This window comes from Psychrobacter sp. D2 (assembly GCF_013608135.1).
GTDB lineage: Bacteria > Pseudomonadota > Gammaproteobacteria > Pseudomonadales > Moraxellaceae > Psychrobacter > Psychrobacter cryohalolentis.
On sequence record NZ_JACDXZ010000002.1, the window covers coordinates 288,357 to 346,027 of the forward strand.

Consider the following 57,671-nt stretch of genomic DNA (forward strand, 5'->3'; position numbering starts at 1 on the left):
GACTAGCGTCCAAGTGGGTGACCATGTCATTCCCTTATATACCGCAGAATGTGGCGAATGTAAGTTCTGTACTTCAGGTAAAACCAACTTATGCTCAGCGGTACGTGAGACTCAAGGTAAAGGCTTGATGCCAGATGGCACCACCCGTTTTTATAAAGACGGTCAGCCAATTTTCCATTATATGGGTTGCTCAACCTTCTCTGAATATACGGTATTGCCAGAGATCTCTTTAGCCAAAGTTGACGCCAATGCACCGTTAGAAAAAGTTTGCTTACTTGGTTGTGGTGTGACCACTGGTCTGGGTGCAGTCATGAATACCGCTAAGGTTGAAGAAGGCGCGACCGTTGCGGTTTTCGGTCTTGGGGGTATTGGCTTAGCGGCTATTATCGGTGCAAAAATGGCAAAAGCCAGTCGTATTATCGGTATTGATATTAACGAAGATAAATTTGAGCTCGCCAAAAAGCTAGGCGCAACTGATTGCATCAACTCTAAAGATTATGACAAACCTATCCAAGAGGTTATCGTCGAGATGACGGATGGCGGTGTAGATTACTCATTTGAGTGTATCGGTAATGTCGATGTTATGCGTTCAGCGCTTGAGTGCTGTCATAAAGGTTGGGGCGAGTCGGTCATCATCGGTGTCGCTGGTGCAGGCAAAGAGATCTCAACCCGTCCATTCCAGCTAGTGACTGGTCGCGTCTGGCGTGGTTCAGCTTTTGGGGGCGTCAAAGGACGTTCAGAGCTGCCCGGCTATGTCGATCGTTATATGCAAGGTGATATTCCATTAAATGACTTTATCACTCATACGATGCCATTAGAGGACATCAATGAAGCGTTTGATTTGATGCATAAAGGCGAGAGTATTCGTACGGTTATTCATTTTTAACTTGTAACAGTTATAAAATTAGTACTATAGACAGAAAAAAGCCGCTCCTATCATAGGTATCATAGGAGCGGCTTTTTTCTGTCTATCTTTTAGTCCTTTTTAAAGCTATGCATATCTTCTAACATCCCCGTAAACCTCTCGTATAGCCATGGCTCCATGTCATCGACGACTTGATTATAAAAATGCGGACCTACGGTTTCGATGATAAAATCCAATAAGAACTTCGCCGGTAAATTACCAATATCGATATCGAATTCATCATTCATATAAACCCGTAGTTGATCTAAGATAAGGATCTCAGTTTCATCTGATAGGGTGATTAGTTTCTCTTTATTCATACAAATGGCCCTACTAAAAAATCTTAATTTACTCTTTCATATTGCCTAGCTGCTCTAAAATATTGACATAATTGTCCACGCCTTGTGCGCCACTAACCAAGTGCTGCTCATTAAAAATGATAGCAGGGACACTTTGAATACCTTGCCTTTGCCAATGCTGCTCTATCTCACGTACGTCATTGGCAAACCGCTGGTCTTCTAAAACCGTCAACGCTTCTTTACCATCTAACCCAATCTCTGCAGCAATATCGGCAAGCACCCTGATATCAGAGAGGTTTCTATTATCGGTAAAGTGCGCGATAAATAATGCCTGCTTTAACTCATGCATACGCCCTTGCTGCTCAGCCCAATGCAAAAGCTGATGCAGATTAAAGGTGTTGTGCATACGCAAGTCATCATTAAAATTAAACTGAAAGCCGACATCAGAACCTGCCTCGGCTATTCTAGTGCGGCTAGCTTCTGACTCGGCTTTGCTTGAGCCATATTTCTCCATGATATGCTCACGCATGTTTTGACCCTCGCTTGGCATATTAGGATTTAGCTCAAACGGATGCCAATGTATCTCATGATCAGTATTGGTTTGCTCTAGTGCTGCTGCTAGTTGGCGATAGCCGACGACACACCAAGGGCAGACCACGTCTGATACGATATCGATGCGTAGTGGCTGCTCTGATGTTAACTGCTTTGAGTTTTCCATATGTTTTACCTAATTTATTGTCTGTTTTTATCTAATGAAGTACCATTTGAAGTAAGCTTTCTTACCTGAAGCTGACTGTAATCAATATGCTTATTAAGCGATACTTATCAAACGATACTTATCAAACGATACTTATCAAACGATACTTATCAAACGATACTAAGAGAAAGGCTAGGTGATTACAATGGCGGATAAGTTACTAATGATAACTACCAGCCATAATCATAAGCCGACTATTGATTGTGGCGGCTTAAACTGGGTAGCCATCATAAGAATGGCTTGAGAAATTATGTAAATAGGCAATTTAATGAGCTTTATAGAGTACCGAATGAAACCTTATATAGAAACAGAGCGTCTTTATCTTAGACAGTGGCAAGCAAGCGATTTTGCAATATTTGCTGCTATGAATGCCGATCCAGAGGTTATGAAGTATTTCCCCAAGCTTTTATCAGCTAAAGTGAGCGATATTATTGCGAATAAATGCCAGCAGCTGATTGCAGATAATGGGTGGGGATTTTGGGCGCTCAGTTTAAAAGAGAGTTCAGAAAAAAATGATGCCTTTATTGGTTTTGTTGGCTTAAATCAGACGCATGCTGATATGTCTTTTGCTCCCTGTGTTGAGATTGCTTGGCGACTGCGTAAGGAGTTTTGGGGACAAGGCTATGCAACTGAAGCTGCTCGCGCGTCTTTAGATTTTGCTTTCAGCGAGCTAGCGCTTGAGGAGGTAGTTGCATTTACTGCTGTGATTAATAAGCGCTCTCAACTGCTTATGAAGCGTATCAGGATGACTGATACGCAAAACAATTTTTATCATCCTGCACTTGAGTCAAATCATTTACTCGCTGAACATGTCTTATATAATCTGACTCGTGAGCAGTGGCAGTCAGTTTAAGTAGCTTTAGAATGAGCGTTGCCACATCAGGTGCCTTAATGTATTAACATCTCATTGTGAATGGCTATTTCCATTACTTAAATGTGCTAATGACGCATTGCATATAAACAGTGTGCAATGCCTTAAATAATTTTTATAAGACAAGGTGCCTATTTTCATTTAAAGTGTTATTGATAAAGCGATTGATAGCTAGATGAGGTATCAAACAGCGTTGATGGTTCTTTAACACCACTTATCCCATTAATTTCATCAATGCCTCCAAAGCACATTCAATATCTAAGAATATTAAGCCAAGTTTGGCATTCAGTTTAGCCCTAATATTCATTGCAGTCTTATAACCTGATGAAGTCATGATTACATAGTTTTTCACACCTTGAATCATAATACGGTCGGTGCTACCACAAGCCAATTCGCGGCCTATACGATCACCCAGTGACAATAAAAGCTGCATAGCTCGAATGCGCTCTTCATCGACGCCTTTTGATAGTGCTAATGAAACCATTATTCATTGTTAAAGACAAATGCTTCAATATTTGCTTTAGTCGTCTAAAGCTTTCTGAACTAATCACCTTTTTTTAATTATTAAGTGTTTACTACGCACTATTTTCAGATATTTTAATGATAAAAACTTATCCATAACTTTTGATGATGCTGATATTTACTAGACGTATACATCAAAAAAATGATATACAGTTGTGAGATAAAAATAGTCTGGGCTTCTTTATCATAATTTAGCGACCCAAACCGTTGGATTCTAATCCCACCAGTTGTCATACCAAATAGCGTATAGCAGCGACATCAATCCTACATCTGTGTTCACCATCCTATCATTTTCGGGTATGCGATAGTGCGCCGGTGTAAATCAGCACGATTACAATTTCTACCCTAAGGAACTTATATGAGTATCAGTCAGGCAATCGAAAAAATCGAAGCACGTTATGCCCATCAACCTGAGTTTATTCAGGCAGTAAAAGAAGTTGCAATCACGATTGCGCCACTATATGACTCTCATCCTGAATATGATGCTTTCAAAGTTTTTGAGCGCTTGGTTGAGCCTGACCGCGTGATGGGTTTCCGTATCAACTGGGAAAACGATAAAGGTGTAGTACAGGTTAATCGCGGCTGGCGTGTCCAATTTAGTAACGCGTTAGGTCCTTATAAAGGTGGTATTAGATTTCATCCAACCGTCAATCAATCGGTTTTAAAGTTCTTAGGTTTTGAGCAAATTTTTAAAAATGCCTTGACCGGTTTGCCAATGGGCGGCGCTAAAGGTGGTTCTGATTTTGATCCAAAGGGCAAATCAGACAACGAAATCCGTCGTTTTTGCTATGCTTTCATGCGTGAGCTGCATCCCTATATCAATAAAGATACGGACGTACCGGCAGGTGATATCGGCGTTAGCGGACGCGAAATCAGCTATATGTTTGCCATGTATAAAAACCTGACCCGCGAATACGGCGGTGTATTGACTGGTAAAGGCGTAGGGTTTGGTGGCAGTTTGATGCGTACGGAAGCGACGGGCTATGGCGCGGTTTACTTCTTAGAAAATATGCTAACGGCTCAAAATGAGCGCATAGATGGTAAGCGAGTACTGGTTTCAGGCGCGGGTAACGTCTCTCTACATGCTGCTGAAAAAGCTCATATGCTGGGCGGTGTTGTGGTCACCGTATCTGATTCGCAAGGTACCTTGTATGATGGGGCGGGTCTAAATCAAGAAAAAATCAACTGGTTAAAAGCGCAAAAAGCAAAAAGCCAACCATTAGCAGATTACGTAGCTGTCTATGGCGGTGAATGGTTCGCTGGACAAAAGCCTTGGCATATCAAAGGCGATATTGCTATTCCATCAGCCACGCAAAACGAAGTGAATGAAGACGACGCTAAGCTGATGGTTGAGAACGGCATTAAGTACGTGGTTGAAGGCGCTAATATGCCATTGACTGCAGAAGCAATTGATCATATCCGCTTGCACCGTGTGCACTATGCTCCAGGTAAAGCGGCAAATGCAGGCGGCGTAGCGGTATCTGGTCTTGAGATGTCACAGAACTCTGTACGTCAGTACAAAACTTTTGAAGAGATTGATGCGCGTTTAAAAGTTATTATGAAAAATATTCATGACGGCGCTGCTGAAGCCTCAGAAAAATACCATCAAACTGATAAAGGTTATATCGATTATATGACTGGCGCTAATATCGTCGGCTTTAAACGTGTTGCCGATGCCTTAGTTGCTTATGGTATCTTGAACTAAGAGCGGTTTATAGATCATAGTACAGTCGATTCAATTTAAAAAGAATACAGTACTGTTGGGATAAGTTTTGCGAAGCCTCTGGAGTGCGAAGCGCACATCAAGCGAGAGAAATTTATCCCAGCATAATGCTATTCTGAACGTAACTCTTTTATATTGAACTCACTATAAGACATAAGTTGTTAATGTCATAAATTCTTTTCATAAACCAAAAAGCCTCAATCATTCATTGATTGGGGCTTTTTAGGATTTAAAAGAGCGTGGTCAAAAACGAGTGGTAAAGTTTAACGCCATGCACCTTTAATCATAATACCTTCAATAGGATTTAGCCCCATTTGATAGGCTAAATCAGCAGGGCGAGTGATATCCCAAAGTGCCAAATCCGCATCACAGCCAACTTCTATACGCCCTTTATGAGCTAGACCTAACGCTTGAGCTGCATGAACCGTTGCCCCTGCCAATACTTCTTCAGGGGTCATATAAAATAGCGTACAGCCCATGTTCATCGCTAGTAACAGCGATGTCAGCGGTGAGGTACCTGGATTACAGTCAGTCGAAATTGCCATTGGTACTTGATGTTTACGCAGTTCTTCGAACGGTGGTAACTTGGTATCACGCAAGGTATAAAACGCGCCCGGTAATAGCACGGCAACAGTGTTGCTTGCTGCCATTTTTTTGATATCATCTTCTACTAAGTGCTCAAGATGATCGCTTGATAACCCTTTATATTCTGCTACTAAAGCGCTAGCGCCTATATTTGATAGCTGTTCAGAATGCAGTTTCACTGGTAAGTTTAATGAGCGTGCGACTTCAAAGACGCGCTTAATCTGCTCAGCAGTAAAAGCGATATTTTCACAAAAGCCATCGACTGCATCGACCAAGCCCTCGCTATGCAAGATTGGTAACCACTGGCAAACTTGCTCGATATAGTCATCGGCATTGTCTTTGTACTCAGGCGGTAGCGCATGAGCGGCTAAATAAGTGGTACTAACATGAATATCATGCTTTTCGCCAAGCTGGCGCGCTACCTTCAGCATCTTACGTTCAGTTTCTAGGTCTAAGCCATAGCCGGACTTAATCTCGATACTGGTCACGCCTTCTTTAATAAGGGCAAGCAAGCGCTTTTCACTTTGCGCAAATAACGCCTCAAAACTAGCCTCACGCGTAGAACGAACTGTTGAGACAATACCGCCGCCTTTGGCAGCGATATCTTGATAATTAGCACCATGTAAACGCGCTTCAAACTCATTGCTGCGGTTGCCGCCATAGACGATATGAGTATGACAGTCGATGAGTCCGGGCGTTATCCAATGACCATTGGCATCTTTGATTTGCTGACTTTGATAATGGATGAGATAGGGCGTCATTTGCGCATGCGCCCCAATCCATGCAATTTTGCCATCTTTGATACCGATAGCCGCATTTTCTAACTGACCATAAGGTGTACTTTTTGCGGCGGCGCTGTCCTTATTGTCAGCATAAATATCGAAACCATATTGCGTAGAAAACGTCGCAAGATTGGCATTGATAATAATATGGTCAAACGTTGTTAAGGCATCCATAGCATCGGTAGTATTGATAGAGTCGTCAAGTATCTGTTCGCTAGAGTTGTTCATAATAAGCTCCTGCTTAATACTGATAATCAGGTAAATATATAAAATTCATTTCTAAAGTTAAACTTATAAGCCTTTATCTATAAATTTAGTAAATGCTGCTCGATAATAGTAGCCAAAAGACGAGCGGCAACTTTGCAGCTACGCGAATCAATATCAAAAGTAGGGTTGATCTCAGCAATATCGGCTACTTTTACCTTACCAGAGGACAAGATAAGTTTGACCGCGCGCTCAACGAAACTGAGCTCAATACCATAGGCAGCAGGTGCACTGACACCAGGTACGACGCTAGATGGTAAGCAATCCATATCAATGGTTAAATAAATAATATCGACGCTCTCGATGAAACTGGTTATTTGAGCAGCAATTTTTTTCCATTTTTTATTGGTACACTCTTCATCACTGATGATATGCACGCCCAATTGCTCAGCACGATCAAAGAGCGCAGCGGTGTTAGAGAAACGACTGACGCCAATACAACAATAATTAAATGGCTGACCTTGCTCGTCAAGATGCTCGGCAATTTGTCGAAATGGCGTACCCGAGGTAGCGACATCAGACTGACGAATATCAAGATGAGCATCAAAGTTAATAATGCCAATACGCAGCAGCGCGTCTGTATTATTGGTAGCGTCTGTCTGCTGCAGCGCTTGCCACAATCCTAAAAAACTACCATAAGCAATAGCATGACCACCGCCAAGACCGATGGGTAAGCCACCTTGCTTGATAATCTGGCTTACCTTATCGGCATAATTGAGTTGTGCTTGTTCTAGCATGTTTGCGGCAAATTCATCATGATCATGGCAGTGAATATCACCCGCATCACCCAGTAAGGTTGGCAGTTGATTGTCAAAGCGCTGCTGTAGCTCAGCGATGACTGGCAGTGCAGCAAACGCCTGACGAATCAATGGCGGTGCGGCTCTTGCGCCCACACGTCCTTGATTGCGCCTGACACCTTGGTCACAAGCGAAACCGACCAGCCCAATACGCTGGCCGTTTTGCTGACTGGTGCTATCAAAGGCATAAGGCTGCGCTATTTGATACCAGTAGCGAGCGCGAGCTGTCTCAAACGGCTCCGCACGTCCTGTCCAGCGACTCATATTAGCTGCCGTATGGCTCACGGCTTCTGTATGGGTAATCGTGCTTGCTGCTTTATTTGTTAGAGATGTCATCGCCAGATTCCTTTTTGCAATCAGCCTTTATTTAGAGTCGTACCAATTACTACGCAATGACTGCCAATGCTCAGCAAGCGTACCATCTAATACCAGCTGCTTTGCCGCTTCAATGTCAGGGGCTAGGTAACGATCTTTATCATAAAAGGTCACTTGCTCGCGAAGTTTCTGATGTGCCAAAGTCAAAGGCTCTGAGGTCTCTAACCCACGATGGAAGTCAATACCTTGACCAGCAGCCAAGAGCTCAATACCGATAATGGTAGCGGTATTTTGCGCCATCTCATATAAGCGACGGGCGCAATAGGTTGCCATCGACACATGATCTTCTTGGTTAGCAGAAGTTGGAATGCTGTCGACACTACCAGGATGGGCGATAGATTTGTTCTCTGAGGCGAGCGCTGCTGCGGTCACATGAGCAATCATAAAGCCTGAGTTGACCCCAGCATTATCCACTAAGAATGGCGGCAAACCACCTGATAAAGTCGCATCGATCAGCAAAGCAATACGGCGCTCAGACATAGAGCCAATCTCGGCAATGGCCAAGGCTAAAATATCAGCAGCAAAGGCCACTGGCTCAGCATGGAAATTACCACCTGAGATAGCAACTGGACCGTCTTCATTGTTAAAGATAAGTGGATTATCGGTTACAGCATTTGATTCAATTAGCAGTGTCTTGCCTGCTTGATTGATGATATCGAGACATGCACCCATTACTTGCGGCTGGCAACGCAGGCAGTAAGGATCTTGTACTCTGTCGTCTTGCTCGCCATCATGTGAGGCGCGAATGGCACTGCCTTTAATGAGCTGACGATGTGCTTTGGCGATTTCAATTTGACCATGATGACCACGTACTTCATGAATGCGTGCGTCAAATGGCGCATCTGAGCCTTTAGCCGCATCGATAGACAGTGAGCCGACGATGGTTGCCGTCTCAAGCAAATCACGTGCTAAGAAATAACCACGTAGTGCCAGTGCGGTGGATACTTGAGTGCCATTAATCAGGGCAAGACCTTCTTTTGCCGCAAGGGTGATTGGCTCAAGACCATGCTGTGCTAAAGCATCAGCGGCCAGTACTTTTTTACCATCAACATAAACATGACCTTCACCCATCATCGCCAGTGTCATATGCGATAAAGGCGCGAGGTCTCCTGAAGCACCCACTGAGCCTTTGGCAGGGATGTTTGGGGTAATTTGATTGTTAATTAAGCCCAGTAAGCTGTCGACCACGGCGCGGCGGACGCCAGAAACACCTTGTGCCAAACTGGTCACCTTCATCACCATAATCAGTCGAACCACATTGGCTGGTAATGCTTCACCAGTACCCACCGAGTGAGACACGATAAGATTACGCTGTAATAGTTCTAACTGATCATCGCTGATACGGGTTTTTGCCAACAGACCAAAACCGGTATTGATACCATAAGCGCTTTTATCACGGCGGATAATCGTTTGCACATCTTCGTGTGAGGCGTCTATTGCCTCATAAGCGCTATCAGGCAAGGTCAATATGACTGGCTGTTCATAGATATCGCGTAGTATCTCAAAGCTAAGCTGACGTGGCTGTAGGGTTAATTTTTTGATAGCAGTCATGGTGGTAATCCTAGTGTTAAATGTTATTAGCTGTATTTATTATATGGTGGAGTATTGATGTTGTGCTTGTATTAATATGTGCAATCTATCCTAACTTATCCAGCCGAAAGACATTGCCAAATGTCCAAAAGCTGCTGCCAGTAAGATACTAAGTGCTACACGCTGGAACCAAACGATGACCATTTTCCCAACAGAGATAGGAATCTCAGTTGCTAGTACACAAGGAATCATGGCAGAAAAAAATAGCACACTGCTAATAGAGATGACGCCTGCGACATAACGGGTCAACATATCCGCTTCACTGAGCAATAATGCGGGCAAGAACATCTCAGCCAATCCTGCAGACATGCCTTTGGCAGCGACGAGTGGCTCTGGCAAACCGCCCAACCAGGTAAAGGGGTAAAGCAGTAAACCTAAAGCGTCAAATACTGGCGTGTACTTGGCCAATAATAAACCAGTGAGTCCAACGGCGATAATAGAGGGCACAATAGCGGCTGCCATTGTCAAGCCATCACGAAAGTTGGTCCATAGAATCTGTTTAAAATCTGATGCACGGCGTGACGTGGACAAACCTAGCTCATATGCCGCTTTTAAACGCGTGCCTCTTTTGTAGTCTAAATTTGGACGCTCAACCTCATTATCAAACCGACTAATTGGTGGAATACGGGCAGTGATAGCGGTGACAATAAAGGTAATCACTAGCGTTGACCAAAAAAACAGATTCCAAAATTCCATCAATCCCAGTGTTTTGGCAACAATTACCATAAACGCAGCTGATACAGTTGAAAAACCAGTCGCAATGATAATGGCTTCACGCGCAGAATATTGCTTTTGCAGATACACACGATTAGTGATAAGTAAGCCAATCGAATAACTACCCACAAAAGAAGCAACTGCATCAATCGCTGATGCGCCCGGCGTTTTCCAGATAGGTTTCATAATCGGCTGCATCAATACACCAACCATCTCAAGCAAACCAAAACCCACTAAAAACGCCAGAATCAAAGCCCCAAGCGGCACAATCATACCAACGGGTAGCGCCAGTTTTTCAAATAAAAACGGCAGCATATCTTTTTCCATCATAAAGGCTGGAGCGTTACCAGTGATATACATCACGGCTAATACCAGTCCCAGTACTTTAAAGACAGTTAGGATTTTATGGGTGATGTTTTTGCGCCATGAGCCATCAATAAACGGTTTACTTACCCCAAATATCATCAGCATAAATAACAAAGTTACAGATAAAGTATGTTGCTGATTGACCAGATAAGTTGCGCCATGGTCGAACAAAATCGTGCTTTTTTCACCAATGGTAAATGGCACAAAAAACATCACCAAGCCGATCATACTAAAGACAATCAGTTGCAGTAAGGCAATGGGTTTTGACAGCAATGTTTCTGGCGTTGTCGTATCGGGCACGGTGTTAGCAACTTGCTCAGTTTTCCCTAGTTGTAGGGTATCTTGCTTGGTCATATTATCTTCCTTGATAAAATCATGTGATCTATGTGTTTATGGAGAATTACTTAATCATAGGAAGGTTCAGACCGTAATCCTTAGCAGTTTTGATTGCCAGCTCATAACCAGCGTCGGCATGACGCATAACGCCAGAACCACAATCGTTGACCAGTACTCGCGCTAAACGCTTGGCTGCGGCATCAGTACCATCGGCGACGATGACCATACCTGAGTGCTGCGAGTAACCCATGCCAACACCGCCGCCATGATGCAATGATACCCACGTGGCGCCGCCTGCGACATTCAGCATACCGTTTAATAATGCCCAATCCGATACCGCATCTGAGCCGTCTTTCATGCTTTCTGTTTCGCGGTTTGGACTAGCAACAGAGCCGGTATCCAAATGGTCACGACCGATGACGATAGGACCTTTAAGCTCGCCGTTTTTGACCATCTCATTAAAGGCAAGACCTGCTTTATCACGCTCCCCTAGACCTAACCAACAGATACGTGCTGGCAGACCTTGGAACTGAATGCGCTCTTTTGCCATATCAAGCCAGCGATGAATATGTTGGTTTTCAGGGAACAGCTCTTTAATTTTTTGATCGGTTTTATAGATATCTTCTGGATCACCTGATAATGCGACCCAGCGGAAGGGACCTTTGCCTTGGCAAAACAGCGGACGAATATACGCAGGGACAAAACCTGGGAAATTAAAGGCATTTTTTACGCCTTCATCAAACGCCACCTGACGGATGTTATTACCATAATCAGTCGTTGGGATGTCCATTGCCTGCAAGTCTAGCATCGCCTGTACATGTACGGCACAAGACTGAGCAGCGGCCTTGGTTAGATCAGCATGTTGCTCTGGGTTTTCTTGAGCGGCTTTCCATTCTTCAACCGTCCAGCCACTTGGTAGATAGCCATTAATCAAATCATGGGCGGAGGTTTGATCAGTAACCAAATCAGGTTTGATTTCGCCTGCATTGGCACGCTTTACCATCTCAGGCAAGATGTCTGCTGCATTACCAAGTAGGGCGATTGAGACGGCTTCACCAGCTGCAGTATGTTGCTTAATCAGCTCATAGGCATGGTCAAGATTGTCAGCTTGTTTATCGACGTAGCCCGTACGCAAACGGAAATCAATACTAGACTGCTGACACTCGATATTTAAAGAGGTGGCTCCAGCAAAGGTCGCTGCCAATGGCTGCGCGCCGCCCATACCACCAAGGCCAGCAGTCAAAATCCAACGTCCTGCCCAGCTACCGTCGTAATGCTGACAACCAGCTTCGACAAAGGTTTCATAAGTGCCTTGAACGATGCCTTGGGTGCCGATATAAATCCAGCTGCCCGCAGTCATTTGACCGTACATAAACAAGTCTTTACGATCGAGCTCGTTGAAATGCTCCCATGTTGCCCAGCGCGGGACAAGGTTGGAGTTGGCAATCAATACGCGCGGCGCATTTTCGTGGGTTTGAAAAACGCCAACTGGTTTGCCAGATTGCACCAATAAGGTTTCATCGTCCTCTAATTCTTTCAATGACGCTAAAATTTGATCATAGCTTTCCCAATTACGGGCTGCGCGTCCAATACCGCCATAGACGACCAAGCTCTTTGGATTTTCAGCCACATCAGGATGTAGGTTGTTTTGTAACATACGATAAGGGGCTTCGGTCAGCCAGCTCTTACAGTGTAGCGTACTGCCAGTTGGCGCCGCGATATTGCGACTCTCGTCACGGCGAGTATATGCAGAAGTTTTGTTCAATCCATTATCAGTAGTCATGATCCTATCCTTATGATATCTGTTGAGGCAATATGGCAATCAAAGTGAGTCTTGTACGGTCAGTTTGCTAAATTTACTAATACTGCCGTAAAGTTGTATATACAAATTATCAGGAATCATTTTTTCATGCAAGTTTTTTTTCTTTATTGCAGCATTATTTTTGTGAGTGATTAGACAAACAGGCAGCTGCCATATGGTTTTGCTGAGGTTTGTATGATTATCTCGTGTTACTATGGCGCTATTCTTATTGGTCAAAATAACGGTTAAAAATGGATACGATAAAGGCGATTCCGGCATATCAACGCATTAAAAATGCGATATTGGACAATATTCATTCAGGTAAATGGCAGGCGGGCAATGCGATTTCTACCGAAATGGCGTTGGCAGAAGAGTTTGGTGTCTCTCGTATGACGGTCAACCGTGCTTTAAAGGAATTGAGCGAAGAGCGAGTATTGGAGCGCCGTCAAGGGTCGGGGACGTTTGTTGCGCAGCAGCAGTTTAATCATACGTTTGTAGAAGTGCGTAATATCGCTCAAGATTTAAAGTCTGCCAATCGTGATTATCAAGCAAAAGTTGTCAGTAAGCGTGGCATTACTGCTTCTATGCTAAACGATGAGCTACGGCGTAAATTTGGTCTTGATAAGGCTATTAAATCGTCTGAGTTAAAAGACGCTACTGACATTAGAAGCATCAAGAATATTGATAGCGAAGCCGCTGTTTTATATGAGGTTAAGATCATCCATTTTGCAGATGGTCAGCCGATACAGTTTGAAGAGCGTTGGGTAGATGCTCTAAAGGTTCCAGAGTTTATCGAGCAAGATTTTAGCGTGGTCAATACCAGTGATTATCTCATTGCAAAAAGCCCACTGGAGCGTGGTAGCTATACTATTCGAGCACTAGCCGCACCTGATGAGATTGCAGCGTTACTACAGATTACCGCGCAGTCGCCTACATTGGTACTTTGTCGTCAAACTTACTCAGCGGGTCAAGTACTGACTTTTGTCAAAATGTGGCATGCAGGTGAGCGGTACCAGTTTTCAGGGGAACTATAACAACCTTACGCATATTCACTATTTTTGTACGTTTATTCTTTCTAAATTGCGTTAATATACGCATGAGCAGATGTTTAATGGGCAGATTTAGAATAAGTATTTGTCATAAAATGCCTCAAATTTTCAAGAATAAAATAAAACCAGCATTGAAAAATATGCTGTGTATCCTCAAATTGAGCAGTCACAGTCAAATAATACCAAGCAGATATTTATGATGATATCTGCTTGTTCTTCAGTACGATTTTATTGGCAGGACATATTTTGCTTTATTTGACTCAGTCACTTTTATTTACTCACTATGATAAGGACGTCTTATGAAACGTCGCACGCTTTTAGCCCTTGCCGCAAGTACCGTATTGCTTGCCGCTTGTGGTCAATCACCTACCAATGATGCTGAAACCAAGGCAACTGATACCGCTGCAAGTGGCGGTTCTGATTTGCTACAGCGTATCAATAACGGCGGCACTATCAACGTCGGTACCGAAGGCACTTATCCTCCATTCACTTATCATGATGAGAGCGGCAAACTGACCGGCTATGATGTCGAAGTGACGCGTGCCGTTGCTGACAAACTGGGCGTGACCGTTGAGTTTCAAGAAACCCAGTGGGATGCAATGCTCGCAGGTTTGGACGCCAAGCGTTTTGATATGGTTGCCAACCAAGTCAGCTTGACCACGCCTGAGCGTTTAGCAAAATATGATAAAGCGCAAGCGTATAGCTGGTCGGGCGCAGTGGTTTTAGCCCCAAAAGATGATAACCGTTATAGCTCGTGGGAGGCTTTAAAAGGTCTACGTAGCGCTCAATCACTGACCAGCAACTATGGTGAGCTTGCAGAGCGTTATCAAGCTGAAGTCATCCCTGTTGATGGTATGGCTCAAGCGATCCAGCTGGTTAAACAAGATCGCGCTGACTTTACCATGAATGACAATCTTGCCATTTTGGATTATCTAAAAAAATTCCCAGATGCGGCGCTTGAGATTAAATTGACGGCCCCTGTCAGTGAGCAAACCGGTTCAGGCTTGGTATTGATAAAAGGTGATGATGAAGTATTGGCAAAATTAGACGAAGCCATGGCAGCATTGGCCGCTGATGGAACGCTCACCAAACTGAGCCAAGAATTCTTTGGTGCTGATATAAGTCAACAAAAATAATGCTAGCTTCTATAACGTCAGTGTTAGCAGATTTATTGGCATTATTGCCGTTTATGAGTCCTGATCGGGCGCAGATTGTTATCTCGTCTTTTTGGCCGATGCTTAAAGGTGGTATCTATTATTCGATACCGCTGGCATTGATATCGTTTGCGATCGGTATGGCAATTGCGCTGACCGTGGCACTGATTCGTATCGTGCCGCGTGCTGGTTGGGTTCATGAGATTGTCTACAGACTTGCTCGCATCTATGTGTCTGCCATTCGCGGCACGCCAATGCTGGTACAGCTATTTATTATCTTTTATGGTTTACCGAGTGTTGGGGTCAAGCTTGATCCTTTTCCGTCAGCGATCATCGCTTTTTCGCTAAATATTGGTGCTTATGCGTCAGAGACGGTGCGCGCATCCATTTTGTCTATTCCAAAAGGACAGTGGGAAGCCGGTTCGACTGTCGGCTTGACGTATTTGCAGACCTTTCGCCATGTTATTTTGCCGCAGGCACTACGCGTATCCGTACCGCCGCTATCTAATACCTTTATCAGTCTGGTAAAAGATACTTCGCTAGCATCGCTCGTATTGGTGACTGAGCTGTTTAAACAAGCGCAGATTATCACCGCGCGGAATTATGAGTTTATGTTGGTCTATATCGAAGCGGCCGTTATCTATTGGGGTATTTGTCTGTTTTTGACCTTTATCCAAGGTAGGCTTGAAACGCGTCTTGATCGTTATGTTGCCAAATAATATCGCTATCAACCCATGATATATTTCTCGCCCCTTTAACCCATGTGTTTTTTAATTTGCAAGTGGACGTCTTATGATTCAAGTCACCAATATTCATAAAGCCTTTGGGAGCAATCAAGTGCTTAAAGGTATCGACTTGACCATCGAAAAGGGCAAAGTGGTGGTCATATTAGGACCATCAGGTTCTGGTAAGACGACGTTTTTGCGGTGTTTGAATGCGCTTGAAATTCCAGATCAAGGTATCATCGCTTTTGATGATGGCAGCCTGACGGTCGATTTTGCCACTAAACCTAAGAAAAAAACCTTACTTGCGCTGCAACGTAAGTCGGGTATGGTGTTTCAATCTTATAATTTATTTCCACATAAGACAGCCATCGAAAACTTAATGCTTGGACCTACGGTGGTACAAGGGCAAAGTAAAGCGCAAGCACGTGAGCAGGCATTAGCATTACTCGATAAAGTGGGTTTGTCTGATAAGGCAGATCTCTATCCGTTTCAGCTATCGGGTGGTCAGCAGCAGCGTATTGGTATTGCTCGTGCATTGGCGATTGAGCCGTCTTTACTACTATTCGATGAGCCAACGTCTGCGCTTGATCCTGAGCTAGTACAAGATGTGCTTGAAACCATGAAACAGCTGGCATCAGAAGGTTGGACGATGGTTGTTGTTACTCATGAAATAAATTTTGCCCGTGATGTCGCTGATCATGTGGTTTTGATTGAAGATGGCAAAATTGTCGAAGAGGGCAGTGCTAAGCAGTTATTCGAGGACTCCAAGCATCCGCGTACGCAAGCGTTTTTACAGCGTATTGAACAGTAATAAGCTTGAAAGATGCTAAATAAAAAGCCCCAACTATATTCATAGTAGGGGCTTTTTTTGATTCAACAGAAAGAAACCTAAGGCTATTAAAAGTGATTATAGGATATCGACTAAATCCTTTCCCGTCTTTTTAGCCAACGTGGTACGCGAGTAGTAGTACCATTTAGCACAGCATTAAATAAAGCTGCTAGCAGAATGAGTATGACGCCGACATATTGAATCCAAGATAATGATTGATGCAGTAATAGCGTTGCCAAAGCAATCGCGGTTAGAGGCTCAAAGATAGTAAACACTAATGCACGGGTGGCAGGGAGCTTCTCTAATGCCTTCATATAAAGTGCAAAGGGTACGACGGTTCCAATCAAAGACAATCCTAATGCATAGCCCCAAGTAGATAAGGGTAAGGTTAGTAATTGTCCATAAGTGTTATAGGTTTCAGGTAGTAGTAGCAGTATGCCAGCACTGATGATAATAGAGGTAAAAAATACTAAAGGAGCAGGGTGCGCGTCATGCATAGCGCGCTTACCCAATACCCCGTATAGGGAATAACATACGCCTGATAATAAACCCAATGCAATACCCCAGTTGACTTGCGCCTGCTCACCTAACATCGTCAAGCCGACACCAAATACTGCCATGAGTGCCAGTAGGGCTGACTGCCGAGTAATGGATTCATTAAGCAAGAATGCTGAAAATAATAAGCTAAAAACGGGCGCAGTATATAGCAAGGCGACTGCAGGACCAGCACCGACATAGATAACGGCAAAAAAATAGCAAACCGACATGCCGAGTACACCAATCAACGACTGTAGTGCCAGTCCGAGCCACTGTTTTGGACGCAACTTTATTAGCTGTGGCCATAGTTTTGGCAGCATAACGAGGATAATAAGAGCGGCGGTCACGATACGTAAAATGGTCGTTTGCCAGCCACTAAAGCCGATTTGGTTGAGATAGGTTGAGAATATCCCTAAAGTACCCCAGCAGACAGCGGCTGTAATGATTTGAATGGTGCCTATCCATGACTGCCGTGCTGACATTGTGCTATCGGTATGTGCCATATTGCTCTCTATTTTTATTTGTTACCAGGTTCAAAGAATAAGCGGTCCAAGCCTTCTGGCTGATTACTTAATAATATGCTGAAATAATAAAAGACAACCTGATTAAAGGCTGCCTTTTGTTTATTTTTTCAGTCTATCATTAAAGCGTCAATTAAGTACTAACACAAGTCAGTTAGGCATAAAATGCAATTTATTTGATTTAGGTGCAGGCTTCACTTCAGCTTATTACCCTTTAACGTCATATCCTCCAAACCAGCTTAAGCATCGTGATTTACACCTGAAGTAAAAAATTCGTCAATAAACGCTTGGCACCTTCGGTCGCAAATGACTCTGGGTGAAACTGCACGCCTTGAATCGGATAGTCTTTGTGCTGCACACCCATTATCTCATCACCAGCCAGCGCCGATTCAGTCAAATCTAAATCATTATGTTCATCATTAGCGACGACAGCTGTGACAGTCAAACAATTTGGTAGTGTATCTGCTTGTACCATCAATGAGTGATAGCGCATGATTTCTAACTCCTGCGGCAAATCATTATAAATGCCCGCACCATCATGACGAATGGCTGAAACCTTGCCATGCATCGGTACACTGGCGCGTATCACATCACCGCCAAATACATGAGCAATGCCCTGCATGCCTAAGCAAACGCCTAATAGTGGCGTCGTTTTGCCCATCACTTCAATCACTTCGGCACAAATGCCAAAATAGGCAGGATCATCAGGTGACCCAGGACCGGGTGAGATAATAATACGGTCAAGACTCATCGCTTGTACGTCTGCTAAGGTGATTTCATTATTACGCTTGACGATGACATTTGCTTGTTTATCACTGTCCATCGTCTGCAAAATCTCACCGATATATTGATAAAGGTTAAAGGTAAATGAGTCGTAATTATCGATAATTAAAACATTCATGGGTAGCCAACTCTTTGATAAATTATATGTGGTTATGGGTTCATAAAGCTGTCTAGTACCACTTTCATAGCAGAAAGCTTACGCTGGATTTCTAGATATTCATCAGCAGGATTGGAGTCGTACACATTGCCGCCACAAGTCTGTGCATAGGCCGATTCACCATTGATAAATAAGCTGCGAATAGGAATGGCAAAAATACAATCACCGTTAAAGTTAAAGGATCCTAATGCGCCGCCATAAGCACCACGACCATCTGGTTCAAGCTCGTTGATGACTTTTATCGCTTCAACTTTTGGTGCGCCTGACAAGGTGCCGGCAGGGAAGTTGCTGGCAAGTGCGCTAAACATATCCTCATCGGGATGCAGAATACCGACGATTTCAGAAGAGATATGCTGTACGTGTGAGAAGCGTTTGATATCCATCAAATTACGCACTTTTACCGTACCAAATTGTGCGACGCGTCCGATATCATTGCGATGCAAATCGACCAGCATATTGTGCTCAGCAATCTCTTTGGCATCATTCAGTAGGGCACGCGCAAGTTTGCGGTCTTCGGCAACATCAACGCCGCGCTTAGCTGTACCTGCGAGCGGATAGGTCTCCATCTCGCCCTGACGCAAGCGAAGTAGCAATTCAGGTGAGGCACCGATGATGCACTGCTGAGCAAATTTCATAAAATACATATGCGGTGATGGATTGACCGCCCGTAGTTTTTCATAAATTGGCATCTTATTGCCCGCAATACGATATTTGGATTTAAAGCCGACTTCACATTGAAAGATGCGCCCAGAGATGATGTCTTCTTTGACTTGCATGACGACTTTAGCATGCTCTTCTTGACTCATACCATCACCTAAAAACTCTACGGTAGGCGGTTTATAGTTTGGGATAGGTACATCAAGTAAGGCTTTGATTTGCTCGATGCGATTGTCTTGCTGAGCGGTTGGGTAATAAAAATAGAAAATTTCACCGGTCATTTTATCGAGCGTCAAGCCGTCTAGATAGATACCAAATTTGAAAGGTTCAAAATCATCGCTTGGCTTGGCATTGAGACTTGGCTCAAAGAAATTGACACAGTCGTAGCCTAGATAGCCGACAAGACCGCCACTTTGCTCACGAGCAATAACGTGCTGCGGAGTAATAGTACGTAGAAGCTGATAAGGATTATCCGTCTGATAATTTTTGGTTTCAGCGGTTTTATTATCGGTAATGGCAAGGGTAGTGCGGTCAATGGCTGCAATGGTCATCACCGGATCAAAACCAATGGCATGGTGACGTGACATATGGCTGTCTTCACCCAAGGATTCGAGCAAATAACAAGTATCGAAAACCCGTTCAATACGTTTAAATAGCGCGAAAAAATCAATATCTTGCGTCAGCTTTATCCGCTGCGGCTTGCTTGGGATATCAATAGCAGCAGGCTGGTCATATTGTAGTGTAGGAGAGGTCATAACGAGGTCCAAAGTAATTCAAATAGGTCTTACAAAATAAATTCAGCTAATATTCTTGGCGTTAATTGTCTTGTCTGTGGGTGGCTAGCAGTGCACTTACATCGTGAATTTGCATGGCTTTGGCGCCACGAGAGACCGTTGCGATGCCAACGCCCAACTGTTCGGATATGTCACGCTGGGTGATACCACGCTCGAGCAAATCAAAAATACAGATGCGATTGGCAATCTCGTGTTGCTCTTTAGTCGTTAGTAGCGCTGTTAATAGCTCATCGATATCATTACTGTCATTGCAATGGGCTAAATGCGTCAACAAGCTACGATAAGGGTCAGTGCTCATAATATTTAATCTTAATAAAAAAAAGGTAAGTGGCTATCTTGTTTCAGTATTCTAGTACAGTAGTACATAAAAAACAAGTAAAGTGATGAATGTTTTAGCATTGCTTGATTAAAGCGCTGCTTAAAAATATGAACTTCAGCATAAAAATAAAAAGCCAGCTAATCGTAATGAGCTGGCTTTACTATTAAAAATTTTGCTGGTGTTCGAAAGAACAATGAATGATAGATTCGAATGAACGACTATGCCTTTATATTGCTTATTTTACTGGACGAATAAACGGCATATGTCTATTCACATCTTTATATAGTAAGTATCTAAATGGACCCGGTCCGCCAGCGTAACAAGATTGTGGGCAGAATGCACGCAGCCACATAAAGTCACCTGCTTCAACTTCTACCCATTCACCGTTCAAGTGATAGACGGCTTTACCTTCTAATACATACAAACCATGTTCCATAACATGCGTTTCATCAAATGGAATCACGCCACCTGGTTGAAACGTCACGATATTCACATGCATGTCGTGACGCATATCAGACTGCTCGGTAAACCTGGTGGTTGTCCATACGCCATCAGTACCCGGCATCTCAATAGCTTCAACATCGTGATCGCTAGTTACAAACGCTTCAGGCACATCAATACCTTCACAGTGCTGATAGGCTTTACGTATCCAATGGAATTTAACGTGCTTATCGCTATTGTTTTTCAGCGTCCATTTGCAGCCAGGTGGTAAAAATGCATAACCACCGGCTTCAAGATGATGCGACACGCCTTCAATAGTCATATCCATTTCACCTTCAACGATGAATACGACACCTTCGGCATTTGCATCTAGCTCAGGCTTTTCTGAGCCGCCATTTGGTGCAACTTCGACGATATATTGTGAGAAGGTTTCAGAGAAACCTGACAGTGGACGGGCAAGTACCCACATCCGCATGCCTGTCCAAAAAGGTAGATAACTGATCACGATGTCGGTTAGTACACGTTTAGGAATAATCGCATAAGCTTCAGTGAAGATAGCGCGATCGGATAGTAATTGTGTTTGTGGAGGCAATCCGCCAGTTGGTGCGTAATAAGTACTTTTTGTTGTCATGGTTCGTGTTCCTTAGGGGTTTAGTGCCGCGATAAATTTGTGTCTGAACCTTTGATTTTTTATATGATTAATGCTCTGACATTAGCATAATTATTCATCAGTTGACGATAGCCATTAAGCCTGATTTTTAGCTTGCTCAACAGAGATATCAATGCAAACTTCCCAATCATCAATCTCGAATTCATGGCAATTGTTACCTTCGCCGTTGATACGATCAATCACTAAAAAGTCACAATCCGCTTTTAGCGCCAGTAGCGGATGATGCCAAACATTGGCATCATACTGTACACCTTGATGCGAATGAGCATAAAACACTTCTAAATCATCAGCTGATTTAGGCGCATCGCCAGCTTTTGCCACAACGACTATATAGTCTGTGCCATTCATAGAAAAGAACGCTTGCGTGCCAAATGGATGGTATTCCATCACCGATAACGTAATAGGGCAGTCACGTCTTTTAGTACGGAAAATACTAAAACCGACTTCTCCGCCATCATGAGTGACTTTTGAGATGGCATTATGACGACACGCAAAGCCACGATTGATATCCCAGCTGTTTTCAGGACACTTTTCTTGATCATCATAAGGCTCAATCACTGAGCCATAAGGCGCAAAAGCAGCTTTAGTTAAAGGTTTAGCAATGATTGTAGTTTTCATAAGTTCACCTTTAGATTAATTAGCAATATTATTTATTTGTTCTAGCAATTTATTCAGTTATAGCTCGATTTGAGATAAGAAAATACCGGACATAAGATGTCATCTTTAAGCAATTGCAGCACTCAGGTATCAACCACCTTGAGCGTATCATCCGTCAGCTTACGTGGTTGCTACTACGTACGTGCTTATTAATATGATGATACGTCTTATGATTGTTGTTACGGCTACATCCAGTTGGCGGTGTTATCAGCCGTGGCTGGATGATTTTCATACCAGTGCTTGGCGATTTCATCGCGGCGGCAGATCCAAACGTCGGGTTTACTGGTGATGTATTGTAAAAACTGTTTGAGCGCTTTAATGCGACCAGCACGACCAATGATGCGGCAATGCAAACCAATGGTTAGCATCTTGGGAGTGTCTTGACCTTCTTCATATAGAGTGTCAAAGCTGTCTTTTAAGTATTGATAAAAAGGTTCAGCATTGGTGAACCCAGGACTTGAAGAAAAACGCATGTCATTGGTCTCAAGCGTATAAGGAATGACCAGATGCGGTTTGCGAGCAATTTTGTTGCCTTCTTCTACTTTAACATTGAGCCAGTACGGCAGCTCATCAGCATAAGAGTCAGAGTCATAAATGTAGCCGCCTTGTTCTGCGACCAGCTCGCGAGTATTTGGGCTATCGCGACCGGTATACCAGCCAAGAGGCTGATTGCCGACCATCCGCTCAAATATTTCAGTGGCGCGGCGTACATGTTCACGCTCGGTCTCGCGGTACATATATTGATAGGTTATCCAGCGCAATCCGTGACTGGCAATCTCATGACCATCTTCTAGAATGCGCTCGACAATATGCGGTGTTTTTTCGGCAGCGGCTGCACAAGTAAAGGTAGTAATAGGTAAACCATATTCTTTAAAAGTATCTAGTACGCGCCAAACACCCACTCGGCTACCATATTCAAAGGCGGATTCAATCGACTGATGGCGGTTGTTAAATTCTGGCGTACCTAAAACGTCTGATAAAAAACGTTCTGACTGACCATCACCATGCAAGACACTGTTCTCTGCGCCTTCTTCGATATTTAGCACAAACTGTACGGCAATCTTAGCGCCGCCCGGCCAATTGGCTTTGGGTGGATGGTCGCCATAGCCTTTTAAATCGCGTGGATAAGCGGCTTGATCAAAGTCGCTGGTTATCTTTTTTTTCATGGTGTTTTATCCTTTATAAAAACAGAGTAATAGATCTATTAGAAATGTAATAACTATTTTTTATTCTACTATTGCACTTCATCTTTCTGACTTCACCGCCTTATTCTACTATGGTGTCAGGATCTACTGCATAAGGGCGCATCAATACCCAATACACGATGCCACCTATTGCCGCGCCTAATAAGAAACCATAACCTTCAAGCTTAGTCAGTGCGGGTATCAATACCGTGGCGATAGAGAATAAAGCGCCGATTGCAAAGGCGATAAGCGCACGGATGTTCCAGCCTTTGTAGTAGTAATAAGCACCAGTTGGTTGAGCGGAAAATAAGTCATTCATATCGATATGTTGACGTTTAATTAGGTAATAATCGATGACTAAGATACCAAAGAATGGAGCGATGACCGCACCAATAGTATTTACAAAACCGACAATACCGATCTTACTGATGAATGATAACCACAATGCACCAACGAAAAAGGCGATAACAGCAGTAATTAAACCGCCCATGCGAAAGTTAATATGCTTAGGAAATAAGTTAGCCAAATCGTAAGCAGGGGGAATAAAGTTTGCAACCATATTGATACCGACGGTTGCGGCAAAGAAGGTCAGCGCTGCAATAATGGTCAAGGGTAGAGAATCCACGCGATCAACAATATCCGATGGATTGGTCAATGCTTCGCCAAATATTACTAAGGTTCCAGCGGTAATGACCAAAGCGATAAACGAGAAAAATACCATGTTGACGGGTAGACCGAGTAAGTTACCCAAGCGCATATCGCGCTCACTACGCAAAAATCGTGAGAAGTCACCGAAGTTTATGACGACTGCTGCGAAATAAGCAACCATCGTACCGACGATAGCAGTAAATGCCTGTATGGAATTTCCACTATAATCGCTGCCACTAGCGAAGATAGAGTTAATCGCAGGTAACAACTCAGAACCTGATTGATACCAGATGACGGCCATCAGGATGACCATAACGACATAGACTAGCGGTCCTGCCCAATTCAAAAAGTGCTTGATCGGCTCGATGCCTGCCCAAAACAGTAAAATCTGAAATACCCAAACGATAACAAAGGCAATCCAAGCGGTACTATTCAAGCCTAAAAATGTCGTATCTGGGCTACCTATGACAATAGTCAACAAAATGGCAACTGCAGTTGAGGCAAAGTAGGTCTGCACCCCGTACCAAAAGATACCGATAATAGCGCGTAAGATGGCAGGTAAGTTAGCGCCATTGATACCCATGCTGGCACGTATCAAGACTGGAAAAGGGATGCCATATTTGACACTGGGTTTACCAGTTAAGTTAACCATCAGCATGACGATAAATCCTGAGCAGATAATCGCTGCCATGACCCACCACCCATTCAGTCCATAACTCAAAAATAAGGAGGCCGCTAAGGTATAACCGAATAAGCTCTGAATATCATTGGACCAAACATTAAATATCGCAAACCAGCCCCAATTACGCTGTTCAGGCTGTAGTGGGGCAAGATCTTCATTATATAATCTTGAATTTTTGCGTTCTGGATTAAAGGTATTGCAATCATAGAGCGCGCTATTGGATTGAGTACTGAGCTGACTTCCTTGCTCATTCGCAGTGGACATCCTTTTCTCCCTTTAGATTGAAATCAATCGAAATAAACATTGTTAACACTTATTAATGTTTATTGTTAACACTTTAAGGATGTCTAGCTCATTGGTCAAGATAATTGTTTGATCAGCGTTTACTCTTCTTTGTCTAGAATGCTCATTTATAACCCTGAAGCATAAGCGACCAGTTGTTGGCGCTCTTCATCGCTTAGCTGAGTGATATTACCCAGTGGCATATAGCCACTTTGTACGGCAGTCACAATCTTAGCTTGATGAGTTTTTATGTCTGCAGGGGTTTGGATAATAATACCCGCTGGCGGCGCATTAAATCCAGCTTGTGTTGGTTGTGCCGCATGGCAAACGCTACATTTTGCTTCTACTACTTTCATGATAGCGTCGTCAGCTGAAGGAGCAACAGCTATTACTTCGTCGGTAGCGGCAGTTCCGCCAGCAACCGCATTGGGATCAGCCTCTGTAGCAGTAGCAGGTGCTACCGTATTTGTATCTTGAGTGACAGCAGCAGGCGGTGTATCTGTCGGTGCTACTTCAGTGACAGCAGGCGTCTTGATTGGAGAAACTGGTAATGGCTCGATAGGTGCTGGACGCATCCAGATAATCAATAGTACGGTTGCTATCGCAGGAATTACTAAGAATTTTGGTCTATGGCGACCCAAGTGTTTTTCGTTGAAGTAATGACGAGCTGTTGCCGTGATGACACCAATGAATACCAATATCAACCAACCATGCGCATGTGAATACATCATTGGATAGTGATTACTAATCATGATAAAGATAAGCGGCAAGGTAAAGTAGTTATTCATCAATGAGCGATTTCTGGCCATCAATGCCAAATCTGCGACTTCTGGACCTGGTTTTACGCCGCGGCGTACACAATCTACAAGTGCGCGCTGAGCTGGCATAATACCGAAGAAGACGTTACCTGCCATGATAGTACCTAAAATGGCACCGACATGGATAAAGGATGCACGATCACTAAACAGCTGGTATGAGCCCCAAGTGGCGATAATCATGAGTACAAAGATAGTGATACTGAAAGCCAGTTTATTTTTGCCGACATTGCTGCGCACAATGACTTCATAAATAAAGTAACTACCGAATAAGAACAGTAGACTGGTCGATATAGCACCGACGCTGCTACCAAAGTCAACTTTGCTCGGATCAATCAAGTAAGCCGTGGCATTGATGTAGTAAACGATAATGAGCATCGCCATACCGGTCAGCCATGTGGTATAGGCTTCCCACTTAAACCAATGCAGCGTTTTTGGCATCTCTTCAGGTTCGAGCTTGTATTTGGCAATTTCATAGAAACCACCACCATGTACTGCCCAAAGATCGCCTGAAATGCCTTTTTTGGCTTTCCATTCTGGTGGCTTCTGAAGACTCATATCTAGCCATACGAAATAAAATGATGCGCCAATCCATGCTACACCAGCGATAACGTGAAACCAGCGGAAAAATAAGCTTAGCCAATCGAGAAGATATGCACCCATGTTGTCAATGTCCTTTTATATTATTATATCTTGGTAACTCGTAACGACTTTTGCTCACCTTCGTTATTATAAAAGATTGTGATACAACGTAGCGATACCAGCATTATTCATTTGGTCTTAAATCACTGACCTCATTGTCAGGTGTTTAAAGTTTCCAGCACTCGTTTAGCCTTGTTTTTATAAGGTTTCGAGTCATAAAGCTATAAAATCATGATCCGCGATAAGTGCCGTAGCCGTGTGCGCTAAGCAGTAGCGGCACATGGTAGTGACCGTTATCTTGTATCATAAAATCGATGACCACTTGCGGATAAAATACTGTGAGGTTTTGCGTATCAAAATATGCTTGGGTATCAAAGGTCAGCGTATAGCGACCGATATCTAAATGATACTCGGCAATATCAATCTCTGAGTTGAATGCCCAGCCATCTGGCGTCACGCGACCATCAGCGTTGGTGACACCGTTTGCCAATAATGATGGCTCGCCACTGGCACTAATACGATGTAACGTCACTGCGATGTCAGCGGCAGGCTTGCCAAGATGGGTGTCTAAAATATGTGATGAAAGAGTACCTGACATAATAATTCCTTTTATGTATGAGAGAGACAAAGCAAGATTTAAGCGTCGCCTAACAGTTTTTGTAAACGCAAACGCGTGATTTTATTTTGTTCAGTAGCCGCATTGAGCAATTCAGTCTTGCGATCATTTGGCAGGCGTGCTTGCAATAGATCAAGCATTTGCTGCGCGCTTTTACCAGTTGCGAAGACAATAAAGATAAAGCCGAATTTATCGAGATAGTCTTGATTGCCTTGTGCTAACGCTTCAAGTACCGCATCTTCAGCGTCATTGGCGCCTGATTGCTCATGAGCAGCACTGTCTTGCGTATTGCGATACTTCTCTTTTAATGAGTCGACATTGCCAATCTGTGGGTGACCATCAAAGGCTTCTAGCAAGTTAGCTTCATCCGTTTTAGCTTGTTGCCACGCGTCATCGCTTGCACTCAGTAGCGCTTTGATATCTGCAAACGGACGTGCGTCTGCCAAGGTTTGCGCCCATTGGCTACTGGTACAGCACGTTAGGAATTCTGAGGTCGCATCGGCTTGCGAGAGGGCGTTCAGTTGCGATAGTGATAAGCTCACAGTGATATCCTTATCTGTTGACACAAAGTGTTGACGGATACACATTTATCATTTGAGTGATATGAATTTATAAGGTACAGACAGTATCGTGTGCTGATATTAGTCTGTTGATTACTTAACTCAGGGAAAACTCAGGTGAAAGTAGTATCGATTGAGTCATAATTGGTTAATATATATCCATTCTGCTTAAACCTGACTAAATGGTCAACTACTTTATGCAAAATATTTTTATTTTTTACTGGATATGCTAATAATCGGTGTGTTTATTCACAGTTTATCTTAAAGTCACGCTAGAATATGGTACTTACTGATATAAATGTCTAATGGTGCAACCTATGACTCAAATTTCTAAAGCAAAAGCTTCATCCGCCTCTGAGAGCGTGGTTCATCGCAATCAGCATGATATTCGTGCCCAAAACCAAGCGGTGATTTTGACTGCCGCTGAAGAAGAGTTTGTGCTGAAAAGCTATCGCGGTGCCACCATGCAAGGTATCGCTGATCGAGCAGGGCTGCCAAAAGCCAATGTGCATTACTATTTTAAGAGTAAGACCAATCTGTACAAAGTAGTTTTGCGTGCCATCATTCAAGAGTGGAATGATGGCTTGGTGACGATGACAGTAGACAGCGATCCAAGAACCGTTATCGAAAAGTTCGTCCGCACCAAATTGCATCAAGCATTTGCAAACCCAAATCGCCATAAGCTATTTGCGTTAGAGGTCATCGGCGGTGCCCCGCATTTACATGATTTTATGTCGACTGCGATGAAAGATTGGGCGCTGGATAAAACACAAGTCATGAAGATATGGCATGAGCAAGGCAAAATTGCCATTGCTGACCCTTTACAGCTATTGATTTTGATTTGGGCAACCACGCAGCGCTATGCAGAGTTTGAAACAGAAATCGTCGGCTTAATGCAAAAGAGCGCGTATGATGAGACAGACGAGGCCCGCGCTGCTGACTTCTTAATACCTTTTATACTACGAGGTTGCGGACTCGAATAGTGGTAGATTGGAATAACTGCTATTAATGAATGGCTTGACGCATAAAGGATTGCTTTAACGATATCGCTGCTAATTAGCGCTTTATCATTAAGGCAATCCTTTTCTTTTGTCACTCAGCAAAGTCTTTTACATTGTCTTAGAAAATCATCTAACCCTTGATTCTTAAGCGGCTTCACGAGCAGGCTTCACGTCATCCTCAGCATGCTGGTCAGCCGTATCAAACTCCGCACCAAAGCTTTTTGGTAAAATCATATCAAGCGTAATCGCGATAATACCCGATACGGTCACTGCTGAACCAAAGATATTACGGAACATCTGCGGCATTTGTGCAAATACATCAGGCACAAAGGCAACACCCATCGCCAAACCTAGAGAGGTGGCTATGATTAAGATATTACGATGGGTGAAGTTTACGGTCGAAAGTATGCGAATGCCAGCAGTCGCTACGGTTGCAAACATCAACAGTGTCACACCACCAACTACTGGTTTTGGTAGCTGAGTGAAGATAGCACCTAGGATAGGGAATAAACCCATAAAAAATAAGATACCGCCGACATAGAAGCCAACATAGCGACTAGCGATACCCGTCATCTGAATAACGCCATTATTCTGGCTAAAAGTAGTGACTGGGAAGCTGTTAAAGATACCAGCAATGGCAGAGTTGACACCGTCAGCTAGTACCCCACCTTTGATACGTTTCTCATATAGTGGACCTTTGATAGGCTCACCTGAGATCATCGACGTCGCGGTCAAATCACCAGCAGTCTCGATACTGGTAATGATATACATAAAAGCAATCGGTATAAACGCTTGCCAATCAAAACTAAAGCCAAACTTGAAAGGCACAGGTACAGTCAGTAGCGGGGCTTGTGAGACTAATGAGAAGTCAATACGACCCATAAATGCTGCTACCAGCAAGCCTAACATCAGACCAATAAAAATAGCGCTTGAGCGAATAACTTTGTTAGGTACGATACTAATAAGCACGACACTGATTAAGACCCCGCCGCCCAGTAGCAAATTCTCCATGCTACCGAAATTCTCTGCACCAACACCGCCTGCTAGATCGGTTAGACCAACTTTGGTTAGGGACAAACCAATAGTGACAATGACACAGCCGGTGACGATAGGGCTCATTAAGGATTTAAGTTTAGTAATAAACTGACTCAAGAATATCTCGACAAAGGCGCCTAAGAATGTCACGCCAAAGATAACAGAGAGAATCTCCTCAGGACTACCACCTCGGTTTTTTACTACAAAACCTGCTGCTAACACTGCCGCTAAAAAACCAAAGCTGGTGCCTTGCAGAGCCATTAGCCCTGAACCGACAGGACCAAATTTACGGGTTTGAATAAAGGTTGAAACCCCAGATACCATTAGCGCCATACTGATCAGGTAGGGGATATGCTCACCTAGACCCAAAGCACCGCCAATAATCAATGAGGGCGTAATAACACCAACGAAAGCGGCGAGTACATGCTGTACCGCACCTAAAAATGCTTTTGCAGGCGCAGGACGGTCGTGCAGTCCGTACAATAAATCGGGATTTCCTTGAGTATGCTCACTCATTTTGGCTTTCTCCTAAAGTGACTTTTAGTCCAAGCTCTGTAAAGATATTTAGAGACAGCGTTACGTTGATAAATAGGAGACATATGAGGGTCTCTATAAATCCTTATCGCAGCTAGCTGTTTACACAGTATCAAACACAGAGTCGCATGATCCTTATGCAAATACATGCAAGCAAATAACCAGTCTTTCTCAGTCTGACCGATAGTCGTATGTACAAACCTGACTAAATAGTCAACTATCTTAGGGTATATGTAATTGGCAGTATATTGCAATACTTTTTTTGATATTCAGCGTTTATAAATAATTGCTCAGTCGCTGATAATCGCCTCCGCATATAGGTGGAACTTATCTAGACGGCAATACACTAAAGGTATTCATCAGATGTGCAGGTGCCGATACAATCGTACAAAGATATTAAAAGAAAATTTTTCAGTTTAAATATTGCCAAATTGTTAATACTTCGTTATTATGCCTGTCAATATTTAAACGCTAATCATTATCATTAACATTAATAATGTCATTCTTATATGAAACTTAATAATCATTAAAGCATCAAGCTTTTTAGAAAGTGATTTTGGGCAAAAATTACTGATTATTGGTTTCCTAAACGAGTTTTAAAATTCTTATACTAGATAAAGTGAGTATGTTATGCGCGAAGTAAAATTAGCAAGATTTTCTAGTCGATTGACCGTATTGTCTATGGGCATAGCAGCAGTATTAGGGGCACAAGCGGCGAGTGCTGCTACCTCAGCAGATATGCCGAGCACTACCTTACAGACCATCACAGTGACGGCAAACAGCTCAGTACGTGAAAGCGTGCAAGAAGGCGGTGTTGATGTTGAAGGCTATACCCCAGCTGCGCAGGCAAGCCACTTAAGTGATTTTTTAAATGTCGTACCCGGTGTTACGGTAGGTGGTACGTCAGCAGTTAATCAACGCATTCGCGTACGTGGACTGGATGATACCAATCTAAAAGTCACTATTGATGGCGCTCGCCAAGAAGGCACGCTGTTTTATCATATGGGCGATGTGACCATTGACCCTGATTTGCTAAAACAAGCGGAAGTATCGGTCGGTAATAACTCAGTGACACTAGGTAACGATGCGCTAGGTGGCGCAGTTGCTTTTAAAACCGTTGATGCCGCAGATCTACTAAAACCGGGACAAAAAATCGGTGCCAAACTGCATGCAGGTTATGCTAGTAATAATGATGAATTGCTCACCTCAGCAACTGTGTTTGCTGCCCCAACGGATAATATAGACTTACTGGCTTATTATGGTCAGCGTAATGCCAATGCGGGTGAAGATGGCGAAGGTCGTAAGATCCAAACGGAAGATAGCAAAGGCGAGAATATTTTATTAAAGGCAGGTGCGTATATTGCCAATGACCATCACGTAGGGGCTAGCTTTAGCCGTACCGAAAACGAAGGCATGTTCCCATTACGCCCAGATTTCCCAGCAAGCCCAGGCGTTGGCAGTTGGAATGAAATTCTACCGCAAAAGGTTAAGCGTGATACCTATGGTTTAGACTATAGCTACAATCCTGCCAGTAACTTAGTCAATGTCGATACCAATGTTTATCAAACCGAAACGCAGATTTCACGAGATACCGACTATACGACAAAGCCAGGTTATAACTGGGAAGCGGGCGTAAAAACCACCGGCGCAAAAATTCAAAATACCAGCATCATTGATACCAATGTCGGCAGCCATAAGCTAATCGCTGGTATTGAACACTATAAAAAAGAATCTGAGCTAGAGCGCGACTTCGTTAAAAAGGGCACCGATGAAGCCAAGAATACCTCTATTTATCTAGAAGATCAGTGGAAAAATGGCAAATTAACCTTAACGCCGGGCGTACGCTACGACCGTTATGAGTCGCCTGAATTTGTTGCTGGTGGCAAAACTTATGACAATGTCGTTGGTGCGCTTGCAGCAAGCTATGAGATTGCACCGTTAACGCAAATATTTGCCAGCTATACCCAGTTATTTAATGGCCCTGATTTGAGCCAAGCGATCTTTAACTCAGATGGCGACAAAACCTATGTAAATAACGACTTAAAAGCAGAAGAAGGATCAAATGCTGAGATTGGTATCGTAAAAACATTGCGCGACCTAACGGTAGCGGGTGATGCGCTACAACTTAGCGGAAAATATTTTGAAACTGATATCGAAAACTTTATTCAGTTTGTGCGTGCAGGTAAAGACAGAATTGGCTTAGACTGTGCCACTGGACAATCTGGTGGTGATTGTCAAGGCGCTGTTAATAGTAACGAAGATTTTAAAATTAAAGGTATTGAGCTCGCTGCTGACTATAAAATGGATAATTTTAGCATGGGTCTAAGCTATGCCCATGCACGTAGCAAAGGTGATAAAACGGGCTATAGCATCCCATCAGTAACGGGTGGCAGTGCCGACTCAGGCGATAAATATATGGTGAACTTGGCCTACGTACCAACAGACACCACCGAGCTGGGCTGGCGCAGTACCTATGTGGCTGCCATCACGCCCAAAACTGAATCTGCCCAGCCTGAAAAGTCTAACTATGATGTGCATGATATTTTTATGAGCTATATGCCAAAACAAGTCGAGGGTTTAAAAGCGACTGTTGGGGTTTATAATATCTTTGATGAAACCTATGCCAGCCATGCGTCACGTTCGCTTGCAGAACAAGCAGATGGTTTGCGTACCGACTTTGAACCCGGTCGCAATATCAAAGCATCTTTAACCTATCAGTTCTAAATTTATACTGATCATGCGTAAAAAATGAGTATCAAAAAAGCCAGCTGCTTTGTATAAGAGCTGGCTTTTTTATGTTGAAACCTCTTTTTTAAACCAGATGTCTTTTTTAAATCGTTTTATGCGTCTTTAACACATCAGCATTTAGCGCATTATTCTAACGCTAAAATTAACAAAGAATAATAATCAATGATTTCATTTAACTCACGCCAAACTTGCCTATGGATTCACCGTTATACTGGACTTGTGATGGCCGCTTTTTTACTTATGGCTGGTATAACGGGCGCGCTATTGGCATTTCACGATGAGCTGGACGCGGTATTTAATCAGCGTTTGGCGGTTGTTGAGCAAGCGCAGATACCGCCATTGTCTATCGCCACCTTGCATGACAAGGTGATTAGCCATTATCCAGAATACAGTTTTTCAACCATGCCAGTAGCAATCGAGCCTAACCGCGCCGTCGTCTTTGCGGTTGATAAATATAAAGGCGATGTAAAGGTAGAACCTGCGCCTTTATTTCAAGAGGTTTATATCAATCCCTATACTGCGGATATCATTGGCACGCGTGATAAAGACGAATGGGCATGGCGCAATACCATGTGGAAGGTGTTCTGGCTGCATCGTGAGTTGTTGCTTGGTGATATTGGTAAGTTAGTACTAGGTATTATTGCGCTTGTTTGGACGATTAATTGTTTTATTGGATTTTATTTAACCTTGCCACGCGCTGTCAAGAAGACTCATGTGCCACCCCAATATCCTGCTAAAAAACGGGCGTCTTTATTAAAACGCTGGCTGCCTGCGTGGAAAATCCGCACCAAAACCAATACCTTTAAGCTTAATTATGATGTGCATCATGCGTTTGGTTTATGGTTGTGGCTGATGCTGTTTGTGATTGCATGGTCAAGTGTGGGGTTTAATTTGCAGCAGATCTATAAGCCAGTGATGCAAGCGGTGGTCGGTCTTGACGGTAACAAAGGCAAAGAAGGTAAATCAAATAAAGCAGATAAATCTAGCGCGCCAGTTAGCACTGAAATGATCACCGCTAATATTGTTAATAAAGCCAATAGTATCGATTATTTAAGCAAGCAAGCAACTATTGCCGCGCAAGAAAACGGCTTAACCGTACAGCAATTATTGGGTATTCGCTGGGTTGAGGAAGATAAGCAGTGGCAGATGCGCTTTAAAACCAATCAAGACATCGGCAAGAAAAGTGGTGCGTCTTCAATTACAGTCAATGCAAGAGATGGTAGCATTGAGAAAGTAAATTTTGCTTATCAAAACGCCTCATTTGGTCATAAAGCTGACCAATGGCTATCCACCTTACATATGGGACACATCAGTCATGGTGTCGGTCATCTGGCATATCAAATCTTCTTGGCATTGATTGGACTAGCCGTTGCCGTCTTGTCTGGTACTGGGGTATATCTGTGGTGGAAAGGTCGACAGCAACGCTTAAAATCTTTGCGAAAGCTGAGATAAAACCGGGCTAAAAGTGACAAAGCCGCTTATAAGTACGATTTTAAGCCGCATCCACGATTACCGGACGACCTTGGTGATTGATTACAGTGACATCAACGTTATAGAGATCTTTCATGGTCTCTTGGGTAATGACATCGACAGGACGTCCAATGGCCTGTACTTGACCGTCCTTCATAGTCACCACAGTATCGGCAAACTGGGCGGCTTGATTGATGTCATGGAGGACAATGACGACGGTTTTTTGCTGGCTATGACTTAACTCACGCAGCTCACGCATCAAGCGTCCTGAGTGATACATATCGAGATTATTTAGCGGCTCATCAAGCAATAAATACGGCGTATCTTGGCAAACAATCATCGCAATCAGCACGCGTTGGCGCTGTCCACCCGATAAGGCAGATAAAAAACGCTCAGCTAAGGACTCTAGCTCAAAGCGTTCGATAATCTCAGCCACTTGTTTCTGATCGCTTGCCGTTGGACGACCTTGATGATACGGATAGCGCCCAAACATCAGTAATTCATGCACCCGCAGCCGCCCTTGTACTTGATTGTCTTGACTGAGCATCGCTATCGTTGTCGCAAGGGTACGCGCATCGCATTGAACAATATCACGCTCCTCATTATCTACAGCAAAGCTAACCTGTCCGCTTTGCAATGATTGCAACCGCGCCATCACCGAAAATAATGTCGATTTACCGGCACCATTGGGACCAATTAAAGCGATGACTTGTGACGGTGGCAATAATAAGTTGATATCATGCAAAATCTGCTGCTTGCCAATATGATGCGATACACCCGTTATTTTTATCATAATGCTTCTTTTTTAGCTGAATGTTTAATAAGTGTTTAGAGTTTTTATTTCAAGCGCCGCTGGCTCATAAATATCAATGCTAAAAATACCAAGCCGCCTGCCAGCTCAATAACGACGGATAATACGCCTGCCATACCGAGCACTTGTTCAAAGAGCGTTTGACCGAGTACCAAGCAAATCATCGCTACTAAACTCACTAAAATGAGCCGTTCGCTATGATACATATGGCGCGCCATACGATTGGTTAGAGCGCAGACCAATAAGCCAAAAAAGGTCACTGGACCGACCAACGCCGTAGCTGTAGCGACCAATACCGCGATGACGGTTAATAGCCCAAATGCCAAACGCTGATAGTTAATACCGAGATTAGTTGCCTGCGCTTTACCCAACATGAGCACATCACATTGATACCGCCAGCGCCAAATAAATAGCGCACTCACGACACAAATAAATAGACTGATGACTAATAGCTGCGGATTGACCGTATTAAACTGCGCGTAACTTGCCGATTGCACCACCACAAAATCATCTGGATTAATCAGTCGCGCAATCAGGGCTGATAAGCTGCGAAACAAGACTCCAAAAATAACCCCTACCAATATCAGCCGCGTTAAATCCTGACTGCTTTTGGAAAACAGTAATTTAAACAGTAATAACGACGCGCCAAACATCAATACAATCTCAAGCGAAAATTTGGCCATCGGATGAAGACTGGTGAAGCTAATCGCCCCTAAGAAAAATACCAATACGCTTTGTAATAATACATAAAGCGAGTCAAAGCCCAATAATGAGGGCGTGAGAATAGGGTTATGGGTTAAAGTCTGGAAAAGCAGAGTAGAGACGCCAATTGCGTAGCCGACCACCATCAGCGCCAATAGTTTTTTACCCCGTAGTGGCAGGGCAAAGTCCCAATGCCCATGGACATTGACGGTTAAAAATAATATGGCGCTGATTAATAAAACAAGAGCAGCAACAGATTTAGGATGTTGACTGATAGTTAACCATAGCCTTGCCCAGAATTTTGCTAATGGGTTCAGGTTGGTGGTAGCACTCTTAGCACTATCAATAGTAGCATTAGTCGTTTGACCAGACGAGGCAGAAGGTAAAAACATACGCTAATCTTATAAAAGAGAATGGCAAGTAAAACAACGATAACTTAGTTAATCTAACTCATTTAGGACTCAGCAGGCGCACGTAATAATAGCCATAAAAACACCACCGTTCCGACCACGCCAAAGACAGTTGCTACCGGAATCTCGAACGGATAGCGAATCGAGCGTCCGATAATATCGCAAAGTAATACCGCTGAAGCGCCCAATAATGCTACCGCTGGCAAGCTGCGCCTGAGCTTATCACCCATAATGCGACTGACAATATTAGGCACGACCAAACCAATAAAAGGAATCATGCCAACCGTCACCACGACCACGGCACTCATCATGGCGACCATACCAATGCCAATCCACGTCACATGACGCTTACTGATACCCAAATTTAAAGCAATATTATCGCCCAAACCAATAATGGTCAGCTTATCGGCGATAATATAAGCGATAATACATAGCACGCCAGTCAACCATAACAGCTCATACCGTCCTGACAACACGCTTGAGAAGTCACCAAATTGCCAAACGCTGAGCATCTGTAACGTTTCCGTTTGATAGGCAATAAAGGTAGTAATAGCATCAATAATCCCGCCAAAGACAATACCAATCAACGGAATCATCAAGAAATCTGTCGGCGGAATACGATGAATCAGCAGCATAAAGAGCATCATGCCAAATACTGCCGCAATGGTTGCCACACTCATCTTTATAATTAGCGCGCTGGCCGGAAAGAACAGACTCACCACCAATAAGCCAAGGGCAGCGCTTTGAGTTGCGCCGACCATAGACGGCTCTACAAAGCGATTCTTGAGTACCACTTGAATAATCATCCCAGCTACTGCCATGGCAATACCGGTCAAAATAATAGCAATCGTCCGCGGCAAACGACTGACCAGCATCAGTGAGCTGTCTGAGTTGGCACTATGATTGATGAGGCTATGTAAAATCCCTGACCATGAAAAGTCAGCAACCCCAATAGATAAACTTAGTAATACCAACATTCCCATGATGACAAAGCTTGCGGTATTGATTAACCAAGGTGCTATTTTTGCGTGTCGTGATTTAGAGTTTAACTGTCCATTTATCTTCTGCTGCCGTTGTGATGGTGCAGAAGATAGGGGTTTATCGCTATTAACTTTATCTATATTGGTAGCGTGATTAGAAAATAGGGGCATAACGGCTGCTAACTTATGTCTGGCGTAAAGGGTAGACGCAAGAATGGGCCCTTACGTCTGTTTTTCAACGAATAAAAATGTTTACTTTGCTTGGCTAAATGCCGTTTTAATCGCGGTCAAATCTTGCATCCACTGATAATAACCACCAAATGCAAGGTATGAATCTGGGCTTAGATAAACCACTTGAGATTTTTTCCAAGCTGTCGTTTGCGCGACTAATGGATTGTCCAAGACGGCTTTTGCACCAACGCTTTCTTCACCGATAGCCGCGCTACGGTCAATCACAAACAACCAGTCAGGGTTGGTTTTTTGCAAGTATTCAAAGGAAACCGGCTGACCATGATCGGCGTCTTTTATCTGATTATCTACCATCGGTACGCCAACTACGGTATGGATAAAGCCAAAACGTGACTTAGCACCGTAAGCAGACAACTTATTACCATTAACCATGATGACCAAGCCATTACCTTTATCTTTGGTCGCTGTTTTCGTCTCATCAATAAGACCGTCAATATCCTGTTGCAGCTTCAAGGCTTGATCGCTTTTGCCAAATAACGCACCCAAATCATGCAAGCGCTGTTTGCTAGACTCATAGATATTGGCAGTATCAATACTCATATCGAGCGTTGGCGCGATGCTTGAGAGCGCATTATATTTCTCTGCCATACGCGAGCCGACCAAGATAGCTTGTGGTTGCATTGCGTTTAATGCTTCAAGATCTGGCTCAAATACCGTGCCGACTTCTTTCGGATCTGGTTGAGTTTTTGAATGCAGATTATTCAATTTTAGACCGCTTGGCATGCCATCAACAGCGACATCGAGCGCTGCCAAATCTTGCATTAAGGTCATGTCATAAACCACTAGCGGCGATGGGTTGATTGCCAAATTAACAGATCCCTTGATGGTATCAACGCTAATAGTGGTCACAGAAACCGCCTCGTTAGTGGCGACATTTTTGGCTTTATCAGCGGTTTTATTTTCGGTGTTGCTATCTGCGGGTTCTGAGTCATTAGATTCAGGAGCGCTACAGCCAGTTACGGTAATACTAGTAAGCAGTGCTGTCATGAGTGCAGCTACTAAGGGACGTTTAAAAATAGGAGTAGCACGGTGGCTAGAGAATGAGGTAGTAGACATAGATAACTCGGTATAGGACGGGTTTTGGCAGTTTTATACAACCTGCTCGATAAAAATCTTCATTTAACGGCAGGTTAAATGATTCGGTGTTTTATTATAAATTGGATAAATAATTCAGCCGCCATCATAAAGTAATTGAGACGTATTATCAATAAAGATGATAATGATTTTTATTAACTAAGTGTATTCAGGTTATAATAGACTCGCATACTGACCTAGATTGAACTTAAAAAATTCACAATACCGTCTGAAATATTAGAAATTTACTATTGATAATAATTATCGTTTGCATTATTATCACCACCATTCTATGACGGTTAAATGCTAGAGTATTATGAGTTCAACGGATTTAGAGACGCCCCCACTTAAATCAATCTTGATAGCGATACTAGTTGTAGTAGGGCTTCACGTACTTACGGCAGTGGCATTGGTGGCAATGAAACCGTCTGCACCCAAAGTCGCGCCGCCCAAACAGACGCCGCCTATTGAAATAGAGCTGGTATCATTACCTGCTACGTTACCTAAAGAGCCGGAAAAAGTGGTGAAATCTGTTGAAAAAGAAGTGACTAAGGTTTTGATAGATAAAAGCGCGCCAGCGCCAAAACCGCAGGCTATAATAAAACCAAAGCCAGTCACAGAGTCGCCAAAACAACCAGTGGTACAAGAACGCAAACCTGATATTACACCGCTAGTCAAAAAAGAAAAGACAACGTCGATTGCTCAAGAAAAGCCGTCACAAAAACAGATTCAGAAAGAAGAGCCGCATACAGCCATTGATAAAGCCATATCTGAGCAGCTTGCTAATAACCAAAAGGTTAACAATCAGCAAGCTGAGCAACGTCGACTTGTAGCAGCACAAGTGGAAAAAGCAGCGCAAGAAGCACAGCTGCAACAGGCTCAGGAAACGCAAAGAGTAGCAAATGCTAAAGCCGCTCGAGATGCCCAAGCTAAAGCGAGTGCCCAAGCAGTAAATGACGCGGCTCAAAAAGCAGCAAGAGCGGCTAAGCAAGCAGAAGAGGCCGCTAAAGCGGCTGCTGAAAGTAATGAGCCTGTCAATTTTACCGCCAGCTCGGCAAATTGGGTATCAGCCCCAAACTTCAGTTTCCCTGAGCGCGTCGCACGACGAGCAAATTCGGGTGATACGCTCAACGTAGTGTTGATACTGAGGGTAAATAAGCAGGGCGGGATCGATAATGTGCGTATCGCTCAATCTTCGGGGAATGCGGCATTGGATAAAGAAGCGACGCGGCAAGTGCGCTCAGGCAAGTTTAAACCCTTTACGAATGATGCTGGCGTACCAGTGGTTGGCAATGTGACCTTGCCTGTGAGCTACGCAGTACCTTAATGATTATCCATCTATAAAAACATACATTCTAATCTTTTCACGATAAGACTAAATGCGATAGTCGCTGCAGGTTTATGTGATGGCACAACTTACTAGGGAGTCTGACATGGACTTTACAACTTACTGGCAATATAGCGATATGGTGACTAGAACCTTGTTCTTTTTACTGCTCGCTTTATCTATCATCTCTTGGGTCACGGGCATCATTCGGGTGCTACAAAGCCGAAAATTGGTGACGACTGTTGCTGATGATTTGAGCCAGCAGATGCAGGCAAAACGCTCAGATCTAAGCGTGGCAGATGCAGCGACGCGGCGTTTGATTACTGAGCAAACCTTGCTAAAGCACATTGGTCGCTACCGTTTTGCTAGCGAGCGTGGTTTGCCTATCCTTGGTACGACGGCAGCGATTGCACCGTTTATTGGTCTGTTTGGGACAGTATGGGGTATTTTCCATGCCCTACGTAATATTGGTATGAGCGGACAAGCAGGACTTGGGCAGGTAGCGGGACCGGTCGGTGAGGCACTTATCATGACCGGTTTAGGAATAGCCGTAGCGATTCCAGCGGTAGTGTTCTATAACCTTGCTGTACGTATTAATCGTAGCATCATGTACCATGCAAATGATCGCGCCCATGATTTACTGGCGCAATCTGCTGAGCTAGCAGTCACACAACAATCATCAATAAATAATGAATCTGCCGTGACTCAAGCTCAGTTAGTAAAAGGCAATCATACAGAGACGCAAGCCCCTCAACAAACAGAACATTATCATAAATCAGCGCCATCACAGCCGTAACTCTATTTATTGATAGGGTTTTACATTAAAAGAAAGCGAAGCGACAGATAAGCTAGAAAGTAATAGCTTTGATGATTATACAAAACGTATTGAGAATATTATGGCATTTCAATTGGGTGATGATAGTAGTCAAAGCATGAATGAGATGAACCTCATTCCGCTGATCGATATCATGCTGGTATTGATGATTATCTTTTTATTGACGGCGAGCGTATTGAATCCGGCAGTGCCATTAGATTTGCCAAAGACCAGTGCGATGTTAAATGAAATCCCGCCCGAAGCGATCCAAATCAGTATTGATAAAGATGCAGGGATATTTTGGGACAGCGATCCTATTAGTATGGAAGAGCTAGAAGTACGCTTGCAGCAGCAAAGTGCCGCTGGCAAAGATCCTTCCGTACAACTACGTGCTGATAAAGACAGTAAATATGATACCGTCGCTCAAGTGTTGGCAGCGGCGAGTGAAGCGGGACTAAGCAAAATAGCCTTTGTTAATGAATAATCATTAAAGCCATAAGATTGCTAGAAATATCAGCAAGCTTATTAACAGAAAAATCAGCAGAATAATAATAAGAATCATCAAAATAATAAACTTTCTCTCCGGCCTCACAAGGTAATCTTGTGAGGTTTCCTTTATTTTATTAATGTATTATTTAGCTTTTATTCTTGATAAATGCTTACCAGCCGTAGCCAAATGGGCGATAGCCGTAGCCGCCATAGCGTCCAGGACCATAACCAAACGGATAAGGCGACCGCAAGTAATCAAGATCACGCTGGCGCATATGGTAATAGCGACCTTGCGCGTAAGCTTCTTCGAGCTTTTCAATGCCTTCAAGCGGGCAGACAGGCTGCCAGTCATAGCCTTCACGACCACGCTTATAAGCATTTAGCTCAGTACAGTATTTTTTTAGCCCCAGCTGGCGACCCTGTTCCCATTGAATACGGTTTGGCATGGGAGCGCCAGCACTAGCACAGCTATTAGCATAATGACCAAAATAATCCCCTGAGCGCCCATTGATACCGTCGGCATAGCCCACTTCTTGCCAGTTGCTGCTTTGACATTGCTGCGGCGTCAGGCTTTTTTGAGTGGTGGCACAGCCTGATAAAGTAAATAAGGCAACACCGATTAGTGTTAAGGCAACGTTGGACCTACTCATGATTGGACTGCGCGATTTTTGAGTAAAATTGGCACTCGATGAGTTTCGCTTAATAAGATTATTCATAATAAACCTGCGCGCGTTTAAAATTATGGTTTATCATAGCACCTTTTTATAGGCTCGACTTTTTGTATCTTGTTATCGAACGAGTAGCTTTCTGTACTAAGTATTTGATATGCCACTATAAATATCAGCGATATTGTAGATTAGCTGCTGGCTTGTCTCATAACGATAGATAATCTAGTATGCGGTAATCTGTATACTTGCGCTCTATTCTTCTTGATTTTTGAGAGCTGACACGCATTATAAATACAGTTATCAAGGTCAGTCACGTATAAAATAATCGCTGTTATAAGCGAACTTATTAGCTAAAAGGTCAGATTGTCATGGGTATGTGGATTGCTATTCTCATTGTACTATTCGTATTAGGGAGTATGATGGCGCTCAAGCCGAGCGGTATCGATCAGCGTTTAGATAAGCTGCGTATGACCGCGCGCCGCTTGCAGCTCAACCCAAAGCTGGTCACTTGTCCTGACTGGATAAAGGGTAAAGACAATGAGTATGGTCGCGGGATGATGGGGCAGTATTGCTTAATATTAGAAAATACCAATCTGCCGTTTACCCGCTATCAAGTGATTGATGGGCAATGGCGACCAGATAGTAGTTTTGTCGATACGACTACAGATGATAATAAGCTTATCGTGCCAACAGCTATTCGTGCGAATCAAAGCAATACCCATACGGCAATTAAGAAGCCCAATGTCAGTTTGGACAAGATGCCACTTGATTTGCCAGTCAGTATTGAGCCCTATGTAAAAGGGTTATTGACTAAGGCAAATAGTATCGTGATTTATTGGGAAGATATCGCTTATGTACGCCCTGCGACCAACCCTGCTTATCAGCAAAAATTGATTGAGAGCGATTTATTAGCGCTCAAAGAAAAGCTTGAAGAGTGGGCGCTGCAAATGCAAAAGATCCTATAAAAATCACCACAAGGTAGCAAATTGTTTTTTCGTCTCCATAAACGAGCGATATGCAAGTGCTTTTGGCAGACGCTTAGTCATTTTCAGTTGACAGTTTAAGCCTTAGCAGTGTAACGTCTTTATAACTGAAACCTTTCGTTATGGTTATCATTTGTTTTATAACCGATTTTACTAGCAGCCATTACTACAATAATTTGCCACGCCCTTATAACCAAACCTATAAATGGCATGCTGCTAGACAATTCTTATTTTAATTTACTTATTATGGTGTCGTCACCTATGACAAAACCCGCAGCTAAAAAAAGTGCAGCGCCCGCTGCTGACAAACCTAAAGGCAGCCCAAAAGCCAGTCCAAAGGGCAAGTCTTTGGTGATTGTTGAATCACCCGCCAAGGCAAAAACCATCAATAAATACTTGGGTGATGATTTTATCGTGCGCTCAAGTATTGGTCATGTCCGAGATTTGCCAGTCGGTGCTAGCAAAAGCGCAAAGAAACCAGCAACGACCAAAAAAGATGACAGTCTAAGCAAAGAAGAAAAAACCCAGCAAGCATTGGTACGGCGTATGGGTGTCGACCCTGAGCATGATTGGGCGGCAGTCTATGAAGTCTTGCCAAATAAGACCAAGGTCATTAAAGAGCTGAAAGCTTTAGCCAAAGACGCTGACAAAATCTATCTGGCAACGGATATGGATAGAGAGGGAGAGGCGATTGCTTGGCATCTTAAAGAAGTCATCGGCGGCGCTGACAGTAAGTATGAGCGTGTGGTTTTTAACGAGATTACCAAATCTGCCATTCAAAATGCCTTTAAGCAACCATCGAAGCTCGATATTGACCGAGTTAATGCACAGCAAGCGCGTCGTTTTTTAGACCGTGTCGTTGGTTTTATGGTATCGCCACTTTTGTGGCAAAAGGTTGCTCGTGGTCTATCGGCGGGTCGCGTCCAGTCTGTTGCTATGCGCTTGGTTGTTGAGCGTGAGCATGAAATTCGCGCCTTTATTCCAGAAGAGTATTGGCAGATTCATGCCGATACCCATATTGCTGAGAGCAAAGCCAAAAAAGCTGCAGACGCTGAGCAAATTGGTATTCGTTTAGAAGCCACTAAGCAAGGCGGCAAAACGCTAAAGCTCGTCAATAAAGAGCAGACTGATAAAGTATTAGATGTCCTAAAAGCAAATGACTTTATCGTCAAAGAACGTGAAGAGAAGCCAACGCAGTCGAAACCAAGCGCGCCTTTTATTACCTCGACTTTGCAACAAGCCGCCAGCACGCGTCTGGGATTCTCAGTTAAGAAAACCATGATTTTGGCGCAGCGTTTGTACGAAGCGGGTCATATTACTTATATGCGTACCGATTCGACCTTTTTATCAGGTGATGCGCTTGCTGCGGTACGTGGCTATATCGAAGACAGCTATGGCGCAAAATACGTGCCAGAAAAGCCGAATTTCTATGGTAATAAACAAGGTGCACAAGAGGCGCATGAAGCCATACGTCCGTCTAACGTCAATATGAAGTCAACACAGCTTAAAGCCGTTGAGCGTGATGCCATACGTTTGTATGAGCTAATCTGGCGTCAGTTTGTGGCCTGTCAGATGTTACCAGCAAAATATCTATCAGTGAATTTATTCGTTGCAGCTGACGACGTTGAGTTAAAAGCACGCGGTCGTACCTTGGTATTTGATGGCTATACCAAAGTGATGCCACCTGCCAAGACCGACGATAACTTATTACCAGATGTGAAAAAAGGCGATAAATTAGTAGTAGATAAGCTTGATCCGAGTCAACATTTTACTAAGCCGCCACCGCGTTTTACTGAGGCAAGCTTGGTCAAAGAGCTTGAGAAAAAAGGCATCGGTCGTCCATCGACCTATGCTTCTATCATCTCGACTATTCAAGATCGTGGTTATGTGAAGTTAGAAAACAAGCGCCTGTTTGCTGAAAAAATGGGTGATATCGTCACCGACAGACTGACGGCAAGTTTCCCAGACTTGATGGATTATACCTTTACTGCGGCGCTTGAAGACAAGCTTGACCATGTGGCAGAAGGCGATACAGATTGGAAAGATGTGCTCGATAATTTCTATGGTGACTTCAAAACAACGCTTGATCGTGCTAAAGAAAAAGACGGCATGCGCCCCAATGATCCAACCGATGTACCAGATGTCCATTGTGATCTTTGTGCTCGTCCAATGCAGCTACGTACCGGTTCAACGGGTGTATTCTTAGGTTGTACTGGTTATAACTTACCACCAAAAGAGCGCTGTAAAGGCACTAAGAACTTAATGCCAGTCGAAGCTTTTGCCAATCTTGATGATGCCGAAGGTGATGACGAAGCGGCCGAAGTCAGAGATTTGATGGAGAAGAAACGCTGCCCGAAATGCGGTACGGCAATGAATGGTTATATTGTTGATGGCGGTCTGAAGCTGCATGTGTGTGGTAACAATCCTGATTGTGATGGTTATGTCTTAGAAGAAGGTAAGTTCGAAGTGCCTGGCTCTGATTCTCCAACCATTGACTGTAATAAGTGCGATGGACAAATGGAGCTAAAGACGGGACGTTTTGGCCCTTACTTTGCTTGCCAGCAATGTGATAATACGCGTAAAGTACTGAAAACGGGCGAAGCAGCACCGCCGCGCATGGATCCTATTCATCTACCAGAGTTAAAATCTGTTAAGCATGAAGATTACTTTATCTTACGTGAAGGCGCAGCGGGCATGTTCTTAGCAGCCTCTAAGTTCCCTAAAGTACGGGAGACACGTCCGCCAAAGCTTGCTGAGCTGCGAGAGATTAAAGATAAAATGGAAGACAAGTTCCAGTATTTGTTTGCAGGACCAGATGAAGATCCAGATGGTAATCCGACGATTTTACGTTGGTCGCGCAAGAAAAAAGAGCAGTATATCGGCTCTGAGAAAAATGGCAAAGCCACACGCTGGGGCGTTTACTGGCGTAAAGGCGAGTGGGTAGAGGAGTAAATTTTTTTTACCTTTAAGCCGTCAATAGTTTCAGGCTATAAAAAAACCTCTTAGACAATCTAAGAGGTTTTTTTATGATTTAAAATCGAAGCTGTGATTATGGACTATGAATTATCTTTTTTCGATGATACCGCAAGCGACGCGATCACCGGCATTACCAGCTGGCTGACTGGTATAATCATCAACGCCACTATGCACGATAAAGGCTAGGCGATTGACGCTATATTTACCAGCGTCAGCGGCAGAAATTTTCTTATTCACATAATTGATAGTTGCGACACCATCCGCATTAGCCGTTAGATTAGGTAAGTCGCCTGCATGACCATTCATGTCATCTGGGTTAGAGTGTGGCTTATTATCTGGATTAAAATGCCCACCTGCTGCTTTACCCATATTGCCACAGCTTCCTGTTTCATGGATATGTAGCGACACGGTCTGACCCGGCTGCAAGTTCATTAGCTTACCATATACTTGTACACCGCCATCAACGGGGCGCAAAAACATTTGCCCGACTTCATTTTTATCACCAGTAACAGCATTAATGGTCGACTTTAAAACAGGTTGGTTTAAAGGATTGCCTGTTTGCATCTGACCTTCTACCGTTTGGCAACCCGTCATTGCTAAAGCAGAACTACATAATAGTGCACTTGCAAGTATTATCTTATTCATTATTATCTCCGTTTTAAATTTTTGTTTTTGATATCATCAATGATTTACTGTATCAGTATAGCTAGGCGCTTGAAGGAGTTATTCACTAAAAGCGCAACAATCGGTTAATAAATGTAAGTTACTGATGGGGTCGGAATTTATTTACGGTGTTTTCTTGGCTTCGTTTTGCCATACTAAGGTTTCGCCTGTTGCCATCGTTTGCAATAAATTATAATGAGGTATATCAGTCTGATTGTCTGCTGTTGGCGATATTGGTTGTAAGCTTAATGTTAGCTGACTGCTGCTATCACGCATTAAATCAAACAAAGCGGATTCGATTCTATTGCCTGTCTCACCGCAACCCATTACGGTACTAATAATAATGCCGACTTTGAAGATATTATCATTGCGTAAAAAATAGGGCGCGCGAGAGTCGTTACAGCCTGAGCTAAAGGATGCGTACTGATTGTCAGGCCAGCTCTCAAAGCTCGCTGAAATAGGGTGATCAGGGTGATAAAAATTGCCCAAAGATTTTCTAGTTAATTCTCCTTTTTCATCATAAGTATTACTGACGGCGCTCACCAGCGTCCAATGATACTGCTCTAATAACTCGTTAGTAATGGGTAATCCAGTGGGAGCTGCTAATGCTTTAGGTGAACCTATAAAAATTAAGCGATTACCGTTTTCAATATTAAGTGCCAAACGTTTAGGAGCAGCTTGTATGGCGACTGGCGCTGATTCTGATGTTAAATGCGAAGTTGGCAATAACTCAAAATTAAGCCTAACAGGTGCGTACTTAACAAATAACGATTGAATACTATTATCCTCTGTAATCACAGTTTTATTATCAAGGGCATTGTCAAAGTCATTGTCATCGTTACAGTTCGCTGGAACTTTGGCAAGATGAGAATAATAAGGGTAAGGCGGTGCGGACATCGAATGGAAATCCAGCATATATTGCTCGCAACCTTGATAAAATCTGACTGCACTGGGTTCTATTGCTAAGGTAATCGGTGCAAAATTTTCGATATCGACTATGTTACCGTTTTGATTAATTACTTGCGCCAATTGCCAGTCATAATGAGCTAGCCATTGCATTACTTGTGATTCTTTAATTACTATCTCGTCAGTAAAGTTAGATTTATCTTTAACAACAGGTGCGTTGACGATAGTGGTCTGCTGGATACTATTCGATGGCGCAGACTGGCAACCCATTAATCCCACTGCTACAGACAAGCTGATAATAGTTAATGAGCGCTTTATAGTTGGCAGGAGCATTGTAAAATCCTTTTTAAAAAATATGAGAATGAATAGAGGCTAAGGTGTTTTCTTTACTTCATTCTTCCAGATAAGCGTTTCGCCTGTTTCCATCGTTTGCAATAGGTTGTAATGTGGAAAATTGGCTTGGCTGTTCGATTGAGCTTCTGATAAAGAGGAAGGTTGCAAACTCAAACTAAGAGTGCTTTTGCTATTACTGACAAGCTTAGACAGCTCATTTTCAATTCTATTGCCAGTAACACCGCAGCCCATCACTGTTTGCATTCCTGAGCCAACTAGCAACGTATGGTCGGTCATCAAGATATACGGACCACCGACGCCATTACAGTTTGAGTTAAATGACGCATATTGACTATCGTCATACCCTCTAAATCGTAACGATACTGAAAACTCTGGATGATAAAAATGACTAATAGACTGTCGAGATATAACCTTTCCTTTATCATCAAAAGTATTACGAACAGCGCTCTTTAGCTCCCAGTCATAGCGCTCTAGTAATGCCTTATCTATCGGCAATCCCGTTGGTTTTTTAAAGGCTATAGGCTTGCCAGTGAACATTAATGTATTGCCGTTTTCGATTTTGACCATCAAATTTTTCGGTGCCATTTGAGTATTATTAGGTTCGTTTTTTGCTACTGCTGACAGCGTAATGCCTAATTTTAATATACCGTTTTTAGGAAATAGCGCTTCTATATCGCCTTTACCCATTTTATCGTTAGAGGTCTTTTTACAGTCAGAGGGTTTTTTCCTAAGATCGCTACCATACTCAAAAGGTGGCGCATCCATCCATCCAAAGTCGATTGAAAAATGCTGGCAGCCTTGAGATAAGCTTAGTGAGCTAGGCGCGATTGCTAAAGTAATGGGATTAGCCGTGTTGATATTAACAAGGTAGCCTTGCTGGTCTTTGACGTGTGCCAATTGCCACTGATAATGGCTTGCCCATTGCAGGGTATTTGCTTCAGTGACTGTTTCGTTAGCTACCCCTACAATTTCTTCTAGTTTTTCAGTGTTTATGATGGGCTGATAGGATACTGGGACAGAAGTGCTAGGGCCAGTCACCATTGAGTTAGTAGGTGTAGAATTATCTTTTACAATACTAGACTGACAGCCTATTAGACCTACTGAAAACGAGACAACTGAACATACGCATAAAGCTAAACGGTTTAAAGTCATGATTGTTACCAAATAAACATTTGTCTAAAATATAGCACGGGATTTTAAGAAGATTGTTTTTTATTATTGCCAAAAAAAAGCCGCCCATCATTACGACGAGCGGCTCTTTAATTTATAAGACTGGATTAGTAACTAATCAGATTAATTGTGTAGCGCTTTACCTTTGGTCTTATCAACCGTTACTTTGGCAGGTTTAATTGGTACTGGCATACTGACCAACGCTACTTTTAATATCTCATCAATCGTCGCGACTGGCTGAATGGTTAAGCCTTCTTTGACGTTATCAGGGATATCGGCTAAGTCACGCTCGTTAGTATCTGGAATCAACACATGCTTGATGCCACCACGATGCGCTGCGAGCAGCTTCTCTTTAAGACCACCGATACGTAAGATTTTACCACGCAGGGTAATCTCACCTGTCATGGCAATATCTGGACGAATAGCAATACCAGTCAAGGCAGATACCAGCGCTGTCGTTAGCGCACCACCAGCAGATGGACCGTCTTTTGGAGTGGCTCCTTCTGGCATATGTACATGGACGTCAGTCGTTTTAAAAGTCTCATAATCAATGCCTAAGCTATCGCCACGAGCACGTACCACACTCATCGCTGCACGGATAGATTCTTTCATCACATCGCCGAGTGAACCGGTAAAGATAAGCTCACCTTTGCCTTTCATCGCAACCGCTTCGATAGTGAGTAGCTCGCCACCGACTTGTGTCCAAGCAAGCCCAGTAATACGACCAATCTCAGGCTCTTCTTCCGCTAGACCATAGTCATACTGATGGACACCTAGATAGTCATCGATGTTTTTGTCATCGACCACGACCAGCTGACGTTCTGCTTTTTTCGGAGCGCGGGCGCCATGCGTTTCAACCGAACCGCGAACCACTTTACGGCAGATTTTATTCACTTCACGCTCAAGGTTACGTACACCGGCTTCACGCGTATAGCTACGCACGATGCTATGCAATGCTGCTTCTACAATCTCAATCTCGCCTTCTTTGAGACCGTTATTTTTAATGGCTTTTGGCACTAGATACTTCTGCGCGATATTCACTTTTTCTGCTTCGGTATAACCCGGTAGGCGAATAACCTCCATACGGTCAAGTAGCGCAGCTGGAATATCCATACTGTTAGCGGTACAGATAAACATCACTTGTGATAAATCTAAGTCCATATCTAAATAATGGTCATTGAAAGTATCATTCTGTGATGGGTCTAGCACTTCAAGTAATGCTGATGCTGGATCACCGCGGAAATCATGCGCCATCTTATCGATTTCATCCAATAAGAATAGCGGGTTTTTGACTTCTACCTTTGCCAATGACTGCACGATTTTACCTGGCATTGCACCGATATACGTACGGCGATGACCACGAATCTCAGCTTCATCACGTACGCCGCCAAGCGCCATACGTACAAACTTACGACCGGTTGCACGAGCAATTGATTCGCCCAATGAAGTTTTACCAACACCTGGAGGACCGACTAAGCAAAGAATCGGACCGCGCAGTTTTTTCACTCGAGACTGTACAGCGAGATACTCTAAGATGCGATCTTTGACATCTTGTAAGCCATAATGGTCTTCGTCTAGGACAGTTTTAGCTTTATCTAAATTGATAGAAACTTTAGTCGTCGCATTCCACGGCGTGTCCAAAATCCATTCAATATAGTTACGCACCACTGAAGATTCGCTCGAAGCCGGTGGCATCATTTTGAGCTTTTTCATCTCTTGCTCGGCTTTTTTGCGCACATCTTCTGGTAAGTCAGCTTCATCAAGACGTTGTTCAAGCTCAGCCACGTCATCTTCACCATCGAACGCACCGTCATTCATATCTGACAGCTCGTTTTTAATGGCTTTCATCTTCTCGTTTAAGAAGTATTCGCGCTGATTGTCTTCCATTTGCTGACGGACAGCTTCTTGGATATCTTGTTCGATATTTTGCTCAGCACTTTGCTTGACCAAATATTCAGTCAAAGTGTTGATATGGGTTTTGATATCATTTTGCTCTAAAAATGACTGTTTGATATCAAGATCCATCGACACACGAGTTGAGATAAAGTAGACCAACTCAAGCAAATCATCGATACGTTTTGCAACGCGCGTTAGCTCACGCGCATTACGTAGACGTGCATCGGCATAGCTTTCAAACAGCGAGGTTAAAGCTTGAATCGTGTTTTTCTGCTGGCTTTCATCCATGCTGACATCAAGGTCTGCACGCTCAAAGCTTGCCATCAATAAATCATCATGACTCTCTATCGAATCAACACGAGCGCGATATTGACCTTCGATCAATACTTTGATGCAATTCTCATCGCTATCATGTGGCATGGTGCTGACGATACGACATACTGTGCCGTATTGATATAAGTTATCGTGATCAATGTCTTCGGTGAGCGAGTCTTTTTGAGCAACGACCAAAACCTTATTGCCGTACTCAGCTTGCGCCAATTCAACCGCTTTGACTGAAGGCTCACGACCGACAAACAAGGCAATTTGCATATGCGGATAAACAACGACATCGCGCAGTGCCAATAATGGCAGATAATCTTCAACAGCATCTTCTTTACTGTCTTTCGCAGTGTCATCTTCTTGAGCAGCGTCAGACGCTGACTTGTTTTCTACTGCGTTATCAGACGAGGTTTTTAGCTCGTTCTGTTGCTCGTTTTCTAGCTCACTTTGCTGCTTGTTGTCATCAGCAACGTTAGGTGATACGTCGACATCGATGTCGATATTGTCTTTATCAATTTTATGTTCACTCATATATTCTTCCTCGTTCACCAGACTTGTAAAGTCAAGTTAGTGGTTCATGTTTAGATAAATGGTGCTGCTATATAAAATTGCAAGGCTCTGTTATCAACAGTTGAGAGAATATTGTTCCTTTATCTACTTTTTCTCTTCAAGCTATTTGGTTTTGCGCGTGGGTTTTAGTCGTAAAATCAGGTAAAATAGCGCGCGTCTTAATCGCTCCGTTCAAATAGCAACTGTGTGGATTAAAAGGCTGAGACGACATAAGTAAATTGGCAGCATACCAAAATGGGTCGATAGTAGGCTAAAAAATATACGGTAAGGGGCAAGAATATGACCATCAATGCGGTGCTACTGGCGGTAGTCATCATGCTAGGGCTGTCTTTGGCGCGGGTACACGTGGTACTCAGTTTGTTAATCGGTGCGCTGGCAGGTGGGCTCATTGCTGGTCTCGGTATGACTGATACCTTGAACGCCTTTCAAGAAGGGATTAAAAACGGCGCGCAAATTGCGCTGTCTTATGCGCTGCTAGGTGCGTTTGCAGTAGCAATTGCACATTCCGGCTTGCCACAATCTTTGGCAGGGGCAGTGATTAAGCGCATTGATGCAGGCGGCACCAGTGGAATGATTAAATATATGCTGTTTGCAGGTCTTGTCACTATGAGCTGCTTTAGCCAAAACTTAATCCCTATTCATATTGCCTTTATTCCCTTGCTTGTGCCGCCATTATTATTGGCATTTAACCGCATGCATATTGATAGACGTTTAATTGCTTGTTTGATTACCTTTGGACTTGTCACGACTTATATGTTTATTCCGTATGGGTTTGGCGATATTTATCTCAATCAAATCATGCTTAAAAATGTTGGTGAAGCCGGTATCGATATCAGTAATATCTCGGTGACCAAAGCCATGGCGATTCCCGCTTTGGGTATGTTCGTGGGCTTACTGATTGCTGTATTTATCAGCTATCGTAAACCGCGTCAGTATCAGCAGCTAGCAATTGATAAAGCTGCGCATGATGAAGTGTTAGATAGTGACGAGTTAAGCAAAACTGCGGCTACTGCACAAACACAAAGTAAAATGAAGACGCTAGTGGCGATCGCAGCGATTGTCACTGCTTTTGTGGTGCAGCTATATACTGATTCATTATTGCTAGGCTCAATGTTTGGTTTTGGCGTCTTTATGGCGACAGGCGTGGTTAAATGGCGTGATGCCGATACGGTCTTTAATGACGGCATCAAGCTCATGGCGATGATTGGCTTTATTATGATTACCGCCCAAGGCTTTGCCGAAGTGATGAAAGCGACTGAGCAAATTCAACCATTGGTTGATGGAGCGGCATCGTTGTTTGCTGGTAACAAAGCGATGGCAGCATTTATTATGTTACTCATTGGCTTGATTGTAACTATGGGTATTGGCTCATCCTTTTCGACCATTCCAATTTTGGCAGCGATTTATGTCCCACTTTGTATTTCGCTTGGGTTTTCGCCATTGGCAACAGTAGCTATTATTGGAACGGCTGGTGCGCTTGGTGATGCCGGTTCTCCAGCGTCAGATTCAACATTGGGTCCCACCTCTGGTCTAAATGTTGATGGACAGCATGACCATATCAAAGACAGCGTGGTGCCAACCTTTATCCATTACAATATTCCGTTATTGATCTTTGGTTGGATTGCGGCAATGGTGCTTTAATTAACAATATAAACTCTTAATATCGATATAAAAAAGGCGAGTGATTTCATAATCATTCGCCTTTTTGATTTCTTATAGTCAGGGAAAAGTAATATCCATACATCATGTACTGCTGATATTAATTTTCTTTGCTTGCTGTGCCTACGCAGACAGAGGCTACAAAAAATTTATACCAGCAGTACTGTAGCGTTTTTAAGATATTTTAACTATATGATGATGTGATTTATGCCTTTCTTAATTAATACTACTCATCAAAATCCTCAATCTCACTATTTAACCCCCTCAAAAATTCATCACTTTGCGCCATTAATTCATTTAAACGGCGTTCATTGATAGTATTTGCTAACTCGTCAGCGCTAAAAGTCTGCTCTTGACTATAATAGAGCCGCTCATAATCCGCTTTTTCTAACTCTTGCAAATGTTGTTCGACATTCTCTGCACTAGAGTTAGTATCTAGAGATTTCCGATTATCTTTCATCGAAACCACCTCAAGCCACTTGGCGTAATTATGGCATCTAACGGCACATCCCATGATTGACGCTCTACTTGCTCAACCACTTGAAAGTCATAGCACCAGCCTATCTTTAACGGTTTTTTCGCTCCTGATTTATAGCTTTTGCTAAGCGTCGTATCATAAAATCCGCCACCCATGCCCATACGATTACCGTTCGAATCGACCGCCACCAATGGACAGATAATGACGTCTAGCTCGCGTGCCCATAGCAATCGGCGATGATGGTTTTGCTTCATGCCTAAGCTATGAATGCGTGTCGGTACATTTAATAACTTTGCATGATAAATAGGCACAAAGCGTAACCGCTTATCATCATTGCCAAATGAGCCGACCACCGGTAAATACGGTAAATAGCCTAAGCGTTGACACCAATCCAAAATTGGCTGAGTGGGCAGCTCACCAAAGCCATCATAATATAATCCGATACGTGCATTCGGCGGTAAGCGTTGCTGTAGCTTGACTAAATGCAAGCTTGCCATGCGTGCGTATTGTTTACGCTCATTATCCAAGAGCCTACGACGCTGGCGAGTAAAATGGCGTCTGGATGGGTTGCTAATGGTATCAGCTATTTGCACATTATTAGTAGCTTGACTGCTCACGGTAGATAACTCAGGTAGCGAACTGGTAGATTGTTGTTGGCTGGTGTTCTTAGACATCAGTTACCCTCACGGACGTGGAGAAATTTGTGATAAGTCATGCTATCATAACGCCACTTTACAGCGTATTTTTCTTTGTGTGCAGCAGCTGTTGCACTTTTTATGACAAACCATTCATTACCAAACCATCAAAGAGGGTAGTTATGTCAACACAGAATCAGGCAACTCGTACCGAAAAAGACACCATGGGCAATGTAGAAGTCCCAGCTGACGCTTATTGGGGTGCACAAACTCAGCGTAGCCGCGAAAACTTTAAAATCGGTGGCGAGACCTTGCCGCGTCCGATGATTGAAGCGATGGCACTGGTCAAAAAAGCCGCTGCGATTACTAATGCGAGCCTTGAGCGTATCGAAGATGATAAGCGCGATCTTATCGTGCAAGCCGCTGATGAAGTCATCAATGGTGGTCTAACGGATCAGTTCCCATTAGTGGTATGGCAGACCGGTTCTGGTACGCAGTCAAACATGAATATGAATGAAGTATTAGCGAATCGTGCCAATGAAATCGCAGGGAACGCGCGCGGCAGCTATACGCCAATTCATCCAAATGACCATGTCAACCATGCACAGTCTACCAACGACAGCTTCCCAACGGCGATTCGTGTTGCCGCTGCTCGTGAAATCAATAGCTTACTGATTCCAGCGGTAAAAGCATTGCGCGATACACTAGACGCCAAAGCCAAAGAATTTGATAGCATCGTGAAAATCGGTCGTACGCATTTACAAGACGCCACGCCTTTGACTTTAGGTCAAGAGTTTAGCGGCTATGTTAGCCAACTTGATCATTCATTGGTACGTATTGATAATGCGCTACAAGGCTTGTATGAATTGCCATTAGGTGGTACGGCGGTTGGTACTGGTCTAAACGCTCATCCTGATTATGCGGTAAAATCAGCTGAGCAATTGGCGACATTATCTGGTCTTCCATTTGTGACGTCACCGAATAAATTTGAAGCACTAGCTGCTCGTGATGCTGAAGTATTTGCTTCAAGCGCACTAAAAACGCTAGCAGGTAGCTTGAATAAAATCGCTAACGACGTACGTTGGTTGGCATCAGGTCCCCGCTGTGGTTTGGGCGAGTTGACGATTCCTGAAAATGAGCCAGGCTCTTCTATCATGCCGGGCAAAGTAAACCCAACCCAGTCAGAAGCAATGACCATGGTTGTGGCGCAAGTCATGGGTAACGATGTCACTATCAGCATGGCAGGCGCGTCAGGTAACTTTGAGCTAAACGTTTATAAGCCAGTTATCGCCTTTAACTTATTGCAATCTATCAAACTGCTTGGCGATGCGTGCAATAGCTTTAACGAAAACTGTGCTGTTGGTATCCAGCCAGTAAAAGACAAAATCGATGACTTCTTGCATAACTCATTGATGCTAGTGACTGCGCTTAACCGTCATGTTGGTTATGAGAATGCCGCGAAAATCGCTAAGACTGCTTATAAAGAAAACAAAACCTTGAAGCAAGTTGCGGTTGAGCTAGAACTGCTAACTGAAGCTCAGTTCGATGAGTGGGTAATCCCTGCTGATATGGTAAATCCTAAGTAAGCAGTAGACCAAATAATGATGTGCTACGGTGTCAGACTTGCTTAATGTACGATAGGTACCATTTGTACTGCTAGTAGCAGCATCATATTTGTTCCACTGAAAGTTTCGAAAACAAGACCTTGTCACTTCTTATACGAGAATGTGGCAAGGTTTTTTTTTGGTTTATATTTTTAAAGCTAGATCTACATCTTATATAGTGAATGTAATCTCAAAGATTGCTTATGGACTACTATAACTATTATCATATACATGCAGAATTTTGGAAAAAAAGACAATAACCTAACTCGGAGTAAACAATGATTACCCATGTACCTGATATGACTTTTAAAACTCGTGTTCGTGATGACTCTATTGGAGGAGACAACCCGTTCACATGGTATGATCTAACCACAGATGAGTTATTTGCCAATAAAAAAGTGGTTGTGTTTTCTCTACCAGGTGCGTTTACGCCAACTTGTTCGACCAGCCATCTCCCTCGTTATGAAGCGCTTTATAATGAGTTTAAGGCGTTAGGCATAGATGAAATAGTTTGCATTTCTGTCAATGATGCGTTCGTCATGTACCAATGGGGTCTGAAGCAAAACCGTGAAAACGTTTTCTTACTTCCTGATGGTAATGGTGAGTTCACTCGTAAAATGGGCATGCTTGTTGATAAGAGTAATGTTGGCTTTGGTATGCGCTCATGGCGTTATTCGATGGTTGTCGAAAATAAAGCCGTTAAAAAAGTGTTTAAGGAAGCTGATTTTGGCGACAACTGTCCAATAGATCCATTTGAAGTATCAGATGCAGACACCATGTTAGCGTATTTAAAAAGTAATGCTTAGATTCTATTGAGAAGTTAGAAATAAAAAAGACCTTGTCATGTAATGTGGCAAGGTGTTTTTTTCGGTTAAATTTTTGGAGCTAAGAGTTTGCAAAGCCTCAATAGGTAGGTAAAGTTTTGCGCTACTCTGTGACATTATTTATCTCTTCAATTTATGATATAAGTAATAATATCAAAAGATAGTAAACTACCATATCTACAGAGTACTTGAATATGAATTCAACGGATGCCGAATATACTGACCATAAAATATTTGAAGAACTTAATTATTATGCTAGCTTTTATGAGTCTTTATCCAACTCTGTCATGAGCTTCTCGACTAAAGGTACGTCAGCAATTGCTAATATGGATACTTATGTTTATATGTCCATGAGAGGCACCTTAGAGTCTATAGATTTAGTTTTAAAAAATGGTAATCTAAATGATGGTTATGCGTTATTAAGAAAATATTATGATTCTGTCATGATCAATGCGTACACAAATTTATATATCAATCAAAATTCAGAAATAGCAGATTTTTATGTTGCTGAGATCAATGATTGGCTGCATGGTAAAAAGCCATTGCCAAGAATGTCTAAGATGGCAAAATATTTAAAGAACTCTTTGCTTCTATCTGAAGTTAATGAGTTAATTGACTTGAATCAGCACTATGAAGGTATTAGAAATCGTTGCAATGATAATATGCACTACAATTTCTTTTCCTTAGTATTGCTTAATGATGGCAGAATATATTTGAAAGAGCGTTCTCAGCATCTTGAACAATTGCGAAAAGATGTTAGAAATGTATTCATACTTAATATTTCATACATCTTTATAATTAATGAACATTACATGGTCTCTTCAGATTATTTAGAACATTTAGAAATGGGTATGACGCCACCTGAAAATAGTCAGTACTGGGTAGCTCCGTTTATTCAAGAGATGTTAAATA

General features: G+C 43.2%; 50 protein-coding genes (2 of these 50 cut by a window edge). 19 read left to right on the forward strand and 31 right to left on the reverse strand.

All coding sequences use genetic code 11. The features are described 5' to 3' along the window. Window positions 1-886 carry the 3' portion of an S-(hydroxymethyl)glutathione dehydrogenase/class III alcohol dehydrogenase gene (locus H0262_RS03925; protein WP_181209759.1) on the forward strand. Its footprint begins 239 nt before the window's first position, so the window shows 886 of its 1,125 coding nt (coding positions 240-1,125); its start codon lies beyond the left edge, outside the window; it ends in the stop codon at window positions 884-886. An 89-nt stretch (window positions 887-975) separates the two neighbouring features. Here H0262_RS03925 and H0262_RS03930 read toward each other — a convergent pair whose 3' ends face one another. Next, entirely contained in the window at window positions 976-1,224 is a 249-nt protein-coding gene (locus H0262_RS03930; protein WP_181209760.1) for a DUF2164 domain-containing protein, read from the reverse strand. Window positions 1,225-1,252: 28 nt separating this feature from the next. Then, window positions 1,253-1,921: a DsbA family protein gene (locus H0262_RS03935; protein WP_181209761.1), complete on the reverse strand. Its 669-nt coding sequence runs from the start codon at window positions 1,919-1,921 to the stop codon at window positions 1,253-1,255. A 328-nt stretch (window positions 1,922-2,249) separates the two neighbouring features. Here H0262_RS03935 and H0262_RS03940 point away from each other — a divergent pair, with 328 nt between their 5' ends. Further along, on the forward strand, window positions 2,250-2,813 hold the full coding sequence (locus H0262_RS03940; protein ID WP_181209762.1) for a GNAT family N-acetyltransferase: 564 nt from the start codon (window positions 2,250-2,252) through the stop codon (window positions 2,811-2,813). A 232-nt stretch (window positions 2,814-3,045) separates the two neighbouring features. On the opposite strand, the gene H0262_RS03945 is transcribed toward H0262_RS03940, so the two are convergent. After that, complete coding sequence (locus H0262_RS03945; RefSeq protein WP_181209763.1) at window positions 3,046-3,315, reverse strand: hypothetical protein; 270 nt, start codon at window positions 3,313-3,315, stop codon at window positions 3,046-3,048. A 396-nt stretch (window positions 3,316-3,711) separates the two neighbouring features. On the opposite strand from H0262_RS03945, the gene gdhA reads away from it, so the two are divergent. After that, window positions 3,712-5,058, forward strand: coding sequence for an NADP-specific glutamate dehydrogenase (gdhA, locus tag H0262_RS03950; RefSeq protein ID WP_011514255.1), 1,347 nt, complete (start codon window positions 3,712-3,714; stop codon window positions 5,056-5,058). A gap of 281 nt (window positions 5,059-5,339) precedes the next feature. On the opposite strand, the gene hutI is transcribed toward gdhA, so the two are convergent. The 5 genes from hutI to hutU form a co-directional block, all read right to left on the reverse strand. Continuing rightward, complete coding sequence (gene hutI, locus H0262_RS03955) at window positions 5,340-6,671, reverse strand: imidazolonepropionase (protein WP_409033818.1); 1,332 nt, start codon at window positions 6,669-6,671, stop codon at window positions 5,340-5,342. Between the two features lie 77 nt (window positions 6,672-6,748). After that, window positions 6,749-7,840, reverse strand: coding sequence for a formimidoylglutamase (gene hutG / locus H0262_RS03960; RefSeq protein ID WP_133105105.1), 1,092 nt, complete (start codon window positions 7,838-7,840; stop codon window positions 6,749-6,751). Window positions 7,841-7,867: 27 nt separating this feature from the next. Then, on the reverse strand, window positions 7,868-9,430 hold the full coding sequence (hutH, locus tag H0262_RS03965) for a histidine ammonia-lyase (protein WP_181209764.1): 1,563 nt from the start codon (window positions 9,428-9,430) through the stop codon (window positions 7,868-7,870). Window positions 9,431-9,520: 90 nt separating this feature from the next. Then, entirely contained in the window at window positions 9,521-10,903 is a 1,383-nt protein-coding gene (locus H0262_RS03970; RefSeq protein ID WP_181209765.1) for a YjiH family protein, read from the reverse strand. A gap of 46 nt (window positions 10,904-10,949) precedes the next feature. Next, window positions 10,950-12,668: a urocanate hydratase gene (hutU, locus tag H0262_RS03975; protein WP_181209766.1), complete on the reverse strand. Its 1,719-nt coding sequence runs from the start codon at window positions 12,666-12,668 to the stop codon at window positions 10,950-10,952. A 269-nt stretch (window positions 12,669-12,937) separates the two neighbouring features. On the opposite strand from hutU, the gene H0262_RS03980 reads away from it, so the two are divergent. The 4 genes from H0262_RS03980 (at window position 12,938) to H0262_RS03995 (ending at window position 16,425) form a co-directional block, all read left to right on the forward strand. After that, window positions 12,938-13,720, forward strand: coding sequence for a UTRA domain-containing protein (locus tag H0262_RS03980; RefSeq protein WP_181209767.1), 783 nt, complete (start codon window positions 12,938-12,940; stop codon window positions 13,718-13,720). A gap of 314 nt (window positions 13,721-14,034) precedes the next feature. Further along, window positions 14,035-14,871, forward strand: a complete 837-nt coding sequence (locus tag H0262_RS03985) for an amino acid ABC transporter substrate-binding protein (protein WP_181209768.1) — start codon at window positions 14,035-14,037, stop codon at window positions 14,869-14,871. A gap of 53 nt (window positions 14,872-14,924) precedes the next feature. Next, window positions 14,925-15,608: an amino acid ABC transporter permease gene (locus H0262_RS03990; protein WP_181209871.1), complete on the forward strand. Its 684-nt coding sequence runs from the start codon at window positions 14,925-14,927 to the stop codon at window positions 15,606-15,608. Window positions 15,609-15,681: 73 nt separating this feature from the next. After that, window positions 15,682-16,425 carry an amino acid ABC transporter ATP-binding protein gene (locus tag H0262_RS03995; RefSeq protein ID WP_011514246.1) on the forward strand — a complete coding sequence of 248 codons (744 nt, stop codon included), beginning with the start codon at window positions 15,682-15,684 and terminating at the stop codon, window positions 16,423-16,425. 110 nt (window positions 16,426-16,535) lie between these two features. Here the strand turns inward: H0262_RS03995 and H0262_RS04000 are convergent, their stop codons facing one another. The 11 genes from H0262_RS04000 to uraD all read right to left on the reverse strand — a co-directional run bounded on the left by H0262_RS04000 (window position 16,536) and on the right by uraD (window position 27,390). After that, window positions 16,536-17,483 (reverse strand): DMT family transporter, encoded by a 948-nt coding sequence (locus H0262_RS04000; protein ID WP_181209769.1) that lies wholly within the window; start codon window positions 17,481-17,483, stop codon window positions 16,536-16,538. Between the two features lie 271 nt (window positions 17,484-17,754). Next, window positions 17,755-18,402 carry an aminodeoxychorismate/anthranilate synthase component II gene (locus H0262_RS04005; protein ID WP_181209770.1) on the reverse strand — a complete coding sequence of 216 codons (648 nt, stop codon included), beginning with the start codon at window positions 18,400-18,402 and terminating at the stop codon, window positions 17,755-17,757. A 32-nt stretch (window positions 18,403-18,434) separates the two neighbouring features. Further along, window positions 18,435-19,853: an anthranilate synthase component I family protein gene (locus tag H0262_RS04010; RefSeq protein ID WP_181209771.1), complete on the reverse strand. Its 1,419-nt coding sequence runs from the start codon at window positions 19,851-19,853 to the stop codon at window positions 18,435-18,437. A 61-nt stretch (window positions 19,854-19,914) separates the two neighbouring features. Beyond that, a complete protein-coding gene (locus tag H0262_RS04015; protein WP_011514242.1) occupies window positions 19,915-20,190 on the reverse strand; it encodes a Trp family transcriptional regulator in 276 nt (91 codons plus the stop codon). A 256-nt stretch (window positions 20,191-20,446) separates the two neighbouring features. After that, window positions 20,447-21,283, reverse strand: a complete 837-nt coding sequence (locus H0262_RS04020) for a bifunctional allantoicase/(S)-ureidoglycine aminohydrolase (RefSeq protein ID WP_149409246.1) — start codon at window positions 21,281-21,283, stop codon at window positions 20,447-20,449. A 114-nt stretch (window positions 21,284-21,397) separates the two neighbouring features. Then, window positions 21,398-21,940, reverse strand: coding sequence for an ureidoglycolate lyase (locus H0262_RS04025; protein WP_181209772.1), 543 nt, complete (start codon window positions 21,938-21,940; stop codon window positions 21,398-21,400). A gap of 224 nt (window positions 21,941-22,164) precedes the next feature. Continuing rightward, window positions 22,165-23,145, reverse strand: a complete 981-nt coding sequence (puuE, locus tag H0262_RS04030; protein WP_011514239.1) for an allantoinase PuuE — start codon at window positions 23,143-23,145, stop codon at window positions 22,165-22,167. Between the two features lie 100 nt (window positions 23,146-23,245). Continuing rightward, entirely contained in the window at window positions 23,246-24,757 is a 1,512-nt protein-coding gene (locus tag H0262_RS04035; RefSeq protein WP_181209773.1) for an NCS1 family nucleobase:cation symporter-1, read from the reverse strand. Window positions 24,758-24,903: 146 nt separating this feature from the next. Further along, window positions 24,904-26,253, reverse strand: coding sequence for a urate hydroxylase PuuD (locus tag H0262_RS04040; protein WP_181209774.1), 1,350 nt, complete (start codon window positions 26,251-26,253; stop codon window positions 24,904-24,906). 208 nt (window positions 26,254-26,461) lie between these two features. Next, window positions 26,462-26,830: a hydroxyisourate hydrolase gene (gene uraH, locus H0262_RS04045; RefSeq protein WP_181209775.1), complete on the reverse strand. Its 369-nt coding sequence runs from the start codon at window positions 26,828-26,830 to the stop codon at window positions 26,462-26,464. A 38-nt stretch (window positions 26,831-26,868) separates the two neighbouring features. Continuing rightward, a complete protein-coding gene (uraD, locus tag H0262_RS04050) occupies window positions 26,869-27,390 on the reverse strand; it encodes a 2-oxo-4-hydroxy-4-carboxy-5-ureidoimidazoline decarboxylase (protein WP_310502980.1) in 522 nt (173 codons plus the stop codon). Between the two features lie 335 nt (window positions 27,391-27,725). On the opposite strand from uraD, the gene H0262_RS04055 reads away from it, so the two are divergent. Further along, complete coding sequence (locus H0262_RS04055; RefSeq protein ID WP_011514234.1) at window positions 27,726-28,391, forward strand: TetR/AcrR family transcriptional regulator; 666 nt, start codon at window positions 27,726-27,728, stop codon at window positions 28,389-28,391. Between the two features lie 162 nt (window positions 28,392-28,553). Here the strand turns inward: H0262_RS04055 and H0262_RS04060 are convergent, their stop codons facing one another. Beyond that, the gene (locus tag H0262_RS04060; RefSeq protein ID WP_011514233.1) at window positions 28,554-29,960 is read right to left on the reverse strand and encodes a uracil-xanthine permease family protein; all 1,407 of its coding nucleotides are present in this window, start codon (window positions 29,958-29,960) and stop codon (window positions 28,554-28,556) included. Between the two features lie 648 nt (window positions 29,961-30,608). Here H0262_RS04060 and H0262_RS04065 point away from each other — a divergent pair. Further along, window positions 30,609-32,702 carry a TonB-dependent receptor domain-containing protein gene (locus H0262_RS04065; RefSeq protein ID WP_181209777.1) on the forward strand — a complete coding sequence of 698 codons (2,094 nt, stop codon included), beginning with the start codon at window positions 30,609-30,611 and terminating at the stop codon, window positions 32,700-32,702. Window positions 32,703-32,888: 186 nt separating this feature from the next. Beyond that, window positions 32,889-34,178 (forward strand): PepSY domain-containing protein, encoded by a 1,290-nt coding sequence (locus H0262_RS04070; RefSeq protein ID WP_181209778.1) that lies wholly within the window; start codon window positions 32,889-32,891, stop codon window positions 34,176-34,178. A 40-nt stretch (window positions 34,179-34,218) separates the two neighbouring features. On the opposite strand, the gene H0262_RS04075 is transcribed toward H0262_RS04070, so the two are convergent. The 4 genes from H0262_RS04075 to H0262_RS04090 form a co-directional block, all read right to left on the reverse strand. Continuing rightward, window positions 34,219-34,989, reverse strand: coding sequence for an ATP-binding cassette domain-containing protein (locus tag H0262_RS04075; RefSeq protein ID WP_181209779.1), 771 nt, complete (start codon window positions 34,987-34,989; stop codon window positions 34,219-34,221). A 44-nt stretch (window positions 34,990-35,033) separates the two neighbouring features. Next, window positions 35,034-36,101 (reverse strand): iron chelate uptake ABC transporter family permease subunit, encoded by a 1,068-nt coding sequence (locus H0262_RS04080; RefSeq protein ID WP_181209780.1) that lies wholly within the window; start codon window positions 36,099-36,101, stop codon window positions 35,034-35,036. Between the two features lie 62 nt (window positions 36,102-36,163). Next, window positions 36,164-37,270 (reverse strand): ABC transporter permease, encoded by a 1,107-nt coding sequence (locus tag H0262_RS04085; RefSeq protein WP_181209781.1) that lies wholly within the window; start codon window positions 37,268-37,270, stop codon window positions 36,164-36,166. An 81-nt stretch (window positions 37,271-37,351) separates the two neighbouring features. Further along, window positions 37,352-38,404 (reverse strand): siderophore ABC transporter substrate-binding protein, encoded by a 1,053-nt coding sequence (locus H0262_RS04090; RefSeq protein ID WP_181209782.1) that lies wholly within the window; start codon window positions 38,402-38,404, stop codon window positions 37,352-37,354. Between the two features lie 334 nt (window positions 38,405-38,738). Between H0262_RS04090 and H0262_RS04095 the strand changes: the two genes are divergently transcribed. From H0262_RS04095 to H0262_RS04105, 3 genes are all read left to right on the forward strand, one after another. Continuing rightward, entirely contained in the window at window positions 38,739-39,749 is a 1,011-nt protein-coding gene (locus H0262_RS04095) for a TonB family protein (protein ID WP_181209783.1), read from the forward strand. A gap of 106 nt (window positions 39,750-39,855) precedes the next feature. Beyond that, on the forward strand, window positions 39,856-40,545 hold the full coding sequence (locus tag H0262_RS04100; RefSeq protein ID WP_181209784.1) for a MotA/TolQ/ExbB proton channel family protein: 690 nt from the start codon (window positions 39,856-39,858) through the stop codon (window positions 40,543-40,545). Window positions 40,546-40,645: 100 nt separating this feature from the next. Then, entirely contained in the window at window positions 40,646-41,047 is a 402-nt protein-coding gene (locus H0262_RS04105; RefSeq protein WP_011514224.1) for a biopolymer transporter ExbD, read from the forward strand. Window positions 41,048-41,222: 175 nt separating this feature from the next. Here H0262_RS04105 and H0262_RS04110 read toward each other — a convergent pair whose 3' ends face one another. Next, window positions 41,223-41,768 (reverse strand): DUF2799 domain-containing protein, encoded by a 546-nt coding sequence (locus tag H0262_RS04110; protein ID WP_259275393.1) that lies wholly within the window; start codon window positions 41,766-41,768, stop codon window positions 41,223-41,225. A gap of 320 nt (window positions 41,769-42,088) precedes the next feature. Between H0262_RS04110 and H0262_RS04115 the strand changes: the two genes are divergently transcribed. After that, entirely contained in the window at window positions 42,089-42,685 is a 597-nt protein-coding gene (locus H0262_RS04115; RefSeq protein ID WP_011514222.1) for a hypothetical protein, read from the forward strand. A 279-nt stretch (window positions 42,686-42,964) separates the two neighbouring features. Next, on the forward strand, window positions 42,965-45,655 hold the full coding sequence (gene topA, locus H0262_RS04120; protein ID WP_259275394.1) for a type I DNA topoisomerase: 2,691 nt from the start codon (window positions 42,965-42,967) through the stop codon (window positions 45,653-45,655). Between the two features lie 111 nt (window positions 45,656-45,766). Here topA and H0262_RS04125 read toward each other — a convergent pair whose 3' ends face one another. The 4 genes from H0262_RS04125 to lon form a co-directional block, all read right to left on the reverse strand. Continuing rightward, window positions 45,767-46,324 carry a superoxide dismutase family protein gene (locus tag H0262_RS04125; protein WP_181209785.1) on the reverse strand — a complete coding sequence of 186 codons (558 nt, stop codon included), beginning with the start codon at window positions 46,322-46,324 and terminating at the stop codon, window positions 45,767-45,769. 141 nt (window positions 46,325-46,465) lie between these two features. Beyond that, entirely contained in the window at window positions 46,466-47,581 is a 1,116-nt protein-coding gene (locus H0262_RS04130) for an META domain-containing protein (protein WP_181209786.1), read from the reverse strand. 39 nt (window positions 47,582-47,620) lie between these two features. Then, entirely contained in the window at window positions 47,621-48,754 is a 1,134-nt protein-coding gene (locus H0262_RS04135) for an META domain-containing protein (protein WP_181209787.1), read from the reverse strand. Window positions 48,755-48,895: 141 nt separating this feature from the next. Further along, the gene (gene lon, locus H0262_RS04140) at window positions 48,896-51,520 is read right to left on the reverse strand and encodes an endopeptidase La (RefSeq protein WP_227673130.1); all 2,625 of its coding nucleotides are present in this window, start codon (window positions 51,518-51,520) and stop codon (window positions 48,896-48,898) included. A gap of 318 nt (window positions 51,521-51,838) precedes the next feature. On the opposite strand from lon, the gene H0262_RS04145 reads away from it, so the two are divergent. Further along, window positions 51,839-53,200: a Na+/H+ antiporter family protein gene (locus tag H0262_RS04145; RefSeq protein ID WP_181209788.1), complete on the forward strand. Its 1,362-nt coding sequence runs from the start codon at window positions 51,839-51,841 to the stop codon at window positions 53,198-53,200. Between the two features lie 244 nt (window positions 53,201-53,444). On the opposite strand, the gene H0262_RS04150 is transcribed toward H0262_RS04145, so the two are convergent. Beyond that, entirely contained in the window at window positions 53,445-53,678 is a 234-nt protein-coding gene (locus H0262_RS04150; RefSeq protein WP_181209789.1) for a hypothetical protein, read from the reverse strand. Next, entirely contained in the window at window positions 53,675-54,370 is a 696-nt protein-coding gene (locus H0262_RS04155; protein ID WP_181209790.1) for a 5-formyltetrahydrofolate cyclo-ligase, read from the reverse strand. The genes H0262_RS04150 and H0262_RS04155 overlap by 4 nt, the downstream gene beginning before the upstream one ends. A gap of 143 nt (window positions 54,371-54,513) precedes the next feature. On the opposite strand from H0262_RS04155, the gene fumC reads away from it, so the two are divergent. From fumC to H0262_RS04170, 3 genes are all read left to right on the forward strand, one after another. Beyond that, window positions 54,514-55,917, forward strand: a complete 1,404-nt coding sequence (fumC, locus tag H0262_RS04160) for a class II fumarate hydratase (RefSeq protein ID WP_181209791.1) — start codon at window positions 54,514-54,516, stop codon at window positions 55,915-55,917. 296 nt (window positions 55,918-56,213) lie between these two features. Then, complete coding sequence (locus H0262_RS04165; RefSeq protein WP_181209792.1) at window positions 56,214-56,741, forward strand: peroxiredoxin; 528 nt, start codon at window positions 56,214-56,216, stop codon at window positions 56,739-56,741. Window positions 56,742-56,953: 212 nt separating this feature from the next. Beyond that, a protein-coding gene (locus tag H0262_RS04170) for a hypothetical protein (RefSeq protein ID WP_181209793.1) crosses the window boundary here: on the forward strand, window positions 56,954-57,671 show its 5' portion. The gene runs 71 nt beyond the window's last position; only the first 718 of its 789 coding nucleotides appear in the window; the start codon lies at window positions 56,954-56,956; its stop codon lies beyond the right edge, outside the window.

Excerpts from the sequence above, each read along its gene's own strand:
- H0262_RS03930 (WP_181209760.1), bottom strand. The coding sequence starts at position 1,224 with ATGAATAAAGAGAAACTAATCACCCTATCAGATGAAACTGAGATCCTT.
- H0262_RS03935 (WP_181209761.1), bottom strand. The coding sequence starts at position 1,921 with ATGGAAAACTCAAAGCAGTTAACATCAGAGCAGCCACTACGCATCGAT.
- H0262_RS03940 (WP_181209762.1), top strand. The coding sequence starts at position 2,250 with ATGAAACCTTATATAGAAACAGAGCGTCTTTATCTTAGACAGTGGCAA.
- H0262_RS03945 (WP_181209763.1), bottom strand. The coding sequence starts at position 3,315 with ATGGTTTCATTAGCACTATCAAAAGGCGTCGATGAAGAGCGCATTCGA.
- gdhA (WP_011514255.1), top strand. The coding sequence starts at position 3,712 with ATGAGTATCAGTCAGGCAATCGAAAAAATCGAAGCACGTTATGCCCAT.
- hutI (WP_409033818.1), bottom strand. The coding sequence starts at position 6,671 with ATGAACAACTCTAGCGAACAGATACTTGACGACTCTATCAATACTACC.
- hutG (WP_133105105.1), bottom strand. The coding sequence starts at position 7,840 with ATGACATCTCTAACAAATAAAGCAGCAAGCACGATTACCCATACAGAA.
- hutH (WP_181209764.1), bottom strand. The coding sequence starts at position 9,430 with ATGACTGCTATCAAAAAATTAACCCTACAGCCACGTCAGCTTAGCTTT.
- H0262_RS03970 (WP_181209765.1), bottom strand. The coding sequence starts at position 10,903 with ATGACCAAGCAAGATACCCTACAACTAGGGAAAACTGAGCAAGTTGCT.
- hutU (WP_181209766.1), bottom strand. The coding sequence starts at position 12,668 with ATGACTACTGATAATGGATTGAACAAAACTTCTGCATATACTCGCCGT.
- H0262_RS03980 (WP_181209767.1), top strand. The coding sequence starts at position 12,938 with ATGGATACGATAAAGGCGATTCCGGCATATCAACGCATTAAAAATGCG.
- H0262_RS03985 (WP_181209768.1), top strand. The coding sequence starts at position 14,035 with ATGAAACGTCGCACGCTTTTAGCCCTTGCCGCAAGTACCGTATTGCTT.
- H0262_RS03990 (WP_181209871.1), top strand. The coding sequence starts at position 14,925 with ATGAGTCCTGATCGGGCGCAGATTGTTATCTCGTCTTTTTGGCCGATG.
- H0262_RS03995 (WP_011514246.1), top strand. The coding sequence starts at position 15,682 with ATGATTCAAGTCACCAATATTCATAAAGCCTTTGGGAGCAATCAAGTG.
- H0262_RS04000 (WP_181209769.1), bottom strand. The coding sequence starts at position 17,483 with ATGGCACATACCGATAGCACAATGTCAGCACGGCAGTCATGGATAGGC.
- H0262_RS04005 (WP_181209770.1), bottom strand. The coding sequence starts at position 18,402 with ATGAATGTTTTAATTATCGATAATTACGACTCATTTACCTTTAACCTT.
- H0262_RS04010 (WP_181209771.1), bottom strand. The coding sequence starts at position 19,853 with ATGACCTCTCCTACACTACAATATGACCAGCCTGCTGCTATTGATATC.
- H0262_RS04015 (WP_011514242.1), bottom strand. The coding sequence starts at position 20,190 with ATGAGCACTGACCCTTATCGTAGCTTGTTGACGCATTTAGCCCATTGC.
- H0262_RS04020 (WP_149409246.1), bottom strand. The coding sequence starts at position 21,283 with ATGACAACAAAAAGTACTTATTACGCACCAACTGGCGGATTGCCTCCA.
- H0262_RS04025 (WP_181209772.1), bottom strand. The coding sequence starts at position 21,940 with ATGAAAACTACAATCATTGCTAAACCTTTAACTAAAGCTGCTTTTGCG.
- puuE (WP_011514239.1), bottom strand. The coding sequence starts at position 23,145 with ATGAAAAAAAAGATAACCAGCGACTTTGATCAAGCCGCTTATCCACGC.
- H0262_RS04035 (WP_181209773.1), bottom strand. The coding sequence starts at position 24,757 with ATGTCCACTGCGAATGAGCAAGGAAGTCAGCTCAGTACTCAATCCAAT.
- H0262_RS04040 (WP_181209774.1), bottom strand. The coding sequence starts at position 26,253 with ATGGGTGCATATCTTCTCGATTGGCTAAGCTTATTTTTCCGCTGGTTT.
- uraH (WP_181209775.1), bottom strand. The coding sequence starts at position 26,830 with ATGTCAGGTACTCTTTCATCACATATTTTAGACACCCATCTTGGCAAG.
- H0262_RS04055 (WP_011514234.1), top strand. The coding sequence starts at position 27,726 with ATGACTCAAATTTCTAAAGCAAAAGCTTCATCCGCCTCTGAGAGCGTG.
- H0262_RS04060 (WP_011514233.1), bottom strand. The coding sequence starts at position 29,960 with ATGAGTGAGCATACTCAAGGAAATCCCGATTTATTGTACGGACTGCAC.
- H0262_RS04065 (WP_181209777.1), top strand. The coding sequence starts at position 30,609 with ATGCGCGAAGTAAAATTAGCAAGATTTTCTAGTCGATTGACCGTATTG.
- H0262_RS04070 (WP_181209778.1), top strand. The coding sequence starts at position 32,889 with ATGATTTCATTTAACTCACGCCAAACTTGCCTATGGATTCACCGTTAT.
- H0262_RS04075 (WP_181209779.1), bottom strand. The coding sequence starts at position 34,989 with ATGATAAAAATAACGGGTGTATCGCATCATATTGGCAAGCAGCAGATT.
- H0262_RS04080 (WP_181209780.1), bottom strand. The coding sequence starts at position 36,101 with ATGTTTTTACCTTCTGCCTCGTCTGGTCAAACGACTAATGCTACTATT.
- H0262_RS04085 (WP_181209781.1), bottom strand. The coding sequence starts at position 37,270 with ATGCCCCTATTTTCTAATCACGCTACCAATATAGATAAAGTTAATAGC.
- H0262_RS04090 (WP_181209782.1), bottom strand. The coding sequence starts at position 38,404 with ATGTCTACTACCTCATTCTCTAGCCACCGTGCTACTCCTATTTTTAAA.
- H0262_RS04095 (WP_181209783.1), top strand. The coding sequence starts at position 38,739 with ATGAGTTCAACGGATTTAGAGACGCCCCCACTTAAATCAATCTTGATA.
- H0262_RS04100 (WP_181209784.1), top strand. The coding sequence starts at position 39,856 with ATGGACTTTACAACTTACTGGCAATATAGCGATATGGTGACTAGAACC.
- H0262_RS04105 (WP_011514224.1), top strand. The coding sequence starts at position 40,646 with ATGGCATTTCAATTGGGTGATGATAGTAGTCAAAGCATGAATGAGATG.
- H0262_RS04110 (WP_259275393.1), bottom strand. The coding sequence starts at position 41,768 with ATGAATAATCTTATTAAGCGAAACTCATCGAGTGCCAATTTTACTCAA.
- H0262_RS04115 (WP_011514222.1), top strand. The coding sequence starts at position 42,089 with ATGGGTATGTGGATTGCTATTCTCATTGTACTATTCGTATTAGGGAGT.
- topA (WP_259275394.1), top strand. The coding sequence starts at position 42,965 with ATGACAAAACCCGCAGCTAAAAAAAGTGCAGCGCCCGCTGCTGACAAA.
- H0262_RS04125 (WP_181209785.1), bottom strand. The coding sequence starts at position 46,324 with ATGAATAAGATAATACTTGCAAGTGCACTATTATGTAGTTCTGCTTTA.
- H0262_RS04130 (WP_181209786.1), bottom strand. The coding sequence starts at position 47,581 with ATGCTCCTGCCAACTATAAAGCGCTCATTAACTATTATCAGCTTGTCT.
- H0262_RS04135 (WP_181209787.1), bottom strand. The coding sequence starts at position 48,754 with ATGACTTTAAACCGTTTAGCTTTATGCGTATGTTCAGTTGTCTCGTTT.
- lon (WP_227673130.1), bottom strand. The coding sequence starts at position 51,520 with ATGAGTGAACATAAAATTGATAAAGACAATATCGACATCGATGTCGAC.
- H0262_RS04145 (WP_181209788.1), top strand. The coding sequence starts at position 51,839 with ATGACCATCAATGCGGTGCTACTGGCGGTAGTCATCATGCTAGGGCTG.
- H0262_RS04150 (WP_181209789.1), bottom strand. The coding sequence starts at position 53,678 with ATGAAAGATAATCGGAAATCTCTAGATACTAACTCTAGTGCAGAGAAT.
- H0262_RS04155 (WP_181209790.1), bottom strand. The coding sequence starts at position 54,370 with ATGTCTAAGAACACCAGCCAACAACAATCTACCAGTTCGCTACCTGAG.
- fumC (WP_181209791.1), top strand. The coding sequence starts at position 54,514 with ATGTCAACACAGAATCAGGCAACTCGTACCGAAAAAGACACCATGGGC.
- H0262_RS04165 (WP_181209792.1), top strand. The coding sequence starts at position 56,214 with ATGATTACCCATGTACCTGATATGACTTTTAAAACTCGTGTTCGTGAT.